57 protein-coding genes are annotated in these 49,829 nt (G+C 38.4%); 56 read left to right on the forward strand and 1 reads right to left on the reverse strand.

The window, feature by feature from the left end; translation table 11 throughout:
• The first annotated feature begins 63 nt into the window (after positions 1–63).
• From E4100_RS09330 to E4100_RS00285, 8 genes are all read left to right on the forward strand, one after another.
• Positions 64–261 carry an N-6 DNA methylase gene (locus tag E4100_RS09330; protein WP_209315187.1) on the forward strand — a complete coding sequence of 66 codons (198 nt, stop codon included), beginning with the start codon at positions 64–66 and terminating at the stop codon, positions 259–261.
• Between the two features lie 88 nt (positions 262–349).
• Positions 350–988: a hypothetical protein gene (locus E4100_RS09335; RefSeq protein WP_209315188.1), complete on the forward strand. Its 639-nt coding sequence runs from the start codon at positions 350–352 to the stop codon at positions 986–988.
• 39 nt (positions 989–1,027) lie between these two features.
• Positions 1,028–1,972, forward strand: a complete 945-nt coding sequence (locus E4100_RS00260; RefSeq protein WP_135269762.1) for a hypothetical protein — start codon at positions 1,028–1,030, stop codon at positions 1,970–1,972.
• Positions 1,973–2,391: 419 nt separating this feature from the next.
• Entirely contained in the window at positions 2,392–2,586 is a 195-nt protein-coding gene (locus E4100_RS00265) for a helix-turn-helix domain-containing protein (RefSeq protein ID WP_135269763.1), read from the forward strand.
• A gap of 22 nt (positions 2,587–2,608) precedes the next feature.
• Positions 2,609–4,246 carry an Eco57I restriction-modification methylase domain-containing protein gene (locus tag E4100_RS00270; RefSeq protein ID WP_135269764.1) on the forward strand — a complete coding sequence of 546 codons (1,638 nt, stop codon included), beginning with the start codon at positions 2,609–2,611 and terminating at the stop codon, positions 4,244–4,246.
• A complete protein-coding gene (locus E4100_RS00275) occupies positions 4,233–5,333 on the forward strand; it encodes a DNA cytosine methyltransferase (RefSeq protein ID WP_135269765.1) in 1,101 nt (366 codons plus the stop codon). Before E4100_RS00270 ends, E4100_RS00275 begins: the two co-directional genes overlap by 14 nt.
• 4 nt (positions 5,334–5,337) lie before the next feature.
• Entirely contained in the window at positions 5,338–7,290 is a 1,953-nt protein-coding gene (locus E4100_RS00280) for an McrB family protein (protein ID WP_209315189.1), read from the forward strand.
• Positions 7,291–7,302: 12 nt separating this feature from the next.
• A complete protein-coding gene (locus E4100_RS00285) occupies positions 7,303–8,583 on the forward strand; it encodes an LlaJI family restriction endonuclease (protein ID WP_135269766.1) in 1,281 nt (426 codons plus the stop codon).
• A gap of 50 nt (positions 8,584–8,633) precedes the next feature.
• On the opposite strand, the gene E4100_RS00290 is transcribed toward E4100_RS00285, so the two are convergent.
• A complete protein-coding gene (locus E4100_RS00290) occupies positions 8,634–9,839 on the reverse strand; it encodes a CGNR zinc finger domain-containing protein (RefSeq protein ID WP_135269767.1) in 1,206 nt (401 codons plus the stop codon).
• Between the two features lie 377 nt (positions 9,840–10,216).
• Here E4100_RS00290 and E4100_RS00295 point away from each other — a divergent pair, with 377 nt between their 5' ends.
• The 48 genes from E4100_RS00295 to E4100_RS00530 all read left to right on the forward strand — a co-directional run bounded on the left by E4100_RS00295 (position 10,217) and on the right by E4100_RS00530 (position 49,829).
• Positions 10,217–10,795 (forward strand): RNA polymerase sigma factor, encoded by a 579-nt coding sequence (locus E4100_RS00295; RefSeq protein ID WP_135269768.1) that lies wholly within the window; start codon positions 10,217–10,219, stop codon positions 10,793–10,795.
• A 76-nt stretch (positions 10,796–10,871) separates the two neighbouring features.
• Positions 10,872–11,081 carry a hypothetical protein gene (locus tag E4100_RS00300; protein ID WP_135270164.1) on the forward strand — a complete coding sequence of 70 codons (210 nt, stop codon included), beginning with the start codon at positions 10,872–10,874 and terminating at the stop codon, positions 11,079–11,081.
• Positions 11,074–11,451: an rRNA biogenesis protein rrp5 gene (locus tag E4100_RS00305; protein WP_135269769.1), complete on the forward strand. Its 378-nt coding sequence runs from the start codon at positions 11,074–11,076 to the stop codon at positions 11,449–11,451. The genes E4100_RS00300 and E4100_RS00305 overlap by 8 nt, the downstream gene beginning before the upstream one ends.
• Complete coding sequence (locus E4100_RS00310; protein ID WP_135269770.1) at positions 11,448–12,620, forward strand: DUF2800 domain-containing protein; 1,173 nt, start codon at positions 11,448–11,450, stop codon at positions 12,618–12,620. The genes E4100_RS00305 and E4100_RS00310 overlap by 4 nt, the downstream gene beginning before the upstream one ends.
• Before the next feature lie 5 nt (positions 12,621–12,625).
• Positions 12,626–13,186, forward strand: a complete 561-nt coding sequence (locus E4100_RS00315) for a DUF2815 family protein (protein WP_135269771.1) — start codon at positions 12,626–12,628, stop codon at positions 13,184–13,186.
• On the forward strand, positions 13,183–16,044 hold the full coding sequence (locus E4100_RS00320) for a DNA polymerase (protein WP_135269772.1): 2,862 nt from the start codon (positions 13,183–13,185) through the stop codon (positions 16,042–16,044). The genes E4100_RS00315 and E4100_RS00320 overlap by 4 nt, the downstream gene beginning before the upstream one ends.
• 87 nt (positions 16,045–16,131) lie before the next feature.
• A complete protein-coding gene (locus E4100_RS00325; protein ID WP_097033503.1) occupies positions 16,132–16,800 on the forward strand; it encodes a Rha family transcriptional regulator in 669 nt (222 codons plus the stop codon).
• Positions 16,801–16,815: 15 nt separating this feature from the next.
• A complete protein-coding gene (locus tag E4100_RS00330) occupies positions 16,816–17,034 on the forward strand; it encodes a hypothetical protein (protein WP_097033504.1) in 219 nt (72 codons plus the stop codon).
• Positions 17,021–17,455, forward strand: coding sequence for a DUF7768 domain-containing protein (locus tag E4100_RS00335; protein ID WP_135269773.1), 435 nt, complete (start codon positions 17,021–17,023; stop codon positions 17,453–17,455). Before E4100_RS00330 ends, E4100_RS00335 begins: the two co-directional genes overlap by 14 nt.
• Positions 17,452–19,797, forward strand: coding sequence for a virulence-associated E family protein (locus tag E4100_RS00340; protein ID WP_135269774.1), 2,346 nt, complete (start codon positions 17,452–17,454; stop codon positions 19,795–19,797). Before E4100_RS00335 ends, E4100_RS00340 begins: the two co-directional genes overlap by 4 nt.
• Before the next feature lie 257 nt (positions 19,798–20,054).
• Positions 20,055–20,336: a VRR-NUC domain-containing protein gene (locus E4100_RS00345; protein WP_009052903.1), complete on the forward strand. Its 282-nt coding sequence runs from the start codon at positions 20,055–20,057 to the stop codon at positions 20,334–20,336.
• The gene (locus E4100_RS00350; RefSeq protein ID WP_135269775.1) at positions 20,317–21,666 is read left to right on the forward strand and encodes a DEAD/DEAH box helicase; all 1,350 of its coding nucleotides are present in this window, start codon (positions 20,317–20,319) and stop codon (positions 21,664–21,666) included. The genes E4100_RS00345 and E4100_RS00350 overlap by 20 nt, the downstream gene beginning before the upstream one ends.
• 4 nt (positions 21,667–21,670) lie before the next feature.
• A complete protein-coding gene (locus E4100_RS00355) occupies positions 21,671–22,129 on the forward strand; it encodes an ArpU family phage packaging/lysis transcriptional regulator (protein WP_009052901.1) in 459 nt (152 codons plus the stop codon).
• Between the two features lie 119 nt (positions 22,130–22,248).
• Positions 22,249–22,608, forward strand: a complete 360-nt coding sequence (locus E4100_RS00360) for an HNH endonuclease (protein ID WP_009052900.1) — start codon at positions 22,249–22,251, stop codon at positions 22,606–22,608.
• Between the two features lie 111 nt (positions 22,609–22,719).
• Complete coding sequence (locus E4100_RS00365; RefSeq protein ID WP_135269776.1) at positions 22,720–23,271, forward strand: P27 family phage terminase small subunit; 552 nt, start codon at positions 22,720–22,722, stop codon at positions 23,269–23,271.
• 21 nt (positions 23,272–23,292) lie between these two features.
• A complete protein-coding gene (metK, locus tag E4100_RS00370) occupies positions 23,293–24,474 on the forward strand; it encodes a methionine adenosyltransferase (protein ID WP_135269777.1) in 1,182 nt (393 codons plus the stop codon).
• Positions 24,449–25,681 (forward strand): site-specific DNA-methyltransferase, encoded by a 1,233-nt coding sequence (locus E4100_RS00375; RefSeq protein ID WP_135269778.1) that lies wholly within the window; start codon positions 24,449–24,451, stop codon positions 25,679–25,681. The genes metK and E4100_RS00375 overlap by 26 nt, the downstream gene beginning before the upstream one ends.
• Positions 25,682–25,763: 82 nt before the next feature.
• Complete coding sequence (locus E4100_RS00380; protein ID WP_135269779.1) at positions 25,764–26,447, forward strand: virulence protein; 684 nt, start codon at positions 25,764–25,766, stop codon at positions 26,445–26,447.
• Positions 26,431–26,673 (forward strand): DUF4314 domain-containing protein, encoded by a 243-nt coding sequence (locus tag E4100_RS00385; RefSeq protein WP_135269780.1) that lies wholly within the window; start codon positions 26,431–26,433, stop codon positions 26,671–26,673. Before E4100_RS00380 ends, E4100_RS00385 begins: the two co-directional genes overlap by 17 nt.
• A gap of 2 nt (positions 26,674–26,675) precedes the next feature.
• Positions 26,676–26,987 (forward strand): hypothetical protein, encoded by a 312-nt coding sequence (locus E4100_RS00390; protein WP_135269781.1) that lies wholly within the window; start codon positions 26,676–26,678, stop codon positions 26,985–26,987.
• A gap of 112 nt (positions 26,988–27,099) precedes the next feature.
• Complete coding sequence (locus tag E4100_RS00395; RefSeq protein WP_135269782.1) at positions 27,100–27,456, forward strand: DUF7698 family protein; 357 nt, start codon at positions 27,100–27,102, stop codon at positions 27,454–27,456.
• A gap of 53 nt (positions 27,457–27,509) precedes the next feature.
• Positions 27,510–27,695, forward strand: coding sequence for a DUF7678 domain-containing protein (locus E4100_RS09570; protein ID WP_425596606.1), 186 nt, complete (start codon positions 27,510–27,512; stop codon positions 27,693–27,695).
• Between the two features lie 171 nt (positions 27,696–27,866).
• Entirely contained in the window at positions 27,867–29,402 is a 1,536-nt protein-coding gene (locus tag E4100_RS00405; RefSeq protein WP_245196329.1) for a terminase large subunit, read from the forward strand.
• Between the two features lie 64 nt (positions 29,403–29,466).
• Positions 29,467–29,871: a hypothetical protein gene (locus E4100_RS00410; RefSeq protein ID WP_135269784.1), complete on the forward strand. Its 405-nt coding sequence runs from the start codon at positions 29,467–29,469 to the stop codon at positions 29,869–29,871.
• Positions 29,872–29,948: 77 nt separating this feature from the next.
• The gene (locus E4100_RS00415) at positions 29,949–31,205 is read left to right on the forward strand and encodes a phage portal protein (RefSeq protein WP_135269785.1); all 1,257 of its coding nucleotides are present in this window, start codon (positions 29,949–29,951) and stop codon (positions 31,203–31,205) included.
• A complete protein-coding gene (locus tag E4100_RS00420) occupies positions 31,202–31,882 on the forward strand; it encodes a head maturation protease, ClpP-related (protein ID WP_135269786.1) in 681 nt (226 codons plus the stop codon). Before E4100_RS00415 ends, E4100_RS00420 begins: the two co-directional genes overlap by 4 nt.
• Before the next feature lie 11 nt (positions 31,883–31,893).
• Entirely contained in the window at positions 31,894–33,093 is a 1,200-nt protein-coding gene (locus E4100_RS00425) for a phage major capsid protein (RefSeq protein ID WP_135269787.1), read from the forward strand.
• Between the two features lie 12 nt (positions 33,094–33,105).
• Positions 33,106–33,318 (forward strand): Head fiber protein, encoded by a 213-nt coding sequence (locus E4100_RS00430; RefSeq protein ID WP_135269788.1) that lies wholly within the window; start codon positions 33,106–33,108, stop codon positions 33,316–33,318.
• 18 nt (positions 33,319–33,336) lie between these two features.
• The gene (locus tag E4100_RS00435; protein WP_135269789.1) at positions 33,337–33,645 is read left to right on the forward strand and encodes a head-tail connector protein; all 309 of its coding nucleotides are present in this window, start codon (positions 33,337–33,339) and stop codon (positions 33,643–33,645) included.
• A 2-nt stretch (positions 33,646–33,647) separates the two neighbouring features.
• Entirely contained in the window at positions 33,648–33,980 is a 333-nt protein-coding gene (locus tag E4100_RS00440) for a head-tail adaptor protein (protein ID WP_135269790.1), read from the forward strand.
• Positions 33,973–34,404, forward strand: coding sequence for an HK97-gp10 family putative phage morphogenesis protein (locus E4100_RS00445; RefSeq protein ID WP_135269791.1), 432 nt, complete (start codon positions 33,973–33,975; stop codon positions 34,402–34,404). The genes E4100_RS00440 and E4100_RS00445 overlap by 8 nt, the downstream gene beginning before the upstream one ends.
• Positions 34,401–34,751: a hypothetical protein gene (locus E4100_RS00450; protein WP_135269792.1), complete on the forward strand. Its 351-nt coding sequence runs from the start codon at positions 34,401–34,403 to the stop codon at positions 34,749–34,751. The genes E4100_RS00445 and E4100_RS00450 overlap by 4 nt, the downstream gene beginning before the upstream one ends.
• Before the next feature lie 3 nt (positions 34,752–34,754).
• On the forward strand, positions 34,755–35,621 hold the full coding sequence (locus tag E4100_RS00455; RefSeq protein WP_425596603.1) for a major tail protein: 867 nt from the start codon (positions 34,755–34,757) through the stop codon (positions 35,619–35,621).
• 14 nt (positions 35,622–35,635) lie between these two features.
• Entirely contained in the window at positions 35,636–36,019 is a 384-nt protein-coding gene (locus E4100_RS00460; protein WP_135269793.1) for a hypothetical protein, read from the forward strand.
• Between the two features lie 214 nt (positions 36,020–36,233).
• Positions 36,234–38,417, forward strand: a complete 2,184-nt coding sequence (locus E4100_RS00470; protein WP_209315192.1) for a phage tail protein — start codon at positions 36,234–36,236, stop codon at positions 38,415–38,417.
• Positions 38,417–38,785 carry a hypothetical protein gene (locus tag E4100_RS00475; RefSeq protein WP_135269794.1) on the forward strand — a complete coding sequence of 123 codons (369 nt, stop codon included), beginning with the start codon at positions 38,417–38,419 and terminating at the stop codon, positions 38,783–38,785. The genes E4100_RS00470 and E4100_RS00475 overlap by 1 nt, the downstream gene beginning before the upstream one ends.
• A 110-nt stretch (positions 38,786–38,895) precedes the next feature.
• Positions 38,896–40,080 carry a hypothetical protein gene (locus E4100_RS00480; protein WP_135269795.1) on the forward strand — a complete coding sequence of 395 codons (1,185 nt, stop codon included), beginning with the start codon at positions 38,896–38,898 and terminating at the stop codon, positions 40,078–40,080.
• The gene (locus tag E4100_RS00485; RefSeq protein WP_135269796.1) at positions 40,073–40,990 is read left to right on the forward strand and encodes a discoidin domain-containing protein; all 918 of its coding nucleotides are present in this window, start codon (positions 40,073–40,075) and stop codon (positions 40,988–40,990) included. The genes E4100_RS00480 and E4100_RS00485 overlap by 8 nt, the downstream gene beginning before the upstream one ends.
• An 11-nt stretch (positions 40,991–41,001) precedes the next feature.
• Complete coding sequence (locus E4100_RS00490) at positions 41,002–42,468, forward strand: hypothetical protein (RefSeq protein ID WP_135269797.1); 1,467 nt, start codon at positions 41,002–41,004, stop codon at positions 42,466–42,468.
• Positions 42,469–42,612, forward strand: coding sequence for a hypothetical protein (locus E4100_RS09270; RefSeq protein ID WP_167792032.1), 144 nt, complete (start codon positions 42,469–42,471; stop codon positions 42,610–42,612).
• Positions 42,613–43,968, forward strand: coding sequence for a hypothetical protein (locus E4100_RS00495; protein ID WP_135269799.1), 1,356 nt, complete (start codon positions 42,613–42,615; stop codon positions 43,966–43,968).
• A gap of 59 nt (positions 43,969–44,027) precedes the next feature.
• Complete coding sequence (locus E4100_RS00500; RefSeq protein ID WP_135269801.1) at positions 44,028–44,444, forward strand: phage holin family protein; 417 nt, start codon at positions 44,028–44,030, stop codon at positions 44,442–44,444.
• 30 nt (positions 44,445–44,474) lie between these two features.
• Positions 44,475–45,176 carry an N-acetylmuramoyl-L-alanine amidase gene (locus E4100_RS00505; protein ID WP_135269802.1) on the forward strand — a complete coding sequence of 234 codons (702 nt, stop codon included), beginning with the start codon at positions 44,475–44,477 and terminating at the stop codon, positions 45,174–45,176.
• Between the two features lie 126 nt (positions 45,177–45,302).
• On the forward strand, positions 45,303–45,533 hold the full coding sequence (locus E4100_RS00510; RefSeq protein WP_135269804.1) for an SHOCT domain-containing protein: 231 nt from the start codon (positions 45,303–45,305) through the stop codon (positions 45,531–45,533).
• A 50-nt stretch (positions 45,534–45,583) separates the two neighbouring features.
• Positions 45,584–47,143 (forward strand): recombinase family protein, encoded by a 1,560-nt coding sequence (locus E4100_RS00515; RefSeq protein ID WP_135269806.1) that lies wholly within the window; start codon positions 45,584–45,586, stop codon positions 47,141–47,143.
• Positions 47,140–47,565 (forward strand): recombinase family protein, encoded by a 426-nt coding sequence (locus tag E4100_RS00520; protein WP_425596604.1) that lies wholly within the window; start codon positions 47,140–47,142, stop codon positions 47,563–47,565. The genes E4100_RS00515 and E4100_RS00520 overlap by 4 nt, the downstream gene beginning before the upstream one ends.
• A 1-nt stretch (position 47,566) precedes the next feature.
• A complete protein-coding gene (locus E4100_RS00525; RefSeq protein WP_068557035.1) occupies positions 47,567–49,138 on the forward strand; it encodes a recombinase family protein in 1,572 nt (523 codons plus the stop codon).
• A 316-nt stretch (positions 49,139–49,454) separates the two neighbouring features.
• Positions 49,455–49,829 carry an ArsR/SmtB family transcription factor gene (locus tag E4100_RS00530; protein WP_005584884.1) on the forward strand — a complete coding sequence of 125 codons (375 nt, stop codon included), beginning with the start codon at positions 49,455–49,457 and terminating at the stop codon, positions 49,827–49,829.

Below are 49,829 nucleotides of genomic sequence, written 5' to 3' on the forward strand. Positions count from 1 at the left end.
GATTTTAAGAGTAACAGGGCTAGTGGTGATGATATCATTTGCGATGCTTACGAATACTTAATGATGAAATTTGCTCAAGAGTCTGGAAAAAATAAAGGCCAATTCTATACACCTAGTGGGGTGTCAAATACTTTTGCAAGACTTATTGGTATTGGTGAGATAAAACAAGAAACAGATGAGAAATGGACTCTTCACGAAATAATTATGCAGAGATTGATACAATTTAATGATTGCCGTAGGTCTTTACAGCTTGCGGGGTAAGTTTTAAGTCGGCTTAGCCCGGCATTTTTTGTACCAAGAATATAATGTGGATGTCCAATTACACTTATAAAGTTAGGGGGTGAGATGTTTGAATAACGAAGAATACTATTGTTTGCTAGATAAGCGATTACGAAAATTAAAAGAATTAAGAGAATCAGCAAAAACTATTGCGGCGGGCATTATTGGAAATACCTTATATAAAGAAGACTTGTTTTTCACTTCTGCACTCGACAGAAGTGTCGCTTTGCTGGATGGCATAGTGAATATGCTAAAAGAAAGAAATTTAATTTGTGTAGGAATTTTAGTACGATCTCAAATTGACAATTGTATGAGGATTTTTGCGGCATTTATAGCAGAGGATAAAACAGCTTTTATGGATGGCTTTATTCAAGGGAAAAAGATTAGCGATTTCAAGGATAATCGCGGGAACAAGATGAAGGACATCGTTCTAAGAAAAAGATTAGAGGATTATGATTCTCAAATCAGTGATGTATATAAGAAATCATCGGGTTATGTACATTTATCAGATGTGGCATTTTATTCAAGTGTATGTGCTAAGGATAATTACCGAATTGAATTTTCTGTAGGACTTCCGATAAGAGAGGAAGCAAATGAAATTCTAATAGAAGGTGCAGATGCGTTTATACATTACACACTGTTGCAATATCAGTTGTTACAGGCAGTGGTCGAATCAAAGAAACGTGTGGATGAAAATTCGATTCTTTGAGCTCGTGACGAGAATTGCTGCAATGAAGGAGGGATAAATGTGTTTGTTGAATTTAATGTGAAGAATCTATTTGGTAAGATACCGGTGACCTCGGAGCTAAATCTATATTATGAGCAGCTAATCAAAGCTATCGCTGAGAAAATTTCCAGCTTTATTGACACATCAAATGTAGAAAAGATAGTTGTTCCTAACGATTTTATTGCTGATGTTGTTGAATATCAAAGGCTACTAAATATGGAAAACCCTTCTGTCACAAATAATGAATTCGGTAGGGCTTTTGGTAAAATACTTTATGACAAGAATGCAGATAAATACGTAGTATTTATCGACCCCAATTATGCAACATTTTTAATGGAAGATACCTTGTATAATGTCTGCTTTAACAATCTTGATGAAGAGTATAAAAAAAACTTTTATGTCTTAAGACAGCAAGCATTGAATTTGCTTGCTCATGAATTAATACATGCTGAATTCGCATCCCATGCAATTGTGCCAGAGGTGACCGCAGATTATGAAAGTCAAGTTGAATCGCTTCTTTACCAATTGTTTGACGAATATTATGCATGTCGACGATCGACTATAGTATCATCAGAGTATATTATTTCGTACGATGAAAAATATATAAATGAAATTGAACAGAAGATAATTGATGAAAAATGGAAATACAAAACACACCAGACTGAATTGAACGAATTTTGCCTTCTTTTTCATTCTCTAACCAAACAATGCCTCATAGGTATGGTTTCTGTGCTTGGTTCACTAGAGGGGAAAAAGACGGAAGAGCCACTTTACAAGAGTTGTAGACTTGGCTTTCTTGTTGATGATTTCAGAATAGAATTTGATAAAATGTATGTTGCTTTTCTCGCTGGTAATGCTATAACCATGCCGCCATTATTGGCTGAATGTATTAATCAATATTTTGACTCATTTGGTGTATATATATCTGAACGTCCAGAAGGAATGTACTATCATATTCCTAACTAATAATGACAAGCTCTTCACTACCGAAATGGAAACGAGGAGTTTTATTATTTCGTGCTGTGCTCCTATCACTGTCACCATTTTTGAAGGTGACCTAATATCGCTCTTGTCGTTAACCGTCATGAAATTCGCAAGGCTCTACCAGAGCGCTGGCTGAAACTCGGTCATACCTTCCTCACATCTTTGTTATTTTGTAAACATCATACCATATAACACATTGTGCAATATAAATATTTAAAATTTGACAAAAAAATAAAGCCTTTTCAACGACTTTAATGACTTTATTATTTTTTTAGTGTCAAAGATACGTATCAATAAGTATAAAGAAATATCACTAAATATATTGAAAGACCGTTTGTTGTATAGTATAATAGGCTTGTATTTTGTTGCCAAATTACAGGTACATTGAGGTGAAACATAAAATGAGTGAACAAGTCAGTGAGAGCTGGATAAATATTGATGAGGCTGCAGAGTATTTAGGTGTAAAACCTGTGACTTTACGAACTTGGATTAAAAAGAAAAATGGTATACCCGCTCATAAAATCGGAAAGCAGTGGAAATTTAAGTACTCTGAATTAGATGAATGGGTTAAAAGCGGGAAAAGTGCAATAGAATAATCAGCAGGCGGTGTAAGCAAAAATGATAAGTGAAATGATAGAAGAGGCATTAAAAATTACTTGCAATTATTTATCTCAAAATTATAGTAAAGTAGATTATAAGAACCTTATTAATGAAATATCAGTTATAGCAGGTGTTGACGAAATAGAGTTTGAAAAAGATGATACTTTATACTCATATGAGAGTATCCAAAAAATTTTATCATCCTTAAACGAAAAGGAATCGACAAGAAAAATAAAGGGAGTTTACTATACCCCTATTGATGTTGTGAGATTTATATTAATAAATTCTATAAAATCAGCTTGTGGGAAGTTGAAACCCAATGGATTACATGTGTTGGATTTAAATGGTATTCCCTATAATTCATTTTGTTTCAATAAAACAGTATACGACCCCACTTGTGGATCTGGTGAGTTCCTTCTTGCGGCATTGGAGATAAAATTAGACTTATTAGATTTACATAAAACAAATATTAGTAAAGGTAATCTTAAGAAAATTGTTAGCACAATAAAAGGGAACGATCTTAATATTGATTCAGTAATAATAACGAAAATCAGATTGTTTTTATGCGCATTACAACGACAAGGTGTATCAAAAGTTATGGGGCTAGGGATGGTATTGAATAACTCTTTTGAGAATTATGATTTTGTTCAGACAGCTCCAAATTTAGAGAAACGTTATGATATTATTGTGGGAAATCCTCCTTATGTTGAAGACTCTAAAAGTGGGTTATCCCCAGAAAACAAATACGGTAATATATATGCAAATGTATTAGAAAATGCAGGAAGACATCTTAAACCAAATGGTTCGATTGGGTTTGTAATTCCTCTTTCTTATGTTTCAACGCCTAGAATGTCTAAAATAAGGGATGTTCTTTATACTTTCGTGCCTGAACAATATATATTAAGTTACTCAGATAGACCCGATTGTTTGTTTACATCAGTGCATCAAAAATTATGTATTTTAATTGGCAGAAGTAAAAATAATGAAAAAACAATATATACAAGTAATTACCGATACTGGTACAGTGAGGAAAGACCAGAATTATTCAATACTGTAGAAGTAGTAAAAAATTTATTTTTAACAGATGGATGTATCCCAAAGTTGGGAACGAAAACAGATAATAGCGTATATCAAAAAGTTATAAGAAAACAAATGCGCTTGTTAGATATATTAGAAGGAAATGGTGATGCTTCTATTTACTTAAATATGAGAGCTACTTTTTGGATTAAAGCTTTTATCAATAAGCATAACGGTGGAGAATATAAACAGTATAATTGTAAAAATGAGGAAACAGCTAACTACGTCATGTGTTTATTAAATTCATCTTTATTTTGGTGGTACTGGATTTGTGTATCAGATTGCTGGCACATAACTAGGAAAGAATTGATAGGTTTTACTATCCCAGATAATCCTGATTTCAATGCAACTAATAGATTAGCTATGAAACTTGAACAAAAGCTTGAAGAAACAAAAAAATATGTAGGGACTAAACAAACAGAGTATGAATATAAACATAAAGAATGTGTTAAAGAAATTCATGAAATCGATGACTATATTAATGCATTATATGGATTAACGGAAGAAGAGAGCCTTTACATAAAAAATTTTGCTTTCCGATATAGAATAGGTGGAGGTGTAGAAGATGAATATAATTGACCTATTTGCAGGATGTGGAGGACTTTCTTATGGCTTTATTAAAAATAATTTCGATGTGATAAAGGCAGTGGAGTTTGACCCTAGTATAGCTAAAACTTACACCATGAATCATCCAAAAGTAAATATGATTGTGGATGATATTAAGAATGTTGATCAAGCTAAAGTATTTAGAAAAGGTGATGCGGATGTTATTATTGGTGGACCCCCTTGCCAAGGTTTTTCAATGGCAGGAGCGAGAATTCGTAACGGTTTTATAGATGATCCTCGCAACTATTTATTTAAACATTATTTTAATGTAGTTAAGACAGTAAGACCGAAAGTTTTTATAATGGAAAATGTCAAGGGTATTATGACAATGCAAGAAGGAAAAATCTTCAGTGAAATATTGAGAATATTTTCAGATGAGGAATTATTAGATGGGGCACCATATACAGTTTATCATCGCATAGTAAACGCGGTTGATTTTGGAATTCCCCAAAAACGTGAAAGAATGATAATTATTGGAACAAGAAAAAAAGAAATTGATTTTGAAACTATATGGCAAAAAACTAAAGATGAAATAGAAAATGATTATCCTAGTTATTTCAAACCAGTAACAGTTGCTGATGCAATCAGCAATTTACCGCATACTACAGACGATGGAATTATTACTAATCCAGAACCTCAAACAGAGTACCAAAAATTCTTATCTTGTAACTTGGCAACAATAACAAATCACACTCAAACCAAGCACTCTAAAATTGCTATAAAAAGAATGGAGAAGGTTGGAAATGGTGAGAATTTTACTGTTTTAGATGAAAAAATAAATTCTGTTCATAGTGGTTCATATGGACGTTTATGTTGGGAAGATCAAGCACCAACAATAACTACTAGATTTGACACTCCAGCAGGTGGAAGGTTTATTCATCCAGTTGAAAACAGAACTCTTTCACCTCGTGAGGCAGCCCGTATACAGAGTTTTCCGGATGATTTTGTATTTTATGGAAATAAAACATCGATATGTAAACAAATCGGCAATGCAGTTCCACCAAAAATATCATATTTTTTGGCCCGATTTGTTAGTAACATAATTGATAAGGAGGAATAAGTAGATGAACTCATTACTGGAGGAGAAGTTGAATGAACTAAAAAGTTCATCTGATTATGAGTGCTGGTATTTAGTTAAACAGCCTACAGCATTTGATAGCATCTGCTATTTAGTTAGTTTCTTAAAAGATTTCAAGTTACAAGATAATCCGGGTAATCTTCAGGATTATATCGGACAAAAAATAGAAACATTGAAGATAACGAAACCGGGGGTGGAGATATCTAATAATTATCGTGCTCTTAGGGTCGCAGCTTTCTTTGGCCTTATTAGGATGATAAACGCAAAATATGAGAATGCTATTATTACTGATACCTTTGAAGAAATAACAGCGAGATGTAAGGGAGACTATGAAAAGACAGAATTGTATTTAGATATCATACAGAGGCAGATAGAAAAAATGTTCATAAGCTCTTCAATTGATGAAGAATATGAAAGAGTGAGACAAGAATACAGATTGTATCCTGTTATGTTGTTATATAAGGTGTTGATTGAACTTGGACGTTCAACTGGTAACTATTCTATTTCTATGACTGAGTATAGATATTTAGTAGCAACAACAAAAAAATTTGAAAACTTCCTAGATACTCTTTTATTAATTACCTTATTGCGTAAAGAAAGCAATATTGTTAGTGAATTTGAACAGTATCGTAGTAAGTTTGACAATAGATTGATACAGGCATTAAAACAGTTGCCAACATTGAAAGTAGAAAGAGATTCAATTTCACTGAATCCTGATATGATTAAAGAAGTTGCACATAAAGTTTTCATTTTTGAGGAAAACCCAAATATTTTTGCAACCGAAAATTATCTTGACTTTTTAGGTTCTACAAAATCCTTATTTGAACTTGAAACATTTGAAGAAGAACGACTTAATGATTTTGATAAAGTAGAGCGCATTGAAGGGGGCTCAAATATTTTATTATACGGTGTTCCTGGGTCAGGTAAGAGCTGGACCATAGAACATGAATACTGCAAAAAGGATAGTAATGTAGAACGGCTGGTATTTCACCCTGATTACACTTACTCCGATTTTGTTGGTCAGATTTTACCAAATGTATCAGAAGATGGGCAAGTCAGTTATAAGTTTACGCCAGGTCCATTCACTACTATCTTAGGGGATGCATACGTTAATCCGCAAAAAGAATACATTCTTATAATTGAAGAAATTAACCGCGGAAATGCGCCAGCTATTTTTGGAGATCTTTTTCAGTTACTAGATAGAAAGGTAAGAATTAATGAAGATGATGATGGATTTCCTATTGGTACAAGTGAATTTGGAATTACCAATAAAAACATAGCTCTTGAGGTTTATGGAGATGCAAGTCATAAGGTGCGCATACCTTCAAACCTCACAATTATTGGGACAATGAATACTTCTGATCAAAATGTATTTACTTTGGATACAGCTTTCCAACGTAGATGGGAAATGCGTATGATTGAAAATAGTTTTGATAAAGTAGATCCTAAATTTGCAAATGCAGAAATATTAGATACAACAGTTACATGGAAAAACTTCTGTGTTGCTATTAATGATATTATTGTAGGTAACAATGCAATGATGACTTCTGCAGAGGACAAAAGGTTAGGTGCATACTTTGTACATCTAAGTGATCTTGAATACGATGATGCAGCTGAAGATAGGATGGAGGGTGAGTATGATAACCTTTGTAAAAAAGAAAAGGAAGGAACCCTTACTTCTGATGAAATAAAGCGACTTGAAGAAATAAGAACTGCAATGAAACATAATCGTAGATTTCCAGAAAAAGTTATTAAGTACTTGTGGGATGATGCTTTCAAATTCTCACGTGAAGTAATCTTTGAAACAAGCGAATATCAAAGTTTAGAGGCAGTGATCCGTAAGTTTATGCAAGCTAAAAAATTTGAACGTTTCGTAATATTTAAAGACAATGTACGTGGTGCTTTTATGAATCAGAATAATAATGAGCAAAATTATTAGGGCGGTGATTCTATGGAGAGAGATATAGATATTAGGAAACACTGCCATATAAATACTAATGAAGATGGAGATTGTTTTGTAGGAGTGAAAGCAGATTCTGATGATGCTATAGTGTATTTTCCACTAGGGTATCAGCTACCAGAAACAGATGCTGAAATTAGGACAGATATAAAGCATCTGTTTCAAGTACTTTCGGAGTTCACAGAGAAAAAAGATCGTGTAATTGCAATGAATAAGTTTGAGGCCCCACAAAGTGTGGATTTTCCCATTCATGCCTACTTAGAAGTAATCAATTATTACTTAGCTAAAGGCGGGCAATATTACATTGAAATGGATCCCACTTATGTAACAAGTGCAAGAGGAAGTGCTCATTGGCCTAAAACATTCCGGAATCAGACACCACTTATACAACAAAAAGATGGTGTAAGTTCAATTATTTATACACAGTTTACAGTCCGCTCGGTAACACCTAATGAAACAAAACTTATTACCCAAATTAATAAGTTTTGTGTTTATGAGAGCTTTGAAAAATTGGGATGGCTCTATGTTTCGTATAAGCCACCTTCTCCGGGTCCGCACCCAGATATTAAAACATCAATTACAATAATTAATGATAAGTTGATGCACACCTTCGACGATAAAGATAAGAGATTATTTAAGGCTATGAAGGATATGCTAGAATATATGGATGAAAAGACATCTGAAAAGCAATTTTACTTTGGCACAGATAATTTTGAAGGTGTTTGGGAAAAATTGATAGATAGAGTATTTGGAGAGAAGGATAAAGAAAAATACTTTCCTCGAACTCGCTGGTTACTTGACTATGGTAAGTACAAAGAAAAGCGTCCACTACTGCCTGATAGTATAATGATATATAATGGGAAATACTATGTGTTGGATGCGAAGTACTATAAATATGGTTGGACTGGTAATCCTGATGATTTGCCTAACGCATCTTCGATAAATAAGCAGATTACATATGGTGAGTATATTCATCAAAATCAAGGAGTAACGAATGACTCATTATTTAACGCTTTCATTATGCCATATAATATGGCAAAGAACCTCTTTGGCTTAAAAGAGACAGTTGGAAGAATTGGAGAAGCTGTTGGGGATTGGAAATCAAATAAATTGAATTATGAAAGAATTCAAGGAATCGTAGTAGATACTAGATACTTAATGTATCACTATACAGGGAATCCTATGAAATGCAAAGTGAAATTAGCAGAGTGTATAGAGGCGGTTCTTTCTAAAGGTGAAGTGCCGCTACCTAAAGCTACAGAAAATAAATAATGAAAGGGCCTCTGTTATGCAGTAATTAACTGTATGACAGGGGCCCTTTTTTATTCATGTCGTTCTAGCTGGGAACGTTTTTTTTGTCGGTGTTTATGTTGTTGAAATCTGTTACGACATTCATCAGAACAATATATTTTCCTGGTCGAAGTAGTTCTTACAAGAAAATACGCTCCACAATTTGGATTAGCACAGCGACGATATAATTCAGATTGTGTCATATAAAAAATCGAAAAATATAATGCTGCCATCAAAGTATCAATATTCCAAGAAGGAGACATTTTAACAGCATCATATTGAGGGTGAATGCCGTCAAGGTTCGCATTTATTTCTTCACCAAGTACAATTTGTGCAACTTTAATCAGAGCATTTTTCTGCGGCTTATCAAATTTGTCTCTGTCTGGTACGGTGTAGTATTCAATACCATTTTCATAATCAATTGCCTTAATTATGCCAACATCATACTGATAGTGAAACAGAAAATCAATAATTTCTCGTTGCTGTAGATCTTCATTAATACCATTACAGTATAAAATTGTTAGGTTCTTAAAATATGGATTATCAGATCCAATTTTAGATTTCATATAACCACCAATAATATCATTGTAGTCACCAATATCCAACTCGTAAGTTGGAGGATAAATGGTATCAGAAATTGAATAAGTGAATCTATCAAAACTTTCTTGCCCTCGGTCCACTACAAGTAGATTAGAGGCATTTTTTATTTTCTCTAAAAAAGGATGCTTACAAGTCGTATATGGGGTTTCCAGTGAAGGAAGGTCTAAAACGATAGGCTCCGATAAAAGCAAATATAAAGTTAAATGTAATATCTTGTCATAATCTCTGCGGATCGCTGTAAGGGCACTCATAAGTTCTACAGTTGCTCTGATTCTGCTAACTAATTCAAAGATTAATGCTCCGTCAATCTCCTCATATTCTGTATTGCTTACATTAAAAAAGAAACCGTTTCTTTTGAAAAAGTTAAATAATTCAGCAGTGTCCCCATTTTTAATAGAGATTAAATTACCTAATATATTCTTTTCAATTAACTTTCCTTTGGATCCAAGGCGGACTAATCCTACATCACCCGCCGCGAAAGCAAAGTGGATAGTATCTGTTGGTACGGCTTGTATTTTTAAAACTCGTTTCTCGGGCTTTCCAGGTGAAATATGGATGATATCTTCAACACAATCACAGGGGCAACTACTGAATCGAAATAAATTATTTTCAAAAAAGTTTTCAATACTTGGAGTCATTAGTACAACCTCCTTAACACCAAAAAGTAATGATAAAAGTTATATATTATTTTTAGTTTCCAAAATTAGTAACTTTAAAAATAATGATAGGTTAATAATACCTCATTTTTGAAATATTAACAATAACTATAAGAAAAAATTATATAAAAAGTAATAGATAATATGATGACTATCAGTTATATTCTGGAAAACGTAAAATAAAATCAGACAAGGGAAAAGTTCTTTGTAGTTCGATAGGACGAGCCAATCTTGTCTACAAAAAAATATCAAATGCCTGATTTGCAATAAGGGCAAAGGATACATATTGTTTCGCTCCAATCCATAAGGATTGTTGCGGTTCAATAGAAGTACCTTACCTTATTGCGCTCATTTTCAGGATGAAAAGGTCTGTGTACTTCTGGTACAGGCCTATTTTTGTATCCTTTGCCGCCAATGCAATCCGGCGGAAAGGATGCCAAAACATGTCAAGAGTGTACAAAACAAGTAAAGAGAAGAGAACAAACTACATTTATTGCACAGCTGAAGGAACAAAGATTGTAATTACTCCAGGTGAAAATGGAGTAACCGAAGCGGACATTGAACTTTTACACACTATGGATGATGACGAAGTGGACGAGCAGCGTCGTTACGAGTATCGAGTAACAACACATCTGGATGCTTATCGTGATGGCGAAGGGAAAGAAACATCTGATCGCAATAAGTATCTTGCAGATGATACTGCGAATCCAGAACAACTTATGATTCAAGCAGAAGATGAAGCTGAGCATCAAGATATGCTAGACAAGTTAACTAAGGCAATGGAGTCTCTTTTACCACAACAGAGAGAACTTTTTAGAAAAGTATATCTTGAGAAACGATCCTACACTGACATTGCAGCAGAAGAAGGTGTTACAGAAGCAGCTATTCGAAACCGCATAAAGAAGATGCATGAAAAAATAAGAAAAATTCTTTCATAAAAGGGGGTTCGAAAGAACTCTCTTTTTCGCTTATCGATGAAGGGTAGGTAAATTGCCCCCAGAAAGGAGATGTAATATGAGCCTTAAACATAAAGTCACTATTAATGTGGCAAAGCCTAATGGCGAAAAAAACTCCGTCATTCAAAGCAGCCAGAAGACAATCCGAACTAAAATGCTTGATTTTCTATTCGGAAAGAAAGTCAGTCTTCTAGTAATCACTCCCGGAGACTCAGTTGAGACGGTAGAAATTAAGGAAATTAAGGAAGAAGGTGTAGACCATGAGTAAGTTTAAGCTTCTTCTTGATGTGGCATCAGACCTTAGAACGCTGGCAGATAGTGTTCAGGCTGTGGCTGATGCAATTGAAAGTAATGAGTCAAAAGAGGATACAAAGTCAGAGCAACCAAGATATGAAAAACAGCTTGAAACAAAGCTTGAAACAAAGCTTGAAACAAAGCTTGAAACAAAGCTTGAAACAAAGCCTGAAACAAAGAAGATCACTTTAGAAGAAGTAAGGTTGGTACTTGCGGAAAAAAGCTATGACGGATTTACAGCTGAAGTAAGAGCACTTCTCGAAAAGTATGGTGCATCAAAACTTAGTCAGATTGATCCAAGTAAGTATGATGCAATTCTTGCTGATGTTGAGGAGTTGAAATGAAGAAACAGAAGGTGAATTGTGCCAAAGACACAAGAAAAGCTGGCCTAGGCCATGCAATTCTCTCTGCATCAGGAGCTCATCGTTGGATGAATTGTACACCATCAGCAAGACTAGAACTGGAGTTTGAAGACAACAGTGGTGAAGCTGCACTTGAAGGCACAGCAGCTCATGCATTAAGTGAACACAAACTTCGTAAGGCACTTAAGATGAGATCAAAAAAGCCGGTTTCTTCATATGAATCAGATGAGATGGACAATTACACCGATGGGTACGTGGAGTTTGTACTTGAAATGATTGAGCAAGCCAAGAAAATTTGTAGTGATCCCTTAATATTGATAGAACAACGGCTTGATTTTTCAAAGTATGTACCTGAGGGATTTGGAACTGGGGATTGTTTAATTATTGCTGATGGAACTCTTCACGTTATTGATTTTAAGTATGGCCAAGGGGTTTTAGTAAGCGCAGAAGACAATCCTCAAATGAAACTTTATGCACTTGGTGCACTGGATCTATTTGATGGCATTTATGATATCGAGATGGTTTCAATGACAATTTATCAACCCCGTCGAGAAAATGTCAGTACATCCACAGTCTCAAAAGAAAACTTGTATCAATGGGCTGAAGAAGTTTTAAAACCTAAAGCTGAATTAGCCTTCAATGGTCACGGCAACTATTGTCCCGGTGAATGGTGTCAATTTTGCAGAGCAGCTGTAAAATGTAGAGCAAGAGCAGAAGCAAAAATGAAACTGGCCGCATTTGAGTTTGCACTACCGCCACTTTTAACAGATGAAGAAATTGCTGACATTTTATCTTATATCGATGATCTTACTAGCTGGGCAAATGAGATTATGGCCTATGCGACAGAATCAGCAGTTAATCATGGAAAGAAGTGGCCTGGATTTAAAATAGTCGAAGGTAGATCCAACCGTAAATATAAAGATGAAGAAGCGGCCGCAGAAGCAGCAAAGAATGCAGGATACCGAGATATATACAAGCAAAGTCTTATCACTATTACTGAAATGGAAAAATTGATGGGCAAGTCAAAATTCAATGAAATCCTTGGTGAGCTAGTTATAAAGCCACCGGGCAAACCGACGCTAGTTCCAGTTTCAGACAAGCGTCCTGAAATGAACACGTCATCAGCAAAAAATGATTTTATGGAGGTATAAAAATTATGTCAAAAACAGCAAAAATAACAAATCCAACAAAAGTAGTTACAGGAGTTGTAAGGCTTTCTTATGCCAATGTCTGGGAACCTAAATCCATCAATGGCGGTGCTGAAAAATACAGCGTAAGTCTGATTATTCCTAAGAGTGATACTAAAACCTTGAGCGCTATCAATGAAGCGGTGGATGCTGCAATAGAAGAAGGTAAAGGCAAATTCGGTGGTAAGATCCCAAATAAAGCGGCACTAAAGCTCCCTCTGCGTGATGGCGACATTGATCGTCCGGATGATGAGGCTTATGCAAATAGCTATTTTATTAATGCAAATAGCAATACTGCTCCACAAATTGTAGATAGAAACATCAATCCAATCATTGATCGCTCTGAAGTATATTCTGGTGTCTATGCAAGAGTGAGTATCAATTTCTACGCTTTTAACTCCAACGGAAACAAAGGTATAGCCTGTGGACTTGGAAATATCCAAAAAATTCGTGATGGTGAACCTTTAGGTGGCAAAACTAATGCAGCTGATGATTTTGCTACTGATGTGGATGATGACTTTTTATCATGAGAACCATCAGCATAGATATAGAAACATATAGTAGCGTAGACCTCGCCAAAAGCGGGGTCTATCGTTACGCTGAAGCACCGGATTTTGAGATTTTACTTTTTGGTTATAGTGTGGATGCTGGACCGGTTCAAGTAGTTGACTTAGCGTCTGGCGAGGCTATCTCTCAAGAAATTCAAAGTGCAATTCTAGATAGTAAGGTCATAAAATGGGCATTTAATGCACAGTTTGAACGAGTCTGCTTATCTAAATACTTTGGTGTGTGGATTGAACCCGATTCTTGGCGTTGCACTATGATATGGTCTGCATACCTTGGACTTCCTCTATCTCTGGAAGGGGCGGCAATCGTAACAGGAGCAGATAAGAAAAAGTTGACAGAAGGTAAGGAGCTCATCCGATATTTCTCTGTTCCATGCAAACCAACAGTAACTAATGGCGGTCGTACACGAAATCTACCTAAACATGCTCCAGAGAAATGGAATAGTTTCAAAGCATATAATCTTAGAGATGTTGAAGTTGAGCTTTCTATACAGGAAAAGCTACAAAAATTTCCTATGCCTGAAGAGGAATGGAATAATTATATTCTAGATCAGCAAATCAATGATCGAGGTATTCAGTTGGATTTGGAATTGGTAAAAAAAGCGATTCAATGCGATGAAAAAGTAAGAGGAGAGTTAACAAGCAAACTAAAAGAATTAACTGATCTTGATAATCCTAATTCAGTTGTTCAAATGAAGTCCTGGCTATTGGAAAAGGGTTTAGAAACAGGCAGCCTTGATAAGGCATCAGTTAAGGCGCTATTAAAGGAAGCCCCAGAACATCTGAGTGAAGTATTAGAACTGAGGCAATTATTAGCTAAATCCAGTGTAAAGAAATACACAGCTATGGAAAATGCAGTATGTGCTGATGGAAGAGCACGTGGTCTATTGCAGTTTTATGGTGCCAATCGAACCGGTAGATTTGCAGGGAGGCTTATACAAGTTCAAAACCTTCCGCAGAACCATTTGCCGGATCTGGAGCAGGCGAGGAGGTTAGTTAGAGGCGGATATTTTGAGGCTTTGGAATTACTGTACGATTCTGTTCCAGAGGTTTTGTCCGAGTTAATCCGTACTGCCTTTGTTCCAAAGAGAGGATATAAATTTATTGTTGCAGATTTTAGTGCAATTGAAGCAAGAGTGATTGCCTGGCTCGCAGGCGAGACATGGAGAAACGAAGTGTTTGCAAATGGCGGAGACATTTATTGTGCTTCAGCATCGCAAATGTTTAATGTTCCTGTTGAGAAGAATGGCGTTAACGGACATTTAAGGCAGAAAGGTAAGCAGGCAGAACTGGCTTGTATAGCACATAATAGTCTTGTGTTAACGGATAAAGGACTTGTTCCAATTCAAGATATTACAACAAAACATAAATTGTGGGATGGTGAAGATTGGGTAAAACATGATGGTGTCATTTCAAAAGGTGAAAAGGAGGTTATAACTTATGGAGGACTTACAGCTACAAAAGACCATCTTGTATGGGTCAAAGGGAAATCGAGGCCAATACAATTTGGAGAAGCTGCCACCTGCAAAGCACATCTCATACAAACCGGAAATGGTAGGAGAGCAATACGGCTGGGTGAAAATAATAAGTGCACAGAAAAGATGGAATGCAAAGATGAATCATTGCTATGTCCTAACACAATGCACAGGTTGTCACAGTATACAGTGGCAAAATTTAAACAGCTTAAAATCTGGAAAATCAAAAGGCTGCCAGAGATGCTCTCAACAAAGGAAGATACCTTTGTGGCTACAGAAAAGACTTGCTGCCGCAAAGCAGCGTTGCGAGAATCCAAAGGCAAGGAATTACCATTTATATGGGGGAAGGGGTATAAAATTCAATTTTCCCTCAGTTCTCAGTGCGGGGATATGGATATTGAAAAATGTAGAAAATGTACGCCAAGATTTAGAGATGGACAGGATAGACAACGACGGAAATTACGAAAAGGGCAATATTCGTTTTGTTCCAAGAAGTATAAATCAAGCCAACAGAAGAATATCAGTAATCCCAGATTTCAAACAAGAAAATTGGCCCTATGCAAGAAGTGTTGTTACAAGGATGATATCCAATGGCATGACAAGAGAAGAAATTATAGCATCAGCAGAAATGGCAGTTATAGAACAGAGAAAGAACTGGAGATTAATCCAAGCAAGGTTAGAGTTTATGACATATTAAATGCAGGTAAGAATCATAGATTTACTGTTTCAAATGTGTTAGTTCATAACTGTGGCTATGGAGGGTCAGTAGGTGCATTAAAAGCAATGGGTGCACTTGACATGGGTCTTACCGAAGAAGAATTAAAACCGCTAGTCTATGCTTGGAGGAATGCAAATCCTAATATTGTTAGACTTTGGTGGGATGTTGATCGTGCTGTCAAAGAAGCTGTAACAGAAAGGTGTAGAACCGAAACCCACCGTATCCGTTTTGAGTATCGTAGCGGGATGCTTTTAATATGGCTTCCTTCTGGCAGACAACTTACTTATGTCAAGCCAAGAATAGGTATTAACAGCTTTGGCAGTGAAGCAGTGACTTATGAGGGTGTTGGCGGCACAAAGAAATGGGAGCGTATTGAAAGTTATGGCCCTAAGTTTGTAGAGAATATCGTCCAGGCTATTTCGAGAGATATTCTTTGCTATGCCATGAGAAGATTGAATGAAAATGGTTTTGATATTGTAATGCATGTCCATGATGAGGTAGTTTTGGAGGTTCCAATAGAAACATCCGTTCCAGATATTTGTGCTCTTATGGGACAAACACCGCCTTGGGCTCAGGGACTTTTGCTTCGTGCAGATGGGTTTGAATGTAATTTTTATAAAAAAGATTAAGTTGAGGGGGTTCGATGCCTTCTCTTTTTTTGCTTATAGCTGAGGGCATGTTTTATTGCTCTACAACTATAAGCAGGAGGTTCTCTTATGAAAGAATTGATACCCAAGGACAAATATGGAATTTTCGCTGACAGAAAGGATACTGCAAGAGTAGATAGCCTATATGTGGCAGAGCGTTTTGAAAAAGAACATAAAAATGTCCTTCGTGACATTGCCAAAATCACTGACCCCAAATCTGGATTGAGTAAAGAATTTGCTCGGCTCAATTTTGAGCCAATCTCATATACAGATGGTTGGAACAGAAAGCAAAAGGCCTATGCCATGACCCGTGATGGGTTCACTATGTTGGTCATGGGATATACAGGGCAGAAAGCAATGAAGTTCAAAGAATTATACATCAAACGCTTTAATGAAATGGAGCAGTTCATTAAAACTCTTGTTTCGGCTCGTAAGGAGTTCCCTTTACTGACAGAAAACATCAAGCTACTGCATGACAATCCTAAACCTTATCACTTCAGTAACGAGTGTGATATGCTAAACCGCATTGTAATTGGAATGTCAGCAAAGCAGTTCAGACTGGTAAACGGAATAGAAAAAGGGAAAAGCATTAGACCATATCTGAGCGATGAGCAAATAAGTATGCTTGAAACCCTACAAAAAGTTGATGTAGGTTTGCTTGTAGCTGTACCTGATTATGAGCAGCGTAAGCGTTACCTTGAATGGTACGTTACAAAATTAAAGAACAAGGAAATATAAAAGGGGGAAAAATCAATGTTTTATGTTAAAGAAAAAATTAGCGATGCTATGGAAATAGTGGTTGAAATAAATGATGAAAATGTATTTTGCATTTGCCCAAGTTGTGAATGTGAAGTAAATGTTGACCTTTCAGAAGTATTTGCAGATGGTGAGGGAGATTTATATAGCACATCTATTTATTGCAGTGAATGTAGCAAAAAGGTAAGAGAGGAAGAATGCTATGACCATAAGTAAATTTAATTCCGAGGGCTATTATGATCCTACTCCTTATGCTGCAATTACTAATGTTATTAAAGCGGAGAAGGCAGAAAGAAATTCTGCCTTTAAACCTCTTGTATATATTTGTTCTCCTTATTCAGGGGATATTGATATAAATGTAAAAAAGGCACGAACTTTCTGTAGGTTTGCACTGGAGAGAAATTGTATTCCTCTTGCTCCTCACTTGCTATTTCCTCAGTTTATGGATGATGACATTCCACAGGAGCGGGAACTAGCTATGTTTATGAATATGGTTTTACTCGCTAAATGTAATGAACTATGGGTATTTGGTGACACCATTTCAAAGGGGATGGCACAGGAAATTGAAAAAGCAAAGAAACGTAAACAGTTGATCAGATATTTTAACGAGAAGTTACAGGAGGTTGACAGTTTATGAAAATTGCAATCGGTAACAGCCGAATGGATAAAAAGTGGAAGAACAAAGATATCACATGGGAGGACTTTATCTCACGAGTTAAATCTACCATACGAACAACAGAAACTGTATCTGAGTTCCGAAAAATGAGTCGCGCTCAACAGGACTCAATAAAAGATGTAGGAGGATTTGTGGGAGGAGCCCTTCGTGAAGGAAAACGCAGAAATGGTTATGTCCTCTCCCGTTCCCTTCTGACTTTAGATATGGATTATGCCAAACCAGAGGTTTGGGATCAAATTGAAGCGTTACATGATTTCAAATGCTGCATCTATTCTACCCATAAACATACACCAGATGCACCGAGGCTAAGACTGATTATACCACTTAAAAGAGAAGTGACGGAGGATGAATACCCGGCCCTTGGTCGGATGGTTGCAAAGGAGATTGGGATTGATTTATTCGATGACACCACTTATGAACCTTCAAGATTAATGTATTGGCCATCCACACCGTCGGATGGAGAATATGTATTTAAAGAGAAAGACGGTGAACTATTGGACCCAGATGTCTATCTTTCAAAATATGTGGACTGGCGGGATACTTCCATGTGGCCTGTATCTTCTAGACAGTCAGAGGTTGTGCAAAGGAAAATAACTAAACAAGCAGATCCCTTAAGCAAAGAAGGTGTTATAGGAGCATTTTGCAGGGCCTATACCATTGAAGAAGCCATCGAAGCTTTTCTACTGGATGTATATGAACCTAGTACCATGAATGGACGATTTGATTATATTCCAGCAGATTCTTCAGCAGGCTTGGTAATCTATGATGGTAAATTTGCTTATAGCCATCATGCTACCGATCCAGCATGTGGAATGTTGCTAAACGCATTTGATTTGGTCCGAGTGCATAAGTTTCGGGAACTAGATGAAAAGGTGACAGAAAATACACCGCCAAGTAAACTACCTTCATTTAGAGCCATGACAGATTTGGCATTAGAGGATGAACGGGTAAAAGAGCAGTTTGCTGAAGAACGAAAGGCTCAGGTTGAAAAAGAGTTTATTGATGAAGATTGGGAAAAGCAGCTGGAGATTGATAAGACAGGAACGGTTAAGAATACTCTTAGAAATTTGATTTTGATACTTGAAAATGATCCCAACCTAAAAAGCATAGTGTTTAATCAGCTATCTGATAGTCTCGAAATTAAAGGTGATGTTCCTTGGCCGCATCCATCGAAGTTCTGGAGAGATGCAGATGATGCACAGCTAATCAGCTACATTGACACCCACTATGGGACCTTCTCTGCAAGAAACTATGATGTAGCGGTAGCGAAGGTCGCTGACGACAGGTCTTATCATCCGATTCGTGAGTTTATTGATGCACTCCCTGAATGGGATAAGGTACCTAGAGTAGATACCTTGCTAATCGATTATCTAGGTGCATCAGATAACCCATATGTTCGGGCTGTGACAAGAAAAACTTTATGTGCGGCTATCTCTCGTGTACTGACTCCAGGCATCAAGTTTGATTCCATGTTGGTCTTAAATGGCCCGCAGGGAGTTGGAAAAAGTACTCTTATAGCCAAGTTAGGTGGAGACTGGTTTTCTGATAGTTTGAGCTTGTCAGATACCAAGGATAAGACCGCCGCAGAAAAGTTACAAGGTTACTGGATTTTAGAAATTGGAGAGCTGGCTGGACTAAAAAAAGCAGAAGTAGAAACACTTAGAAGCTTCTTATCTCGCCAGAATGATATTTATCGAGCTAGCTTTGGCAAGAGAGCTACTCCTCACTTAAGACAATGTGTCTTTTTTGGCACCACTAATGCTGAAAAAGGCTATTTACGGGATACCACAGGAAACCGTCGTTTTTGGCCGGTAAAGACCCCGGGAAATGGCACAAAAAAATCTTGGCAGCTAAAGCAGGATGAAATTCTGCAGATATGGGCCGAGGCTCTTACCTATGTAAAGGCTGGAGAGAAATTGTACCTTGATGCTAGCCTTGAAAAGCTTGCAAAAGAAGAACAGCGAGAAGCTATGGAGTCCGATGAGCGAGAAGGTTTGGTTAGAGAGTACCTTGATATGCTTTTACCTGAGGATTGGGACACCATGGATCTATATGAACGCCGAGCCTATATCAATGGAACTGAGTTTGGTGAAAGCAAGAGGGTTGGTGTTTGGAAACGAAAATCGGTTTCTAATATGGAAATTTGGTGTGAGTGCTTTGGAAAGGATCGAGCCAACCTGCGAAGGGTGGATGGTAATGAAATATCGGCGATTATGGCAAGTATCGGAGGCTGGACAGGTCTCGTGAAAAAAGAACGAATCCCGCTTTATGGACCACAATGGGTTTATGTTCCCAAAGAGTAATTTAGTTTGGAACACATGGAACAATTTTTTCTCTGGAACAAATTTTACCTGTTCCGGTGAAACAAAAATGGTCATTTGGTACACCTCATCGGAACAGGCGGCAGCCCCTTGTAAAGTAGGCTACTTTATAACCCCTGTTCCATTGTTCCAATAATTATTATTAAAAATAATCCTAAAGACAAAAAGAAGAAATTACCTGCAGACGCGTATATACGCGCGTATAGAGACTTTTTGGATTTAGGGAACATGGAGGATATATGAGAGAAAAAAAGATTGAACAGCAACTGGTAAAAGAAGTGAAAGATATAGGTGGTATTGCACTTAAAATTGCATCACCAGGTTTTGATGGAATGCCAGACAGATTGATTCTTTTACCTAATAGAAAGCTAGCTTTTGTAGAGGTTAAAGCACCTGGTAAAACCTTAAGACCCCTACAAGAAAAGCGAAAAAGACAGTTAGAGGCACTTGGTTTTTTGGTATTCTGCCTGGACCATATAGATCAGATTGGAGGGATACTTCATGAAATACAAGCCTCATGAGTATCAGGTTTATGCCACTGAGTATATCCTCAATCATCCTATAGCAGCAGTGCTCTTAGATATGGGTTTAGGTAAAAGTGTCATAACTTTAACTGCCATCTTTGATTTAACACTGGACAGTTTTCTTGTTCGTAAGGTTCTGGTTATTGCACCGCTAAGAGTTGCCAGAGATACATGGCCTGCAGAGATTGAAAAGTGGGATCACTTAAAGGGTCTTAAATATACTTTAGCAGTTGGCTCTGAAGTAAAGAGAAAAACTGCCTTTATGGAAAGAGCACAAGTTTACATTATCAATCGAGAAAATGTAGAATGGCTCATTACAAGAAGTGGAATTCCTTTTGACTTTGATATGGTGGTAATTGATGAGTTGTCTTCTTTTAAATCTCATCAAGCTAAGAGATTTAAAAGCTTAATGAGAGTTAGACCCAAGGTAAAAAGGATAGTAGGACTTACTGGAACCCCATCCTCCAACGGATTAATGGATTTGTGGGCACAGTATCGCTTATTAGATATGGGACAACGATTAGGTAGGTTTATTGGTAGGTATCGGGAGGATTACTTTGTACCAGATAAGCGTAATCAGCAAGTGATCTTCTCCTACAAACCAAAACCAGGAGCAGAAGAAGAAATTTATAAGCTTATATCTGATATAACTATTAGCATGAAAGGGACAGATTACCTGAAGTTGCCGGACTTAGTTATAAACGAAGTGCCTGTAAAGCTTTCTGAAAAAGAAATGAAAACCCTCGATACGATGAAGCGGGATTTAATTACAAATGTTAAAGGTGAAGAAGTAACTGCAGCAAATGCAGCAGCTCTTTCAGGAAAGCTCCTGCAGATGGCAAATGGAGCAGTTTATGATGATCATGGCACAGTCCTTTATATACATGACCGTAAGCTGGATGCACTGGAAGACTTAATCGAAGCTGCTAATGGCAAGCCAGTTCTAATTGCTTATTGGTTTAAGCATGATTTGTCACGAATACAAAAGCGTTTTGAGGTTGAGGTGTTATCCACTAGCGATTCTATTAAGAGGTGGAATGATGGAGAAATCTCTATTGCAGCTATCCATCCAGCATCAGCAGGACATGGACTGAACTTGCAAGCTGGAGGTTCAACTCTTGTATGGTTTGGTCTAACTTGGAGCCTAGAGCTTTATCAGCAAACCAAAGCCCGTCTTTGGCGGCAAGGACAAAAAGAAACGGTAGTGATTCATCACTTGATTTCCAAAGGCACCATTGATGAACGTGTAATGAAAGCCCTAAATGATAAAAACAATACTCAATCCGCACTGATAGATGCGGTTAAAGCCACACTAAAGGAGGTCTGATAAAATGAACATTGTCTGGCAATATTTAGATAAAAGAGCAGCGGCAATTAACGCCCTAAAAGATTACAGCAGTATGAAGTACATCATAGAACATACCGATGAGGACATTGCAACCCTCAACGAAGAAATGAGTTCCCCAGCTTCCCCAGTTATCAATGGCATGCCATCGACCCATGATCCAAAAGCTGGAGAGAAAAGGCTCATTGCCTGCATCAATGAAATTGATGTATTGAAAGAACGTTATCGTCAAGCACTGGAATACATGGACTGGTTTCAACCGGCATGGGATGCTTTAACAGAAGATGAGCAGTATGTGTTAAAGGAGTTTTATTTGGATGATGAACAAAAGCAGATTGATGCAGTGTATAACATTTGTGATCACTTTAATATTGAACGTTCTTCTGCATACAACAAAAAGAATCGAGCGCTTCAGCATCTTGCGCTACTACTCTATGGAAAGTAATGAGTAATATCATGGACGATTTTATTAGAAATCCATAATACAATGGTATTGTGAAAAATTGTAGAGAGCCTTCGTGGAAATACCGCGGGGGCTTTTTGCATGTCCAAAGGAGGTACGAAATGCCAAAGAAACCAAAACGACCATGTTCTTCTCCTGGTTGTCCGGAACTGACAGATGGACGTTTTTGTCCGGAGCATGCCAAAAAGGAAGCTTCTCGTTATGAAAAATATCAGAGAGATCCTGAAACGAGGAAGCGTTACGGTCGTGCATGGAAAAGAATACGTGACCGTTACATTACAGCCCATCCACTATGTGAAGAGTGTAAAAGACAAGGAAAGCTGACACCAGCAACTGAAGTGCACCATATCCTTCCCTTGGCACGAGGTGGGACACACGATGAAAGCAACCTAATGGCTCTTTGTACTCCTTGTCACTCAGCTATCACAGCAAGAGATGGAGACCGTTGGGGAACCCGGTAGGGGAGTCATATCTCCACAGCTATTTAAATGTGCAACGGGCGTGGGGTGTCGTATAAAAAAACGCAGATTCAAACGGGGGTATAGCCCCTCTTTGTAAAGGAGGTGTGATCGTTGGCAAAAGACGGTACGAACAGAGGTGGTGCTCGTGTTGGAGCAGGGGCAAAAAAGAAACCCCTGGCTGACAAAATAGTCGAAGGAAATCTTGGTGGCAGGAAACTGACGGTGATGGAGTTTTCAAATACTGCAGATCTTGAAGGACAAGAAATGCCTGAACCAAATAAAATGCTTGAGGCCATTCAGAAAGATGGAAAGGCTCTGGTGGCTGGTGAAATCTACAAATCCACATGGCAGTGGCTGGATAAGCGTGGCTGCGCTGCTCTGGTTTCTCCACAGCTCCTTGAACGGTATGCCATGAGTGTTGCTCGTTGGATTCAGTGTGAAGAAGCCATTACTGAATATGGCTTTCTTGCAAAGCACCCCACCACTGGAAATGCAATTCAAAGTCCTTATGTATCCATGGGCCAAAACTACATGAACCAGACCAATCGTTTGTGGTTTGAGATATTCCAGATCGTAAAAGAAAACTGTACTGGCGATTACAAAGGATCAAATCCTCAAGATGATGTGATGGAGAGACTTCTTTCTGCTCGTAGGGGCAAATAAAAAACAGAGGGGGATAATAATATGAGTAAAAACTACAGAACCGCAGAAAGTGTATGCAAAGGACATCCTGATAAGCTTTCAGATTTAATCGCTGACAGTATTTTGGATGCTTGCCTTCGCAGAGACAAATCTTCACGTGTAGCCTGTGAGGTCATGGCTACTAAAGGTAAAATAATCGTGGCGGGCGAGATCACCTGCAGCGAAAAAATTAACATCCGCCTTATAGTCAAAAATGTACTTCGTGAGGTGGGCTATAATCCTTGGAAATTTACAGTATTGGTGTATGTACATCATCAAAGTGTAGATATTGCTGCTGGTGTTGATACAGCACTTGAAGCAAGAGATGGAATTACTGACCCATATAGTTCCATCGGCGCTGGTGATCAAGGCACTGTATATGGTTTTGCTACCAATGAAACTCGTGAACTTCTTCCATTACCTTTACTTCTATCACATAGAATAGTTAAGCGCATTGATGAGTGTAGAAAAGGGAAAATAATCACTGGCATCCTGCCAGATGGTAAAGCACAAGTCACAGTTGAGTATGATGGAGATAAACCCATCCGAGTTAAAACTGTAGTAGTTTCTGTGCAGCACCTTAAAGATAAAACCCAAAAGCAGCTAGAATCAGATATCTTAAACAATGTTCTCTGGAAGTGTTTTGAGGACTTTCCTTTTGATGACGAAACAGAAATTCTGATCAATCCTTCTGGTAGGTTTGTTTTAGGAGGACCAGCTGCAGATACTGGACTAACCGGTAGAAAAATCATGGTAGATACTTATGGTGGTCTGGCTTCCCATGGTGGGGGAGCTCTCAGCGGAAAAGACCCAACAAAGGTTGACCGAAGCGGTGCCTACATGGCAAGGTATATTGCTAAGAATATTGTTTGGAGCGGGCTTGCTGATAAATGCGAGGTCGCTATTTCTTATGCCATTGGTAAAGCAAATCCAGTTTCAGTAAACGTAACATCTTTTGGTACGGGAAAAATCAGTGACGAAGATTTAACTGAACTAGTTAAAGAGATCTTTAACTTGCGACCAGCGGCTATCATTGAAAAGCTGCACCTTAGAAATGCAATCTACTCCGATACAGCAACATACGGTCACTTCAACTCTTCACTATTTCCTTGGGAGAACGTAGACTTCAATCTAAATTTAAGAAAGGTGGCGGAAAGATATGAAGATAGAAAAACTGAAAACTAGGCTCTTACTACCCGCTGACTATAACCCTCGTAAGGATTTAAAACCAGGGGATGCAGAATACGATAAACTCAAACGCTCCATTGAGCAGTTTGGTTATGTTGAACCTGTTATCTGGAATAAGACTACTGGCAGAGTTGTAGGAGGCCACCAGAGATTGAAAATACTCCTAGATTTAGGAATGACCGAAGTTGAGTGTGTGGTTATCGAGATGGATGAAGATAAAGAAAAGGCTCTCAACATTGCGCTTAATAAAATAAGTGGCGATTGGGATAAGGATAAGTTAACACTTCTTATTGCTGATCTGCAAGGTGCTGACTTTGATGTCTCCCTTACTGGTTTTGATCCTTCTGAACTGGATGACTTGTTTAAAGATTCCCTAAAGGAAAGCATTCACGATGATGAGTTTGATGTAGATGCAGAACTGGAAAAACCAGCTATGACAAAATTTGGAGATGTCTGGAAGCTTGGGCCTCATAGACTTGTCTGCGGAGATTCCACTAAGGCAGAGACATTCACTCTACTTATGGATGGAAAGCTGGCAAACCTAGTTGTGACAGATCCCCCTTACAATGTAAATTATGAGGGCTCCGCCGGTAAAATCAAAAACGACAACATGGGTGATACTGCTTTCTACGAATTTCTCCTTGCAGCCTTTACCAATACAGAAGCCGTGATGACACAGGATTCCTCTATCTATGTTTTCCACGCAGATACGGAAGGATTGAACTTTAGAAAGGCTTTCTCTGAAGCTGGTTTCTATCTTTCCAGTACCTGTATCTGGAAAAAGCAATCGCTGGTGCTTGGCCGGTCCCCTTACCAATGGCAGCATGAACCTGTGCTCTTTGGGTGGAAGAAGAAAGGCAAGCACAACTGGTATGCAGATAGAAAGCAAACGACCATCTGGGAATTTGAAAAGCCTAAGAAGAATGGCTCCCATCCGACGATGAAGCCCGTGGCTCTTGTGGCCCATCCTATTCTTAATTCAAGTCTCAGTAACTGCATCGTCCTGGATCCCTTTGGCGGATCAGGTAGTACACTCATTGCTTGTGATCAGACCCAGCGGATTTGTCACACCATTGAACTGGATGAAAAGTTTTGTGATGTAATTGTTGAACGCTACATTTCTGGAACAGAGACCTCAGATAACGTTTATCTCCTGCGTGACGGTAAAGAATATCGCTACAGTGACCTCCCTGAAAATAAATAACACAACTATTGAAAGATAGACTTGCTATTTACATCACTTAGAGTGATATATGTAGTAAGCAAAAAACAAGGAGGTCAATATCATGAAAATCAATTACAACGTAACCGGTACCGAACGAAAAAAGCTGGTGAAGCTCATCAGCGAAATCACAGAGGTTCCCTCAAAGTACCTGGGTGTTCCATCCTGCGCTTACCAGGTCGGACCTTACCACATTGAAAAAGACGGAGAGCTAACCTTTGACACCGAAGTGGTTCAGGCCGATATCAAGACGCTGATGAAAAAACTTCAAGATGCAGGGTTTAAAGCTGAGGTGGATGAACCAACTCCTAATGAAGCGGAACCTGAGGAAACGGGACTCATCATCCAGATACCAAAAGACTCCCTTTCCGATGAAGATTTGGAAAAGCTAGCAAAGTTGTTAGAAGCAAAAGGAAACCTCATTAAGAAAGCACTGAATGTGGATGCACTTCCCATTGAAGCCGATAAGGAACGCATTAGCTTCCCCTGGTTTTCAAAGTTGCCAAATCCTGAGGAGATAAAAGCTTATTCCCAATTCATCACAAAGCTTTGTGAGATGGCGAAAACTCAAAAGAGAATTACCATAAAAGATAAGGAAGTCGATAATGAAAAGTACGCATTCCGCTGTTTCCTTCTCCGTCTCGGATTTATTGGAGAAGAATTCAAAAACCACAGAAAGATTCTCCTTCAAAACCTATCAGGCAGCAGTGCTTTTAAAGGAGGCGCTCCTAATGAAACTGATAAGTAAAGAAAGACTGGCCCACCTACGCAAACAGTACCCATCTGGTGCCAGAGTCCAGCTTATTTGGATGGATGATATACAGGCGCCACCTGCGGGGACAAAAGGCACTGTGTGGGGCGTTGATGACATAGGCTCCATCATGGTTCAGTGGGACAACGGGAGCAGCTTGAATGTAGTTTACGGTGTGGATGCCTGTATAGTAATCGATGAAGAAACTAGGGGGGAGGCATAGCAATGAAGGCCCTATTTGGTCGAAAGCTCAATAACATAAAGGAACTACGGGAAACAACCGAAGAAGCAAAGAAAGATGGTGTCATTGGTTCTGATTACACTGTGATTCGAGAAGTGGAACTCAGTGATTCAGAGTTTAAAAAGTTCGCCAGTAATTTTCTAGAAGATCAGCCCTGGATCAAGAACTCAGATGGCGGGTCCAATGAAAAAGGTGAGCTTCGATGCATTAGGGTCATTAACAAAGACACCGGTGAAAAGATATTGTCTAATACGGAAGGTTATGAATTCTCGCGTTACACCGCGATTGCAGATTAAACTGGGATGCTGAAAACCTGCTCTATTACTACAGAAATGACTTGCTATTATTCTCGTTTAGAGTGATATATGTAGTACCAAAACAAAACCACACTAAATGGAGGATGAGAACATGAAAGAAATCAAGGCATTTGAAGAAGCCAAAGCAACCGGCGCAAATTTTAAGGAGTCTGGAATCAACAGCACCATGTACTGGGCCTATGAAAGAAGCAAGGAAGCGGGAAACGACACCATCGACTTTTCCGAGGTCATTTGGGATTACGACATTGAACCAATTGTTAAAGCCTGCAAAGCCTACGGAATCGACCACATCACCATCTCAAGCACCTTCTCAGGGCTGATCACAATCTTAGCCGAATTTGAGAAGCATGGCTGCAGGATGGATGGACTTACAAAGGTTAAGACAAGCCACACCGACTGGCAGACTGGCGAAAAGCAAATTCTACCGGCGATTGTGATTAGGATTTAAGGAGGGTTTAGACCATGTGGAGAGAAGGTAAAATCGAAGTCTAAAAGAAAACCATTCACTACTGGATCAAAAGCTTTGACTTAGGCTCCCCTTACGGCATTGATGAGGGTAAGATTTCAAAACTGATGCTAAAGCGAGATGGCCAGATCATAGCAAACTTTGATAGAGGCTGGGACATTGAACCCATCGACGCCAATGCACAAGCTGCACTTGAAATATTGATGAAGGAATACAATTAACAAAAAGATAAAACGGATATAGGAACAGGGCTGTATGGCTCTTTTCCTCGTTACAGAAGACCTTATGGTCTATTTTTTATGTCTTTTTAAAGGAGGTGTCCGCATATCCGAAAACTAAAGAAGTATAAACCAACCTCTTACATGGCGAAAGATTCCCATTACAGCAAGGAGATGGCGGACTATGCAGTAGATTTTATTGAATGCCTCTCCCATACCAAAGGAACCTGGGCAGGAAAGCCCTTTGAACTGATAGATTGGCAAGAGCAAATCATCCGGGATTTATTTGGAACCATAAAACCAAATGGATACCGACAGTTTAATACAGCTTACGTAGAAATACCAAAGAAGATGGGGAAAAGTGAGCTGGCGGCAGCTGTTGCTCTGCTCTTAACCTGTGGAGATGGCGAAGAACGTGCTGAGGTTTATGGCTGTGCTGCAGATCGGAACCAGGCATCGATAGTATTTAATGTTGCGGCAGATATGGTTCGTATGTGTCCTGCTTTAGCAAAACGTGTGAAAATACTTGACTCTACAAAGCGACTAATCTATCAGCCAACAGGAAGTATTTATCAAGTTCTGTCAGCTGATGTAAGCAACAAGCATGGTTTTAACACCCATGGAGTAGTTTTTGATGAACTTCATACACAACCAAACAGAAAACTTTATGATGTTATGACTAAAGGTAGCGGTGATGCAAGAACGCAACCACTATATTTTTTAATAACTACTGCAGGAGATAATCAGAATAGTATTTGTTGGGAGGTACATCAAAAGGCACTGGATATTATAAACGGTAGAAAATCTGACCCAACTTTCTATCCGGTTATTTACGGTGCTGCTTTAGAGGATGACTGGACAGATCCAAAAGTGTGGAAGAAAGCAAATCCATCTTTGGGGATCACCGTCAGCATGGATAAGGTTAAAGCAGCATTTGAATCAGCAAGGCAAAACCCAGCTGAAGAGAATAGTTTCCGACAGCTTCGTCTCAATCAATGGGTAAAGCAGGCTGTGCGCTGGATGCCAATGGATAAATGGGATGCTTGTGCTTTTACCGTTGACACAGAAGCTCTAAAAGGTCGCGTCTGCTATGGTGGGCTTGACCTCTCCTCATCAACGGATATTACGGCTTTCGTGCTAGTCTTTCCGCCATTAGATGAGGATGATAAATACATGGTTTTGCCATTCTTTTGGATACCGGAGGACAACATCGATTTGCGTGTACGCCGTGACCATGTAAATTACGATGTATGGAAAAAGCAAGGGTTTCTTAAAACCACGGAGGGCAACGTGGTCCATTATGGATTTATAGAGAGTTTTATAGAGGACCTTGGTACAAAATATAACATTCGAGAAATCGCCTTTGACCGTTGGGGTGCTGTGCAAATGACGCAGAATCTTGAAAACCTCGGTTTTACGGTTGTTCCATTTGGTCAAGGTTTTAAAGATATGTCTCCACCGACCAAAGAACTGATGAAACTGACCTTGGAACAGAAAATAGCTCACGGAGGTCATCCGGTGCTCCGATGGATGATGGATAACATCTTTATACGTACTGATCCTGCAGGTAACATTAAACCAGATAAAGAAAAATCAACTGAAAGAATCGATGGAGCTGTTGCTACAATCATGGCTCTTGACCGAGCTATTCGCTGTGGTGGAGAAACCGGTAATTCTGTTTATGATGACAGAGGTCTGTTGATTTTCTAAATTGTTAGTTTCTTGAGTTATATCATGATATAATAGACTCAAATTTTGTGGAGAGGTTGATATCATGAAGAACTTACCAACAGATAGAGACATATTGAAGAAAATATACAATAAATATTACGATACTTTTGAGGACTTTGAAAGAGAATCAAAGACTAGGAGCTCAAAGATTTACGTACCAATAGATATTGAAGAAATAGCTAATGAACTTAATGTAAATAGTGAGCTTATGTTTGGAAGGTTATATTATCATTTGAATAAAAAATATGGTTATACACAGCCAAACGGTTCAAAAGTTTATCTTCTTGCACCTAAGGTCGGGAATGACAAAAATGCAGTGAATTTTCCGCTCCTAAGTGCAATATTAGCTGAAATGGAGGAAACGCATAAAAAAAACAGACTATCAATTATCTTCTCGATAGCATCTTTGTTTATATCATTATTAGCTTTGCTTAATACTGTATTTTGATAATAACACTATTAAATTCATCTGAGCATCTCAAGGGAGGTGCTTTTTTCATGCCCATTTTAAGGAGAGTGATGCAAATGGGGTTATTTACAAATATTTTTAAAGCACGTGACAAACCACAAAATCGAACAGCAGGAAGCAACTATAGTTTCCTTTTTGGTGGGACAACAAGCGGTAAACCTGTTAATGAGCATACAGCAATGCAAATGACAGCTGTCTATTCATGTGTGAGGATATTAGCGGAGGCTGTGGCAGGGCTTCCGCTTCACCTATATAAATACACCGATAGTGGGGGAAAAGAGAAAGCGCTATCTCATCCACTGTATTTTTTATTACATGATGAGCCTAACCCAGAGATGAGTTCTTTTGTCTTCCGCGAGACTATGATGACCCATCTTTTATTATGGGGGAATGCCTATGCACAAATTATTCGAAATGGTAAAGGTGAAGTCATAGCATTGTATCCTCTAATGCCAAACCGAATGTCTGTGGATAGAGATTTAAGCGGCGATCTCTATTACTCTTACACCAGATATTCTGATGATGCACCAACGATGAAAGGTATGACGGTCACACTTAGACCAAGTGATGTATTTCATATACCTGGCTTAGGCTTTGATGGTTTAGTGGGGTATTCTCCGATTGCAATGGCTAAAAATGCTATAGGTATGGCAATTGCTTGTGAGGAATATGGAGCTAAATTCTTTGCTAACGGAGCTGCTCCAGGAGGGGTGCTTGAACATCCAGGTACCATTAAAGACCCTCAAAAAGTACGGGATAGTTGGAATGCAGCCTATCAGGGAAGTAGTAATTCTCATCGTGTAGCGGTGCTTGAAGAAGGAATGAAGTATCAGCCTATTGGTATCTCTCCAGAACAAGCTCAGTTCTTAGAAACAAGAAAATTTCAGATTAATGAAATCGCTCGAATTTTCCGTGTACCTCCACATATGGTTGGAGACTTAGAAAAATCGAGTTTTTCTAATATTGAGCAACAGTCACTAGAGTTTGTGAAATACACTTTAGATCCTTGGGTAATTCGTTGGGAGCAGACCATTAGCCGAGCACTTTTAAGGTCAGATGAAAAGAAACTCTATTTTGCTAAATTCAATGTAGATGGATTGCTTCGAGGTGATTACGTTTCTCGGATGAATGGCTACGCAATTGCAAGACAGAATGGCTGGATGAGTGCTAATGATATTAGGGAACTTGAGAACCTTGATCGAATTTCACCAGAAATTGGAGGAGATTTATATCTCATTAATGGGAATATGACCAAACTTGAAGATGCAGGTATTTTTGCAAACAAAGAGGGATTGGAGGGGAAAAATGAATGAAGAAATTTTGGAATTGGGTTCGTGACACAGATTCACAAACACGAACCCTTTATTTAAATGGTGCAATTGCTGAGGAGAGTTGGTTTGAGGATGATGTTACTCCAGCTGCTTTTAAAGAAGAACTAATGAGTGGCGAGGGTGATATAGTAGTTTGGATTAATTCACCTGGTGGTGATTGTATTGCAGCATCACAGATTTACAACATGCTGATGGATTATAAGGGGAATGTCACTGTAAAGATTGACGGTATTGCCGCGTCAGCCGCCTCGGTCATTGCCATGGCAGGTACAGAAGTTTTAATGTCTCCAACATCACTGATGATGATCCATAATCCTTTTACGATAGCTATTGGCGATAGTGAGGAGATGCAAAAAGCAATACATATGCTTGATGAAGTGAAAGAGAGCATCATCAATGCATATCAACTTAAAACCGGCTTATCTAGAACAAGGTTGGCTCACTTGATGGATGCAGAAACTTGGCTCAATGCTAATAAGGCAGTTGAGCTTGGTTTTGCAGATGACATAATGTTCAAACCTGTGGATAGTGCATTACAAGACAGCTTTGTATTTAGCAGGAGTGCAGTGACTAATTCACTTATGAACAAACTTCAAAAACCAGTTGTAAAACAGTCAGTAGAGGCGCTTTATGAGCGTCTTAATTTATTAAAATATTAGGAGGAATAATAATGAACCAAATTATTGAATTGCGTGAAAAACGTGCAAAAGCATGGGAAACAGCAAAAGCATTTCTTGATTCTAAGCGTGGAAGTGATGGGTTAGTATCTGAAGAAGATGCTGCAACTTATGACAGAATGGAAGAAGACATTATTAATCTCGGTAAAGAAATTACAAGATTGGAACGCCAAGAGGCTCTTGAAGCAGAGCTTAATAAGCCTGTAAACACACCTCTTACCGAAAAGCCAGCTATTTCGGGGATGAATATAAAGACCGGAAGGGCCAGTGATGAGTACAAAAAGGCATTCTGGAGCGTAATGCGTAACAAAAATCCTCGTCATGATGTGCTAAATGCTTTGTCTATAGGTACTGATTCCGAGGGAGGATATCTTGTTCCTGATGAATTTGAGCGTACATTGGTTCAAACCCTTGAGGAAGAGAATGTATTCCGTAAAATTGCAAAGATAATTAAAACCTCAAGCGGTGATCGTAAAATCCCAGTTGTGGTAACCAAAGGCACAGCTGCTTGGCTTGACGAAGGTGAGGAGTTTGATGAGAGTGATTCTGTATTTGGACAGACATCTATTGGTGCTTATAAGCTGGGTACAATGATTAAAGTTTCTGATGAACTTCTCAATGATAGTATATTTGATTTAGAGAATTATATCTCCACAGAATTTGCTCGTAGAATAGGTGCTAAGGAAGAAGAAGCATTTTTAGTTGGAGATGGAGATGGGAAACCTACTGGTATTTTCAATGTAACAGGTGGAGCGCAGCTTGGAGTGACAGCAGGCTCAGCGACCGCTATTACTGCAGATGAAGTTATTGATCTTGTTTACTCATTAAAAGCGCCATATAGAAAAAACGCAGTATTCTTGATGAATGATGCAACAGTAAAGGCGATTCGTAAGCTGAAGGATGGTCAAGGTCAATATCTGTGGCAGCCTTCTTTAGCAGCTGGTGCTCCAGATACTTTGTTAAATCATCCGGTTTATACTTCAGCTTATGCTCCTACTATTCTAGCTGGAGCTAAAACCATTGCCTTCGGTGATTTTGGATATTATTGGATTGCTGATAGACAAGGGCGTTCTTTCAAACGTTTAAATGAACTTTTTGCAACCACAGGGCAAGTGGGTTTCCTTGCGAGCCAACGTGTAGATGGAAAGCTTATTCTACCTGAGGCCATCAAAGTGCTTCAGCAGAAAGTGTAATGGAGGTGGACTATGAGTTATAACACAAAGAATTATACCGAACAGGGTGGTGAAAAAACCGTCATTGGTGGAACACTTGAAATCAAGGATGGGGCGATCATTACTGGGCTCCCTATTCTTGATAACCAAGCTGCAAGTACAGCAGCCACAGTTGAAGATTTGGTGACAGATTTTAATGCACTTCTCACCAAACTTAAGGCCGCAGGACTAATGATCCCAGATTAATGAAAGGGAGGGGGCAGTATGACATTACTTGAAAAAGTCAAAGCAAATCTTATTCTCGATCACTCGGCGGATGATGAACTCATTGAGATGTACACTACTGCCGCCATAAAGTATGCTGAGAGCTATCAACATCTGCCGGAGGATTTCTATACCAATAACCAGATGCCGCCTACTACCGAACAAGCCGTTATCATGCTCACATCTCACTTCTATGAATCAAGGGATGGCAGTACAGGCGGTTTCTTCTCAGATAATGTGCAGGCGGGGCAGCAGGTATGGAATACTGTAAATCTGCTGCTTCGGCTTGACCGAGATTGGAAGGTGTGATTATGAGCTTTGGAAAAATGAATACTTTCATCGACATCATTGAGAGAGTAAGCGTAAAGGACAATGAAGGATTTTCAATAAGAACTGATAACATCGTAGCTTCAGTTAGGGCATATCGAGAAGGTAGGCATGGCAGCGAGAGATGGGCAAATAGAGCCACATTTTCTGAAGCCACCGACCTTTTCCGTTTTCGATGCCTTCCCGGTATTACAGTGACAACTGAAATGGTCATTGTATGTGATGATGGACGTTTTGAAATCATCTCAGTTGAAGATGTAAAAGGTCGCGGGATGTATGTTGAAGTGCTTGCAAAGGAGGTGAAAGCTAGTGGCTAAAGCTGTTATTAAAATGCCGGAGGACTTTCTTTTGAAAATATCTAGGCTCGGTGAAAAGACAGATGAAATATTACTGCGGATACTTAAAGCCGGTGGTGAAATTGTGGAGGCAAAAGTAAAAAGTAATCTGCAAGGGGTTATTGGTAGCGGAACAAAAGAAGAGAGTCGTTCTACCGGTGAACTAATTTCTGCACTCGGTGTTTCCACTGCTAAACAGGATAGAGATGGAAATTTCAATGTTAAAGTAGGTTTTTCTGAGCCTCGTGTTGATGGAAAAAGCAATGCCATGATTGCATCTGTTCTTGAGTATGGCAAGAGCGGTCAACCGCCTAAACCATTCTTAAAACCTGCTAAATCATCTACTCAAAAAGCCTGTATTGAAGCAATGAAACAGAAGTTAAAGAAAGAGATGGAGAACATATGAACCTTTTGGAAGAACTTAATACAATTCTTAAACCTCTTCTCCCTATTGAGACAGGTGTGTTTTCAGGTGTTCCTCCTGACTTATATGTTGTGATAACTCCGCTTGTTGATACCTTTGAACTTCACGTTGATAATGAGCCGGGATATGAGATACAGGAAGCAAGGCTATCCTTATTTGCAAAAGGAAATTATACAGCGATAAAAACCAAACTTGTCCGAACTCTACTAGGTGCGGATTTTACTATAACTGACCGCCGGTATATAGGGCATGAAGATGATACCGGTTATTACCATTATGCTATTGATGTGGCAAAACACTATGAATTTCAAGTAGAAACGGAGGAATAGATTATGGCTACAATCGGTTTAGATAAACTCTATTATGCAAAAATAACCGAAAACGAAAACGGTGATGAAACTTATGGCACGCCAATTTCATTAGCTAAAGCGATCAGTGCTGAACTTTCGGTCGAGCTTGCAGAGGCAACGCTTTATGCCGATGACGGAGCGGCTGAAATTATTAAAGAATTCCAAAGTGGCACATTGACTTTGGGGATTGATGATATTGGTGTGACAGCCGCCGGTGATTTAACTGGCGCAACGATTGACGACAACAATGTTTTAATCTCTACTGGTGAGGATGGGGGAGATCCTGTCGCTGTTGGGTTTAGAGCAAAGAAAGCAAACGGAAAATACAGATATTTCTGGCTATACCGTGTGAAATTTGGTATTCCCGCTACCAATCTCACTACCAAAGGAGATAGTATTACTTTTTCAACACCTACTATTGAAGGAACAGTGCTAAGGCGCAATAAGCTGGATGGTCAGGGCAGACATCCATGGAAGGCTGAAGTTAATGAGGGGGATGAGGGTGTTACAACGGCGATTATTACCGGCTGGTATACTCAGGTGTATGAACCTACATTTTCGGCGGTTAATATCAGTATTACTACCCAACCTCAGGATGCATCTACAACAGTGGGGACAGGAGTAGTATTATCAGTAACAGCCACAGCCTCAAGCGGAACACTTTCTTATCAATGGTATTCCAATTCAATCAATAGCAATGTAGGTGGTACACCGATTTCCGGAGCGAATTTGGCTAGCTACACAACACCAACTACTAATCCCGCAGGTACGTATTATTACTACTGTGTGGTTTCCGTCGGACCTAACTCTGTAACCTCTAATGTAGCGGCTGTCACAGTAAGTGAATAAGGAGGATATGGAATATGGATAATGAGAGAAGCACAATGATTAATATTGGTGGGCAGGATTATGAACTTATTCTAACCACCAAGGCAACAAAAGAAATAGCCGGTAGATACGGTGGCCTTGAAAATCTGGGAGAAAAGCTGATGAAATCTGAGAATTTTGAGATGGCACTTGATGAAATCGTCTGGCTGATAACACTTATGGCAAACCAGAGTTTACTAATATACAATCTAAAACACCCAGAGGATCAGAAGACTTTGCTTAGCCAAGAAGCGGTTGAGCTACTCACCTCCCCACTGGAACTAGCTTCATACAAAGAAGCCTTGACAGAGGCAATGTTTAAGGGTACAAAACGAAATATTGTATCGGAAGAAGACTCAAAAAACTTGCAGGCCGAGTAAAAGACGAAGAAATCTTTACTCGGCTTATTTATTATGGAACAGTGCATCTCAATCGTACGGAAGAAGAAACATGGCTTATGCCAATTGGTTTATTGATGGATTTATGGGAGTGTCACAAGCAATTTCTTGGTATCACAAAACCGAAACGGGAATTGTACATCGATGACATTATCCCATATGGGATTTGATTTCATGAAGAAAGGAAGCGGCATGCATGGCGGATAACTTTGGTTTAAAAATAGGAATCGAGGGTGAAAAAGAATTTAAGAACGCCATTCGTGACATCAATCAATCATTTAAAGTGCTGGGTAGCGAAATGAAGCTCGTATCCTCGGAGTTTGATAAAAATGATAAAAGTCTTCAAGCCATGACTGCCCGTAATGAAGTTTTAAACAAGTCTATTGATGCACAGAAAGAGAAAATATCTATCCTCGAAGCGGCCCTTAAGAATGCCTCCGATAGTTTCGGTGAAAACGATAGAAGAACTCAAAGCTGGGCAATCCAACTTAACAATGCTAAAGCAGAACTGAATGGCATGGAGCGGGAATTGGAACAATCCACAGATAGTGCTGACGATCTCGGCGATCAACTGAAGGAAGCAGGGGATGATGCAGAAAAATCCGGAGGAAAGTTTGATAAGCTCGGTAATACCCTTAAGGGTGTCAGTGTTGCAATGGGTGCTGCAGCTGTTGCCGCCGGTGCTGTTGCCTTTAAGCTAGGCAAAGAAGCAGTTGATCAATTCGGTGAACTGGAGCAAAACCTAGGTGGCTCTGAAGCAGTGTTTGGGAAATATGCGGCTTCGATTCAAAAAACCGGTGAGGAGGCCTACAAAAACCTTGGTGTGTCTCAGAGTGACTATTTGGCCACAGCTAATAAGATGGGTGCATTGTTCCAAGGTTCCGGCATCGAACAACAAAAAAGTCTTGAACTTACTGAAAAAGCAATGCAGAGAGCGGCTGATATGGCATCTGTCATGGGTATTGATATGTCTATGGCTATGGAGGCTGTCACAGGTGCGGCAAAGGGCAATTTCACTATGATGGATAACTTGGGCGTTGCCATGAATGCCACAAATATTGAAGCCTATGCCCTTGCAAAAGGATTAGACTTTACTTGGGCAAGTGCCTCACAAGCTGAAAAAGCTGAAGTTGCCATGCAGATGTTCTTCGAGAGCACTGAGCAATATGCAGGAAACTTTGCCAAAGAATCAACACAGACTATTTCAGGCTCAATCGGGCTTTTGAAAGCCGCAGTTGGATCATTTACAGCAGGACTTGGAAATGCCAATGCCGATATGACCAATTTGACGCAAAACCTCGTAGACGCTTTCCAGTCAGTTGTCCTTAATATTGTACCAATCTTAGAGAATGTTGTTACAGCTCTACCTGCAGCAATGGATACTATTCTTCTTGCTATTAGTGACCTTCTGCCTGTTTTTTTAAGTACCGTGACGGATCTCTTCAGTCAGGTTCTTGAAACACTCTTTAGTCTGCTTCCTGAGCTAATTCCAGCAGCTGTAGATGCTGTTATGACAATCATTGGAGCACTCATTGAGAACCTGCCACTTTTAATTGATGCAGCTGTACAGCTTATTGCTGCTCTTGTCGAAGGTTTAGGGTTGGCTTTACCTGATCTGATTCCAGCGGTGATTGAAGCAGTCATTTTGATTGCTACCACTTTAGTTGATAACATGAGGTTAATTCTGGATGCTGGTTTTCAGTTAATTAGTGGACTGGTTCAAGGACTTTTAAATGCACTCCCTACACTAATAGAAGCTTTACCCCAAATCATCGACAGTATTGTTAGTTTCATAACCACAAATTTGCCAAGACTTATTGAAATGGGGGTCCAACTTACTATCCAACTTGGTAAGGGCTTGATCAGAGCTATTCCGCAGATTGTAGCTCAATTGCCACAAATCATATTTTCAATCGTCAGTGGACTTACAAAAGGAATCCCATCCATATTTGAGGTCGGGAAAAATATCGCAAGAGGGTTATGGGAGGGTATTGCATCAATGATCGGCTGGCTTGGTGATAATGTAAAAAATATGGTCAATGGTATTGTTGGCGGTGTTAAGAAAGCTCTTGGCATCAATTCTCCCTCAAAGGTATTTGCTGCAATTGGCGCTAACATGAGTGAGGGTATTGGGGAAGGTTTTATCAATGCAATGAGCGGCATAGAAAAGGACATACAGAGTGCAATACCTACTGTTTTTAATCTTGATACTAGACTCAATATTGATGACTCACTTCAAGGTTTTAATTTTAATAGAGACATGACTTCAATAGTTCAACATACAGGTGTTATTGAGGTTAGAGGGATAAATACAAAGAATGAGCTAACTGGTGTGGTTGAAATTATTATGGACCAGTTTAGAAGGGAGGCTAGAATCTGATGATTAGACTTGAAAATTACAATGGAGAAGTCCTATCAAGGATTCTTAAGGACCTCTCTCCATTTGAATATGTTTCGAATCGTGTAGTAAATCGACTCTTGGACGGAAGTTATCACGTTCAGGTGATTGGTAGTCCTCTTAAGAGAACGGTAGGTACTATCGTATCGAGTTTTAGACAGGCAGAAGAAATCAACCGTATAATTGACATTGGTGCTCCACTTATTATGATTTTTCTTGATAAAAAATATATAGTTTACATCGATGAGAATATTTCTTGGAAACGGATAAATTTTGCCCACGGTAATCTAGATAAAAGCCTTTTTGAAGGAACAATTAAAATGGTTCTTAAAGAGGAGGTGTCTCTGTGAGAAGTGTTACCGCCCACTTGAATGAAAAGTTAACAAGTTCACAGCAAACCCTAGCCAACAAGGCTGATCCAAAGATGAGCATAAAGGTAAGTAGGGCAAGGACCACCGTAATGGATTCTGATTACTGGACTGTTGAAACTATAAGGGTAGCAGATAATTTAGGAGATATATCCTTGGCAGCAAGGAGACGAGTTCCCTATGGAGCTCCGGACAGCATCTATGAGATTCACATAGAAGGCGGTATCATAAAGACATCCATTAGAAAATATCCTGACTACTTTAAGCTTGGCTGGGTTCATCAGTTTGAGCTTGGAGAAGGTAGCGCAGTGGCCATAGCCTTTAATGGAAACTGGCAGCTTCATAGAAGAAAATGGAGACTTGCAACGGATGAGAAGCCCTTTATATTTTGGGTCGATACTCAAGGGATACTATGGAGTCAACTATGGGATTTAAGTGAGACAAAAAGGCATATTGCCTCCTTGGTTACGAAAGTCAAAGCTATAAGAGGTTGGGAAAATGTGAACTTCCCAGATAAGGATCAGGGGATCATCGTTTCCTATATTAAAACCGATGGGAAGGTATATTATTCAAGCTACTGCCAGACAATTGATTTTACAAATGTGTGGGAGCCTGAAAGACAACTTGCTGAGTTCACTGGTACTGCCATTTCACACAATATGTTTATCACAAATGACTTTAGAATGGGGTTTACCATTGAGGATTCGTTAGGAAACATACACTGGATGGTCACAGAAAGAAATTGGGCAGGTATGGCAATAGAACAGCATACTATAAAAGTTCTTGATGGCAATGCAAAAGCAGAACTTGTTGAGGTTACCTATCATGATGTGTTTGAGCCAGCAGAAACCATTAGGGTTTACACCCCTTACTCAACTGGCTTAGAGATTATTTTTCATGATGTTTATAACAAGTTTTTATGGATTGAGAACATTGATGATGGAAATGGAGACTGGGGAAGAACTCTACAGTTTGAAACTCTTTATCCAATTTATGAGATACAAGTGCATAATTTATTGCTAGAAGATGTATATTTTGGAGTGGTTATACCTGTAGGAAGTATAACATACCTAGGTGAGAACAAGTATCAAGTTTCAGTAGCTGATGATACTCTAGTTGGTATGAACAATGCTCTAGGAAGTGTTAGATTAACAGTTAAAAATCTTATAACACAACTTGGTCTGATGATGGATGATTTTTCTATTGAATTTATACCAATAAATTTGGTACCAGTAGAAATACCACTACCTGTGGTAGAGGAGGTGTGGAATGAGTAAGAGTGAGGGAAAGAAGATTGCCATTAGATTTAGTGACAAGGTAATGGGAAACCTTGTGCTACTGCCTAAATTACCGTTTATGGTTGGAAAGTTTATAACGCTATCTGGTTTCTGCAAGGCAAGTAGTACTTATTCATCATACTATTCTTCAAGTGCATTTGACGGGTCTACTTCCTCATCTTGGAGGACAAGAAATTCAGGTGAACAATGGATTCAAGTAAATACACTAAGACCTATAAGACTTGGTGGCTTTAAGTGGTATATTGGAAGTGAACATAGACCAAAGGATTTCAAGGTACAAGGAAGTGATGATGGAGTCAACTGGATTGACATTTTTACTGGAACTTGTGAGAATACTACAGGATGGAAGGAATACTACTGGCAGTATTGTGATGCTTATCTTTACCATAGATGGGTTTTGACTACTAGATATTCAAGCTATATTTATATCTATGAAATAGAGGCATTTGTTCATGATGAAAAAGCTATTAAGATAACTGGATTACAAAGAGACTTTGTCGGTGGTCCATTGAAAGAAATAGACTATGTCATTAAGAAAATTGAACACCACCCTACTGTAGAAAATGCTATTCTAATAACTTTACACGATAACTATCAAGAAGCTTTTGACGAAGTAGAAGGGGCAGTAACAATTCAGTATAAAGGTCAACTTGGAAATCTTATCGGGTATGGAGGTGCTTTAGAGGATTTTACTGTGGGTTTTTATCCAACAGACTTAATTAAATCTCCCAATCCCGGAATTGAAGAAAGATTGACTGTTGGAGTAAATAGCATAACAAACTTAATACAAATAGACTATCATAATGTAGATGACATCTTCGAGAGAATAAGGGTAGTTGGAATTACAATAGCAACTCAGTTGATTTATTCAAGTATTGAAAACCCATAGGAGGAATAAGTATGAAAGCAGAATTAAAACCAAAATTTCACAATAGATTTGACATCGTAGTAACTAATGTAGAGACAGGTGAAGTAGAATTAAGAGGACAAGCAGAAAATATAGTTCTTAATAGAATGTATACTAGACTTGTAGCATTTGGTAGCTTTTTTACCCAAATTGTGTTTGGTACTGGAAGTGGAACCTTAGACCCAACCAGAACAACATTGTTTAACCGAGTGGGCAATAAGGCATGTTCCGATGTAGAACTAATAAGGGCATTTCCTGTATCTAAATGGACTAGATTTATAAGGCTTGAAGCTACTGAATTTAACGGAAACATCTTAACAGAAGTTGGTATAAGCGAAGCTTCAACTGAGGTAAACACTCATGCCATGATAACAGATGCAGAAGGAAACCCATTATCCATAGAAAAGACACCGGTTAGAATCATTGATATTTATGCCACAGTATTTGTAGAATTTGATGAATTTACAAATGGTGGTGAATGGTATACGACTCTTAGAGATTATCTTGCTGGTGCAGGAAGCGTACCCTCTAACACCTTGGCCATATCAACCAGCAAATATCTATGCCAGCCAAATGTTGGTATGAGTGCCACAGCTACCACAGATGCTGTAGCAAGAACCAGAAAACTAAATTGTCAGTTCAGTAACTATGTAGTTCTTGGAATCGAGGCTACAGGTAATAGATATTTTGGAAAGACATTCAAGGATAGAAAACTTGATATTCCAGTGGATAGGCTAGTTTGGGCAGGTATTGGCTCTTTTCCTGTATCCTACGATGGAGATATGACTTATGAGTATGTTGTTTCATCTGAAGAAGCTGCGGCTAATAAATTATTTCTAAACTTCAAAGACACTAATGTTGAAGAAGTGAAAATTAATGGCAATGTAATCACAGACTATTATTTCACAGAATTTGGAGATTTCAATTATTCAAGTAATGATTTTAGCTTTTTAGATGTACTAAGTGTTTCAAGCCACAAAAAATGGCAAGATGTCATTAATACTCATTACTATGATACTGGAATCATTGGGAGTACCGTTCAGTGTGGTGTGGTAGAACTTTATTCAGAGGAAGGATTTAATTTTGTAATAAGTTTCAAAACGAGTCAAGGCTATGCTAGAAGCTATTATGACTTTGCCACAAAAGATAATCTTGGGGATGCTTGGGTAAACTACATTACTGGCCTTGGAAATGCCACCATGGATACCACCTTTAGATATATCTATATCAACACCACCCAGAAGTATATGAGAATCAATTGCTATATTACAGAAGGCTATGGAAGCATGACAATATTTAACTGGCAAAGCTACTTGCTTCCAATAATGAAATTTAATACAACAGTTCTTCAAGAGGGGGATGTTGTCCTTATTAAAAGACATCATATCAATGAAATTCCAAAGGGTACAAATTATCTGCTTAATGCGGAGGCTGTTCTAGCCTTTGGGGAGGGGATATAAATGAAGAAAGGTAACATAAAATGTGAATGTGGTCAGGAGTTTTATTATGAAACCATTAGAGACTTTGTGGTCTGTATAAAATGTGGGAAAAGACATGAACTAAAGATTGAGTTTCTAGAGGATATAGGTGAAGTGGGTGATTAGATGGAACTGGTTTTTTCAACTGCAGGAATAGTCGGTAAAGGAAAATACCCTGACTTTCTTCAATTTCCAAAGACAGAAGGACAGCTATTTTATCTATTTGGAGAAGAACTCCATGGGAAATCATCAGAAAAACTGAATGGAGAGTATAACTCCCCCAACTGGCTCACTCCTATAAAGGTCAGTCCGGATGTTACAATCAAGCAGATGGAGCTTCAAATCCTTCAGGGATTCGGTGTTGTAGGGAGTTATAGAACTTCTGATACCCATAAGCTATTAATATACGAATTTGCTTTTGAAATGGGAAGATATCTTAATAGCGGTTCCATTAAGCATTCCATGGATACCTCTATATCTTCTTTCACCTTAAGCCTTGATAATCCATTAAATGAAAATCCTGAGTATCAAGGTAATGTAGCCATTTCAGAAGAATCTAGTCTTCTTTCTCCTGGAAGCAAGGTGGAATTTGAATTAGTTATGGGAGATAGCGAACCTTTCCCAATGGGGGTTTTCTATGTGGACAGAAGCAATTTTTCTATTCTATCTGAAACGGTCAGTGTGGATGGTAGAAACATAATCGGGAAAGCGCTAGGTGATCAAAGTTTTGATGAGGAAAACTCATACCCTTACATGGTGCTCCATGAGACATTAAAGGATATATTGTTTAGGGCAAACATAAGTTCAGATGAAATGCTTGTGGAAAACACCAGCACTTATGCAGGATATCAGTTTGATGAAAATATGAGTTATCTTGAAGGAATCATGGAGATATTAAAGGCACTAGATGGTTGGCAAGTAAAAGAACTTGTAGATGGAACGGTAGTAATAGGTTCATCAAACTATGCTGGCTTTACAAGAAATACTACCTACACCTTTCACAGGGGTAAAGACATTTTTACAAGAAGCATTGTACGGGATGATCAAGAAGCCTATAGACGAGTATGCGTACACAACCAAGATTTCTCAGTTAAGGTCTATAGGGATGTTGAAACATACTCTGGATGGAACTCGCAGGCAAACAAAACTCTTTATGTAAATGTACCCGAAGGAACTACAGCAATTGATGCACAAAACTATGCTAATCAAATTGCTCTTAGCCTTCAGTATGTTGGTAAGATCGAGAGTTTCACTGGCCCATTTCGACCGCAACTTATACTTGGCGACGAAGCAGTAATCGTTAGTGATAAAGGCTCATATAACCTTGGACTTATTACAGAAATTACTCACAGATTTGGGAAGGATGGTTTCTACACTGATTTTACGGTGGACAGCGGTGGAAGGCTTGGAAAGGGAAGACTTAGTGACTACATCGGGAAAATAACAAAAGATAAAACTAGCAGTAGCAGGGTTTATGAATAAGAATCGACGCCTTAAATAGGGCGTTTTTTAATACACAAAAATGAAAGCGAGGAAATTACATGAGAGATATTTGGACTTTTATTCAAATGGCTTTTACAGCGATTGGTGGATGGCTTGGTTGGTTTCTAGGAGGGTACGATGGATTTTTATATGCCCTTATCGCCTTTGTCGTGATTGACTATATTCTTGGAGTGATGAGCGCGATTTTGGAAAAGCATCTATCCAGTGATGTAGGTGCTCGGGGCATTTTTAAGAAAGTCGTTATTTTTTCACTTGTTGGCATTTCCCACATCATTGACCAGAACATTATCGGAGATGGCAACGCTATAAGAACCGCAGTTATATTCTTCTATCTGTCCAATGAAGGAATCAGCATTATTGAAAATTCAACAAGAATCGGACTTCCAGTACCTGAAAAACTCAAAAATATTCTTGAACAGCTAAAAGATGGTGGCGATAAGGATGTTACTAAGTAATGATTTATTACAACGCAGGAGGTAAAATTAGTGAACATTAAAAAACTCATTCTTACGGAAAATGAATGTTATAAAGTGGGTCAGAAAATCAAACCTAAAGGCATCATGGTGCACAGCACTGGGGTTAACAATCCATATCTTCGCAGATATGTTGGACCCGATGACGGACTTTTAGGGAAGAACCAATATAATAACCACTGGAATCAAGAGAAACCAGACGGTAGGCAAGTATGTGTTCATGCTTTCATCGGCAAACTTGCAGATGGGACAATTGCAATATATCAGACACTGCCGTGGAATTATCGAGGATGGCATGCTGGGGGTGAAGCAAACAATACTCATATCGGTTTTGAAATATGCGAAGATGGATTGACCGATGCCGCATATTTTAGTTCAGTTTATAAAGAAGCGGTAGAACTGTGTGTCTATCTTTGTAAGATCTATAACTTGACCGAAAAAGATGTTATTGGCCACTATGAAGGATATCAAAAAGGAATCGCAAGTAATCATAGCGATCCGAAAAATTGGTTTTCTAAACATAGAAAAAGCATGGATACCTTCAGAGCTGATGTGAAAAATCTATTAAGTGAGGGAGAGAAACCTGCAGAACAGGAGACAAAGAAATATTATCGTGTTCAAATTGGTTCGTATTCTGTAAAAGCCAATGCAGAGGCCCAGCTTGCTAAAGCGAAAAAGGCCGGTTTTACAGATGCATTTATAAAGTATGATTAATATTTTTATTTGTGACCCGAGGAGTGTAATAACTCTTCGGGTTTTTTGTTTTTTTAGGGGTTCGAATCACTGGAATTTTTTGCATATAGGTGCAGGGTTTTACCTGTAGAAATGGAGGGGACCTATATGCAGATAACTAAAATTACAGACAAACAAGATCTACTATTAAATTCAAAAAGGAAATATCTAAGTGATGAGGATCTTCAAAGAGAATTTGATTATTATAGAGCAGAAAAACTGCTATATCAAATGCTTGGAATGGGTCTTATTACAAAGGTTGAGTTCAACAAAATTATGCTTTTGAATCGAGAAACTTTCTCCCCGGCTTTAGCCGAGATAATGCCCTTAAATCGTTGATATATAAGAGTTTCAGAGGTAATATGTGACCAACAGAGGGAGGTGAGTCGATGAAAAAGATAACAAAAATAGAAGGAAATAATGACGCATCAATTATCAAGCCTAAATTACGAGTAGCTGCTTACTGTCGTGTTTCTACTGACAGTGATGAACAGTTAGTGAGCTTACAAGCACAAAAATCTCATTATGAGACTTATATAAAGGCAAATTCAGAATGGGAGTATGTAGGACTTTATTATGATGAGGGAATTAGTGGTACCAAAAAAGAAAACCGTTTAGAACTTCTAAGAATGTTATCAGATTGTGAAAACAAGAAGATTGACTTAATTATTACAAAGTCCATTAGTAGGTTTGCAAGAAACACTACAGATTGTTTGGAGATGGTTCGTAAACTATTAGACCTTGGAATTTACATCTATTTTGAGAAAGAGAATATCAATACCCAGTCAATGGAAAGTGAGTTGATGCTTTCTATATTAAGTGGACTTGCAGAAAGTGAATCTATTTCGATTTCGGAAAACAATAAATGGGCAATTCAAAGGAGATTTCAAAACGGAACTTTTAAGATTTCATACCCACCATACGGCTATGACAACATTGACGGTCAAATGCGGGTTAATTCTGAGCAAGCAGAAATTGTGAAGTATATTTTTTCAGAAGTATTATCAGGCAAGGGTACACAGAAAATAGCAGATGATCTTAATCAAAGGGGTATACCTACTAAACGGGGCACTCGTTGGACTGCTACTACTATTCTAGGTATATTAAAAAATGAGAAATATACTGGAGATGCTATATTGCAAAAAACCTATACAGATTCTCGATTTAATAGGCATGCCAACTATGGTGAGAAAAATAAATATTTAATAGAAAATCACCATGAGGCAATTATCAGTCATGAAGTATTTGAAGCTGTGGAAGCTGTACTAAATCAAAGGGCAAAGGAAAAGAGTATAGAAAAGCATAATAATAAATATCAAAACCGGTATGCCTTCTCTGGGAAAATTATTTGCTCGGAATGTGGTAGTACCTTTAAAAGGCGAATTCATTCATCTGGTTCAAGAAAATATGTAGCTTGGTGTTGTAATAAACACTTAAAGCAGATAACAGAATGTTCCATGCAGTTTATTAGAGATGAAGATATAAAGACTGCATTTGTTACAATGATGAATAAGCTGATTTTCGGAAGAAAACTTATTCTACAACCACTATTAGATGCTTTGCGTGGAATGAGCAACTCAGATAACCTTTCAAGAATTCAGGAATTAGAGAAGCAAATTGAAAAAAATGCAGAACAGAGAGAACTGCTTGTAAAGCTTATGGCAAAGGGTTATCTAGAACCTGCCCTTTTTAACAGAGAAAACAATGAACTGCAAATGGAAGCAGATAATTATATGGGGCAAAAAGAAGCTTTAATTCATGCTTTAAATGGAGAATTATCAAAGGTGCAGGAAGTCAGTAACTTAATAAAGTTTACAAATAAGGCTGAAATGATAAATACCTTTAGCGAGCAAATTTTCAATGATTATGTTGAAAAAATTATCGTTTTCTCAAGGGTAGAGATAGGTTTCGTTCTGAAATGTGGAATCACACTAAGGGAAAGGATGTGAGAAAAGTGGCACATACGCCTTATGGCTATAGGATAGAGAATGGAATAGCAGTTATCGATGAAGAAAAAGCTGAAAAGGTTAGGAATTTATATAAGGGTTACTTATCAGGCCTTTCCTTATCGGTCGCAGCAAAGACTGCTGGAATAGATGCTTATCATGGAACTGCTGGAAGGATGCTAAGAAATGAACGTTATCTTGGTGATGATTATTACCCTGCCATCATTGATAAAGAGACCTACGAAAAAGCAGAAGCAGAGAGGGTAAAGAGAGCGAAAAAGCTAGGTAGAATCTTTGAACCCAAGAAAGAAGACAAACCTACTATTTCTAAGAAGTTTACCATAGGACAAGTAATTCAGAAGTATACAAATCCTTTTACACAAGCGGAGTATGTTTATAGCTTAATAGAAAGTGAGGGACAGTAAGATGGCAGTTAGTAAAAATGTAATGATTATACCTGCAATAAAACGCATGGGCAACAATCGAAAAGAAGATGAAACACCAAAACTTCGGGTTGCTGCTTATTGCCGAGTTTCTACAGATAGTGATGAGCAGGCTAGTAGTTACGAAGTGCAGATTGAACATTATACTGAATTTATTAAGAAAAATTCAGAGTGGGAATTTGCAGGGATCTTTGCTGATGATGGTATCAGCGGTACAAATACAAAAAATCGTGATGAATTTAATCGAATGATTGATGAGTGCATGGCAGGGAAAATTGATATGATTATTACCAAATCAATAAGCCGATTTGCTAGGAATACCTTAGACTGCCTACATTACATCAGAAAATTAAAAGATAAAAATATTGCGGTATATTTTGAAAAAGAAAATATCAATACACTGGATGCCAAAGGTGAAATTATGCTAACTATTATGGCTTCCTTAGCGCAACAAGAAAGCCAGTCATTAAGCCAGAATGTAAAGCTTGGCTATCAATACCGATACCAACAGGGAGAGGTAATGGTCAATTGCTCTAGGTTTTTAGGATATACCAAGGATGAGAATAAGCGATTAGTAATTGTACCGGAGGAGGCTGAAATAGTTAAGAGAATTTACCGAGAATATCTTGAAGGCTCCAGTATGGATAAAATTAAAAAAGGACTTGAAGCAGATGGCATACTTACAGGAGCGGGCAAAAAAAGGTGGCATACCAGTACCATAAGGAAGATATTAAGCAATGAAAAATATATTGGTGATGCATTGCTCCAAAAAACTTACACAGTAGATTTTCTTACAAAAAAGAGGGTTGTAAATAACGGTATCGTACCTCAATATTATGTTGAGAATAGTCATGAAGCTATTATCCCGCGTGAAATTTTCATGCAGGTTCAAGAAGAGTTAGTTCGTAGAAGTAGAGGACATATAAGTACTAGTGGAAAGAAAAGAAACTTTAGTTCAAATCATGTATTTTCACAAATTATCTTCTGTGGAGAGTGTGGCGAAATATACCGTAGAGTTCATTGGAATAACCGAGGTAAAAAATCGATTGTTTGGAGATGCGTCAGTAGACTTGAGAATACAGGGTTAGCTTGTCATTCTCGAACCGTGCTGGAGGATATGATAGGCCTTGCTACGGTGGATGCAATTAATAAACTAATAGGGCAAAAGGATGGCTTTTTAACTATCTTAAAGGAAAATATAGAAACAGTGATAAGTGAAACGGACAATCATATTGTTTCCGAGATAGATAAAAAGCTAGAGGAATTACAAAAAGACCTTTTGAGACTGGCCAATTCCAAAGAAGATTATAACGATATAGCCGATGATATTTACAGGCTCAGAGAGGAAAGACATAAGGCTTTAGCAGAAGAAGCAGGCAAAAAAGGCTCCAAGCAAAGACTAGAAGATATGGAAAAGTTCCTAAATGAACAATCCACCCTCCTTGAGAAGTATGATGAGCAACTAGTAAGGAGACTTATAGAGAAAATAACGGTCTATGATGATAAACTAACTATTGAATTTAAATCTGGTGTAGAAATTGATATAGAAAAATAAAACGAATTTGACCGCCGATTGAGGAGAAATACTTCTTGATGGGCGGTTCTTTTCTATTTATACTTGGGGATAATCTAATAAGTGAACTCGTTTCAGCAAGCTGAAACATCGGGGAATCAGATGGAGAGTCTACTCCACCTGATTAAAACCCACCTACGCTGCGCTTAGAGGTGGCGGTCTTGACCGTAAAGCTAAAAGATAAACACACTTGAACAATTACTCATATGTTTTTATTGACAAACGGAGAATTGAGGTTTATAATATATATGAAAGCTTATTCAAGTGTTCAATTGAATGATAAAGAGGTGATATAAATATGGCAAAAAAAATTCAACCAATTGAAAGATGCGACTGTGATGTAATACATGAGGAAATTGTAAATAAAGTGCGAGAAAAAATGCCTCAAGAAGAAACTCTATATGATCTAGCAGAACTATTTAAAGTTTTTGGAGATTCAACAAGAATTAAGATACTCTGGGCATTAGATGAATCAGAGATGTGCGTTTGCGATATTGCATTCTTATTAAATATGACCCAATCAGCAATTTCACATCAGCTAAGAGTCTTAAAGCAGGCTGAACTAGTAAAGAGCAGAAGAGAAGGAAAGATTGTATTCTACTCTCTTGAAGATGAACATGTAAAGCAAATATTTGACCAGGGATTAATTCATATTTCAGAAGAAAGTAAGTAA

It is taken from the genome of Soehngenia longivitae (assembly GCF_004684055.1).
GTDB lineage: Bacteria > Bacillota > Clostridia > Tissierellales > Tissierellaceae > Soehngenia > Soehngenia longivitae.

Excerpts from the sequence above, each read along its gene's own strand:
- E4100_RS00335 (WP_135269773.1), top strand. The coding sequence starts at position 17,021 with ATGACCATAAGTAAATTTAATTCCGAGGGCTATTATGATCCTACTCCT.
- E4100_RS00530 (WP_005584884.1), top strand. The coding sequence starts at position 49,455 with ATGGCAAAAAAAATTCAACCAATTGAAAGATGCGACTGTGATGTAATA.
- E4100_RS00315 (WP_135269771.1), top strand. The coding sequence starts at position 12,626 with ATGTCAAAAACAGCAAAAATAACAAATCCAACAAAAGTAGTTACAGGA.
- E4100_RS00480 (WP_135269795.1), top strand. The coding sequence starts at position 38,896 with ATGGATTCTGATTACTGGACTGTTGAAACTATAAGGGTAGCAGATAAT.
- E4100_RS00340 (WP_135269774.1), top strand. The coding sequence starts at position 17,452 with ATGAAAATTGCAATCGGTAACAGCCGAATGGATAAAAAGTGGAAGAAC.
- E4100_RS00285 (WP_135269766.1), top strand. The coding sequence starts at position 7,303 with ATGGAGAGAGATATAGATATTAGGAAACACTGCCATATAAATACTAAT.
- E4100_RS00435 (WP_135269789.1), top strand. The coding sequence starts at position 33,337 with ATGACATTACTTGAAAAAGTCAAAGCAAATCTTATTCTCGATCACTCG.
- E4100_RS00510 (WP_135269804.1), top strand. The coding sequence starts at position 45,303 with ATGCAGATAACTAAAATTACAGACAAACAAGATCTACTATTAAATTCA.
- E4100_RS00300 (WP_135270164.1), top strand. The coding sequence starts at position 10,872 with ATGAGCCTTAAACATAAAGTCACTATTAATGTGGCAAAGCCTAATGGC.
- E4100_RS00395 (WP_135269782.1), top strand. The coding sequence starts at position 27,100 with ATGAAAGAAATCAAGGCATTTGAAGAAGCCAAAGCAACCGGCGCAAAT.
- E4100_RS00415 (WP_135269785.1), top strand. The coding sequence starts at position 29,949 with ATGGGGTTATTTACAAATATTTTTAAAGCACGTGACAAACCACAAAAT.
- E4100_RS00485 (WP_135269796.1), top strand. The coding sequence starts at position 40,073 with ATGAGTAAGAGTGAGGGAAAGAAGATTGCCATTAGATTTAGTGACAAG.
- E4100_RS00295 (WP_135269768.1), top strand. The coding sequence starts at position 10,217 with ATGAAAAGGTCTGTGTACTTCTGGTACAGGCCTATTTTTGTATCCTTT.
- E4100_RS00320 (WP_135269772.1), top strand. The coding sequence starts at position 13,183 with ATGAGAACCATCAGCATAGATATAGAAACATATAGTAGCGTAGACCTC.
- E4100_RS00430 (WP_135269788.1), top strand. The coding sequence starts at position 33,106 with ATGAGTTATAACACAAAGAATTATACCGAACAGGGTGGTGAAAAAACC.
- E4100_RS00305 (WP_135269769.1), top strand. The coding sequence starts at position 11,074 with ATGAGTAAGTTTAAGCTTCTTCTTGATGTGGCATCAGACCTTAGAACG.
- E4100_RS00500 (WP_135269801.1), top strand. The coding sequence starts at position 44,028 with ATGAGAGATATTTGGACTTTTATTCAAATGGCTTTTACAGCGATTGGT.
- E4100_RS00385 (WP_135269780.1), top strand. The coding sequence starts at position 26,431 with ATGAAACTGATAAGTAAAGAAAGACTGGCCCACCTACGCAAACAGTAC.
- E4100_RS00525 (WP_068557035.1), top strand. The coding sequence starts at position 47,567 with ATGGCAGTTAGTAAAAATGTAATGATTATACCTGCAATAAAACGCATG.
- E4100_RS00490 (WP_135269797.1), top strand. The coding sequence starts at position 41,002 with ATGAAAGCAGAATTAAAACCAAAATTTCACAATAGATTTGACATCGTA.
- E4100_RS09330 (WP_209315187.1), top strand. The coding sequence starts at position 64 with ATGAAATTTGCTCAAGAGTCTGGAAAAAATAAAGGCCAATTCTATACA.
- E4100_RS00345 (WP_009052903.1), top strand. The coding sequence starts at position 20,055 with ATGAGAGAAAAAAAGATTGAACAGCAACTGGTAAAAGAAGTGAAAGAT.
- E4100_RS00325 (WP_097033503.1), top strand. The coding sequence starts at position 16,132 with ATGAAAGAATTGATACCCAAGGACAAATATGGAATTTTCGCTGACAGA.
- E4100_RS00360 (WP_009052900.1), top strand. The coding sequence starts at position 22,249 with ATGCCAAAGAAACCAAAACGACCATGTTCTTCTCCTGGTTGTCCGGAA.
- E4100_RS00440 (WP_135269790.1), top strand. The coding sequence starts at position 33,648 with ATGAGCTTTGGAAAAATGAATACTTTCATCGACATCATTGAGAGAGTA.
- E4100_RS00420 (WP_135269786.1), top strand. The coding sequence starts at position 31,202 with ATGAAGAAATTTTGGAATTGGGTTCGTGACACAGATTCACAAACACGA.
- E4100_RS00350 (WP_135269775.1), top strand. The coding sequence starts at position 20,317 with ATGAAATACAAGCCTCATGAGTATCAGGTTTATGCCACTGAGTATATC.
- E4100_RS00425 (WP_135269787.1), top strand. The coding sequence starts at position 31,894 with ATGAACCAAATTATTGAATTGCGTGAAAAACGTGCAAAAGCATGGGAA.
- E4100_RS00375 (WP_135269778.1), top strand. The coding sequence starts at position 24,449 with ATGAAGATAGAAAAACTGAAAACTAGGCTCTTACTACCCGCTGACTAT.
- E4100_RS00355 (WP_009052901.1), top strand. The coding sequence starts at position 21,671 with ATGAACATTGTCTGGCAATATTTAGATAAAAGAGCAGCGGCAATTAAC.
- E4100_RS00270 (WP_135269764.1), top strand. The coding sequence starts at position 2,609 with ATGATAAGTGAAATGATAGAAGAGGCATTAAAAATTACTTGCAATTAT.
- E4100_RS00450 (WP_135269792.1), top strand. The coding sequence starts at position 34,401 with ATGAACCTTTTGGAAGAACTTAATACAATTCTTAAACCTCTTCTCCCT.
- E4100_RS00470 (WP_209315192.1), top strand. The coding sequence starts at position 36,234 with ATGGCGGATAACTTTGGTTTAAAAATAGGAATCGAGGGTGAAAAAGAA.
- E4100_RS00460 (WP_135269793.1), top strand. The coding sequence starts at position 35,636 with ATGGATAATGAGAGAAGCACAATGATTAATATTGGTGGGCAGGATTAT.
- E4100_RS00405 (WP_245196329.1), top strand. The coding sequence starts at position 27,867 with ATGGCGGACTATGCAGTAGATTTTATTGAATGCCTCTCCCATACCAAA.
- E4100_RS00310 (WP_135269770.1), top strand. The coding sequence starts at position 11,448 with ATGAAGAAACAGAAGGTGAATTGTGCCAAAGACACAAGAAAAGCTGGC.
- E4100_RS00475 (WP_135269794.1), top strand. The coding sequence starts at position 38,417 with ATGATTAGACTTGAAAATTACAATGGAGAAGTCCTATCAAGGATTCTT.
- E4100_RS00330 (WP_097033504.1), top strand. The coding sequence starts at position 16,816 with ATGTTTTATGTTAAAGAAAAAATTAGCGATGCTATGGAAATAGTGGTT.
- E4100_RS00380 (WP_135269779.1), top strand. The coding sequence starts at position 25,764 with ATGAAAATCAATTACAACGTAACCGGTACCGAACGAAAAAAGCTGGTG.
- E4100_RS00455 (WP_425596603.1), top strand. The coding sequence starts at position 34,755 with ATGGCTACAATCGGTTTAGATAAACTCTATTATGCAAAAATAACCGAA.
- E4100_RS00265 (WP_135269763.1), top strand. The coding sequence starts at position 2,392 with ATGAGTGAACAAGTCAGTGAGAGCTGGATAAATATTGATGAGGCTGCA.
- E4100_RS00290 (WP_135269767.1), bottom strand. The coding sequence starts at position 9,839 with ATGACTCCAAGTATTGAAAACTTTTTTGAAAATAATTTATTTCGATTC.
- E4100_RS00280 (WP_209315189.1), top strand. The coding sequence starts at position 5,338 with ATGAACTCATTACTGGAGGAGAAGTTGAATGAACTAAAAAGTTCATCT.
- metK (WP_135269777.1), top strand. The coding sequence starts at position 23,293 with ATGAGTAAAAACTACAGAACCGCAGAAAGTGTATGCAAAGGACATCCT.
- E4100_RS00495 (WP_135269799.1), top strand. The coding sequence starts at position 42,613 with ATGGAACTGGTTTTTTCAACTGCAGGAATAGTCGGTAAAGGAAAATAC.
- E4100_RS09270 (WP_167792032.1), top strand. The coding sequence starts at position 42,469 with ATGAAGAAAGGTAACATAAAATGTGAATGTGGTCAGGAGTTTTATTAT.
- E4100_RS00515 (WP_135269806.1), top strand. The coding sequence starts at position 45,584 with ATGAAAAAGATAACAAAAATAGAAGGAAATAATGACGCATCAATTATC.
- E4100_RS00410 (WP_135269784.1), top strand. The coding sequence starts at position 29,467 with ATGAAGAACTTACCAACAGATAGAGACATATTGAAGAAAATATACAAT.
- E4100_RS00390 (WP_135269781.1), top strand. The coding sequence starts at position 26,676 with ATGAAGGCCCTATTTGGTCGAAAGCTCAATAACATAAAGGAACTACGG.
- E4100_RS00275 (WP_135269765.1), top strand. The coding sequence starts at position 4,233 with ATGAATATAATTGACCTATTTGCAGGATGTGGAGGACTTTCTTATGGC.